Here is a 57,671-nt window from a genome sequence, read left to right as displayed (position 1 = left end):
GTCACGCATGTAGAAGTAGGTGCGGGCGATGCTGCCGCGCGCGCGGGCAGGCGGCTCGGCGACTTTTTCTTTAAAATCCACCTTCATGCCGCACTGGCCATATTGGCCTTCGCCACCGTTCCACTGGCTGTACATAAAGTTGCCGCGGTCACCGTTCACTTCACCCACGGCGGGCTGCAGGTTATGCATATCGCTTTCCATCTGGCGGTAGACAGGATCTTTAGAACAGTTTTTACGACCGCCATCCTGCCAGCACTGGCGCTGGTGGCCAAACTGCCATGCCGGAACGACATGTTCCCATTCGATGCGGCTGGCGCGGTTTTCGTTTTTACGCACCTTATAGCCGCAGGACTCCAGGTCCACGACCCCTTTTTTACCCTGCCAGTTAATTTTACAGCCGCAGTAGAAATCGCCCGGCACATCGGCGTTCACCTTCACGCCTGCTGCCTTGGCCTGGGAAAAACTGTTGATACCATCGGCCAGAGCATGGCCTGAGAACGCTGTCGTCAGAAAGGCGACCGCGAGAGAAAAATTACGGGACATCTTACACTCCGTGTCAAAACGAGCCCGCAACGTAACGAATGTTTTTCCTGTATGCAATCAGTCAGATCAGGAAAGTTCCTGAATGTTCAAATGATTACTCCGCAATAAGCGGTTCGCCGCATTTGACGCAGCGGTAGGTCGCCTCGCCGCGGATCACGCGATTATGGCGGCGGACGGTAAGCTGATGCTGCTGACACTGGCAGCGGTAAGGGAACGTATTGCGACGTACAGATTCCAGCTCGAACTGATGAGTTCTGCGCGCCGGAACGCCCAGTACTGCCTCCATCATCCACTTCCACTCTTTTCCGTGCGGCGCGACGCGACCAAAATGTTTCCACACCAGGAGGTGCGCCAGCTCATGCGGCACCACTTCCTCAATAAACGCCTGCTGGTTTTCCATCATCAACACCGGGTTCAGGCGGATCTCATACGATTCCAGCCAGGCAGTACCCGCCGCGGTGCCACGCTGCTGATAGACGAGCTTCGGTTCAGGGTAATTCCGACCGAGCTTCAGGTTCGCCTGAGCGAGTTTTTCCCGCAGGCTGCGCATAACGGCTTGCTGAAGGGCGATGGGGAGACGGGGAGCTTTCATAGGGGCAGAGCATAAAGCGCGAAGCGGGGAGGCGCAAGAGGCGCCTCCCGCAAGAGGATTAGTCGTGTGCGCCGATTTCGCGCAGTGGACGACCTTTCATCAGGTTACGTTCAATATGTTCCAGTGAAACATGTTTGGTTTCTGGAACCAGCCAGATGGTCAACACAATAAAGAAGATGTTCAGACCGGCGTAGACCCAGAAGGTGTTGGCATTGCCCAGGGTATTGAGCATGGTCAGGAACGTCGCGCCGACGATCATGTTAGCAATCCAGTTGGTTGCAGTTGAGCAGGTGATACCAAAATCACGCCCTTTCAGCGGCTGGATCTCAGAACACAGTACCCAAATCAGCGGACCGGCGCTCATCGCGAACCCGACGATAAACATCAGCAGCATGCCTACCGCAAAATACTGTGCGGTTGGGGAGTGGATGCCGACGTGCATCATGGTGCCCAGCACGCCCATACCGATCGCCATGACCAGGAAGCCCAGCGTCAGGGTAGGTTTACGTCCCCAGCGGTCCACCAGGCCGATCGCGATAAAGGTCGCCAGCACGTTGGTCAGGCCGACGATGACGGTGCCCCACATCTGCTCGGTGGTGTTGGTATAACCCGCCAGCTCAAAGATTTTTGGCGCGTAATACATGATGACGTTCATCCCGGTGAACTGTTGCATCACCTGCAGCAGCACGCCGAGGAATACTGCGCGACGGAAGTTGCTGTTCTCTTTAAACAGCGCCCAGCCAGACTGCTTCACCTTCAGGCTTTCGCGGATCTCTTCCAGCTCGTTTTTCGCCTCCGCACTGGTGTCGCGCAGGCTCAGCAGCACCCGTTCGGCATCGTGGAAGCGGCGCTTTGCGGCAAACCAGCGTGGGCTGTCCGGCAGGAAGAAGACGCCAATCAGCAGCAAAATGGCCGGGATGATGATCACGCCAAGCATCCAGCGCCATGCGCCGCTATAGCTGAACGCGGTATCGGAAAGATAAGCCCCGAGAATACCGATGGTGATCATCAGCTGGTACATCGAAATCATACTGCCGCGAATTTTCTCTGGCGCAATTTCAGAGAGATAGAGCGGGGCGGTGTAGGACGCGACGCCGACGGCCAGCCCCAGCAGTACGCGGGAAAGAATAAGCACTTCAACGTTAGGGGCGGCAGCAGAGAAGAGTGAACCGGCGACGAAGAGAATGGCACCAATCATCAGGCTCTTTTTACGTCCGAGCTTGAAGGAGAGCCAGCCGCTGCCGACAGCACCAACCGCTGCGCCAAACATCATCGAGCTGACCACCCATTCCTGGGTATGCGCGTTAATCTGGAATTCGTCTGCGATGAAGGGAAGGGCGCCAGCAATCACGCCGATATCCAGGCCAAAAAGTAAACCTGCCAGGGCGGCGAGGAAGCAGACGAAGAATGTCATCGCCTTGTTGGACGTACGCCCCTGTTTTTTATTGTCAGGCATTATGCCCTCCAGTTGGGTTATCAGTTTTATTGATGTTAAGGGTAGGTGAGTGACCCGTAAAAATATGTGAGATTAATCACATTGGTGTAATCGGTTACACTGGTGTGTAACCGTAAAAATTATTAAAGCACTGAAAATATAGAGGTAAATGAGGTGATGTGAATCGCGAAAGAATACATTTCAGACTTAACTGAAAGGAAATGTAACAGCACAAGAAATGCCATCACGCAAAGAGATTATTCCGAAAGCGAGGTACATGGACTGGCGTGTAAGCGGTTCCAAACATTGCCGGGTGGTGGCTGCGCCTTACCCGGCCTACAAAAGCTCCATACCCCGTAGGTCGGGTAAGGCGCAGCCGCCACCCGACACAAAAAAAGCCAGCACAAAGGCTGGCTTTTTTAACGCTCTTGTCAGTCGATTATTTCAGACCGGCAGCTTCACGCAGCAGGGCGGCTTTGTCGGTTTTTTCCCATGGGAAATGTTCACGACCAAAGTGACCGTATGCCGCGGTTTCTTTGTAGATTGGGTGCAGCAGATCCAGCATCTGAATCAGTCCGTATGGACGCAGGTCGAAGAACTCGCGTACCAGCAGGGTCAGCTGTTCTGAAGGCACTTTCTCGGTACCGAAGGTTTCAACCATGATGGAGGTTGGCTCAGCCACGCCGATGGCGTAAGAAACCTGAATCTCACAGCGGTCAGCCAGGCCGGCAGCAACGATGTTTTTCGCAACATAACGTGCCGCGTATGCCGCAGAGCGGTCAACTTTAGACGGATCTTTACCAGAGAACGCACCGCCGCCGTGACGTGCCATGCCGCCGTAGGTATCAACGATGATTTTACGTCCGGTCAGACCGCAGTCACCCATTGGGCCGCCGATAACAAAGCGTCCGGTTGGGTTGATGAAGAATTTGGTCGCAGAGCTCAGCCATTCGGTCGGCAGAACCGGCTTGATGATCTCTTCCATCACTGCTTCTTGCAGGGATTTCTGGTCAATCTCTTCGGAATGCTGGGTAGACAGTACCACCGCATCGATGCCAACGATTTTGCCGTCATCGTACTGGAAGGTGACCTGGCTTTTTGCATCCGGGCGCAGCCACGGCAGGGTGCCGTTTTTGCGTACTTCAGCCTGACGCTGTACCAGACGGTGCGCGTAGGTGACCGGGGCTGGCATCAGCACGTCGGTTTCGTTGGTCGCGTAGCCAAACATCAGGCCCTGGTCGCCCGCGCCCTGTTCCAGTGGATCGGCACGGTCAACGCCCTGGTTGATGTCTGGAGACTGTTTGCCAATGGCGCTCAGCACCGCGCAAGAATTGGCATCAAAGCCCATATCAGAATGCACATAACCGATTTCACGCACCGTGTTACGGGTGATCTCTTCGATATCAACCCATGCGCTGGTGGTGATCTCACCGCCAACCAGAACCATGCCAGTTTTGACATAGGTTTCGCACGCGACGCGCGCTTTAGGATCCTGCGCCAGGATCGCATCCAGCACCGCATCGGAGATTTGGTCAGCAATTTTATCAGGATGTCCTTCTGATACGGACTCGGACGTAAACAGGTGTTTTGCCATGTTTTATTTCACCTAAGAGGAATTTGGTTAGCTCAAGCTGCTGTGTGGAATAGCCAAAGGAGATAATTCTACCAAGGCCTGCAGGTTTTTGACACTGGCAGTATGAGTGTTAATCAGTATAGATGGATTAACATCTGGATGGCTATTTTAGGTCACTTCTTCGCCCGATTTCCAGTTTTTTTTGATTCATCTCTCACGGCGTTGAAATGTCTGCTGGAAATTTTTCCTGACGGCGCTGGCAACCCACGCATTTTTGTTTTGCTTTTTAGCCCCCTTCTCGGTATAAAACGCGGCGCGCGGCTCATACAAAATAAGCGCTCGATGAACTCATCGAGTCGCCACTTCCAGCCGGGTTAAGCAGTGAACTTTTAGCTTTGGCTTGGGGTCCGTTTCAGCAGAGGCGGCCGTGGAGGTGATACGAGATAATGAACCATCGTTTTCCGCTAATTCAGCGCAGCCGTTCTGGCGCGCATTTGATTCCCGCAACCCGCATTTCTAGTCTGCAAACCTGCCGATGTTATACCCATCTCGGCGCTTCTCAGGATTCCAGGGCCGGTCAGGCTGTGTGAAAACTGAACAAGGGCGCTCTTGTTAATACAAGAGTTTTCTCGTGGTTTCGCCGAACCTTGTCATACAGAGTTCGGATACGTGTTTTACAATGATATGAATAAGAAACCGGTCGCACGGTCTGGATTTCAGCATACTCTGCTGGGAAACGGAGCCGTTTATGGGTTGTTATCGCCGTATAACGCTGCGATAGTAGTCAACTGTTTTACACTTAATACAAAGAGTTGAGGTTCGCTATGTCTGACGACATGTCTTCTTTTTCGCCTTCGTCAGCGGGCGAACAGGGTGTACTACGTTCTATGCAGGAGGTTGCGATGAGCTCCCAGGAAGCCAGCAAGATGCTGCGCACATACAATATTGCCTGGTGGGGCAATAACTACTACGACGTCAACGAACTGGGCCACATCAGCGTTTGCCCGGATCCGGACGTCCCTGAAGCGCGCGTGGACCTCGCCAAACTGGTGAAAGCCCGTGAAGCACAGGGCCAGCGTTTGCCTGCACTGTTCTGCTTCCCGCAGATCCTGCAACATCGCCTGCGTTCTATTAACGCCGCCTTCAAGCGCGCGCGTGAATCCTACGGCTATAAAGGCGACTACTTCCTGGTTTACCCGATTAAGGTGAACCAGCACCGCCGCGTGATTGAGTCCCTTATCCACTCCGGCGAGCCGCTGGGCCTCGAAGCCGGCTCCAAAGCGGAGCTGATGGCGGTTCTGGCGCATGCGGGCATGACCCGTTCGGTCATTGTCTGTAACGGCTACAAAGACCGTGAGTACATTCGTCTGGCGCTGATTGGCGAGAAGATGGGCCACAAGGTCTATCTGGTTATCGAGAAGATGACTGAAATCGCGATCGTGCTGGAAGAGGCTGAACGTCTTAACGTGGTGCCACGCCTCGGCGTGCGTGCGCGTCTGGCGTCTCAGGGTTCCGGTAAATGGCAGTCCTCCGGCGGTGAAAAATCCAAATTCGGCCTCGCGGCGAACCAGGTACTGCAACTGGTGGAGATTCTGCGCGAGCGCGGTCGTCTGGACAGCATTCAGCTCCTGCACTTCCACCTCGGTTCGCAGATGGCCAATATTCGCGATATCGCCACCGGCGTGCGTGAATCAGCCCGTTTTTACGTTGAGCTGCACAAGCTTGGCGTGAATATTCAGTGCTTCGACGTGGGCGGTGGCCTGGGCGTGGACTACGAAGGGACCCGCTCGCAGTCTGACTGCTCGGTGAACTACGGTCTGAATGAATACGCCAATAACATCATCTGGGCGATCGGTGATGCCTGTGAAGAGCACGGCCTGCCGCACCCGACGGTGATCACCGAATCCGGTCGCGCGGTGACCGCGCACCATACGGTGCTGGTCTCTAATATCATCGGCGTTGAGCGTAGCGAAATTTCCGAAGCGACGCCGCCGCAGGATGATGCACCGCGTTCCCTGCAAAGCATGTGGGAAACCTGGCAGGAGATGCACGAGCCGGGCACGCGTCGCTCCCTGCGCGAATGGCTGCACGACAGCCAGATGGATCTGCACGATATTCACGTCGGCTACTCGTCAGGCACCTTCAGCCTGCAGGAGCGTGCGTGGGCGGAGCAGCTTTATCTGAACATGTGCCATGAAGTGCAGAAGCAGCTCGACCCGAGCAACCGCGCGCACCGTCCGATTATCGACGAGCTGCAGGAACGTATGGCGGATAAGATTTACGTCAACTTCTCGCTGTTCCAGTCGATGCCGGATGCATGGGGTATCGACCAGCTGTTCCCGGTTCTGCCGCTGGAAGGGCTGAACCACGCCCCGGAACGTCGCGCGGTGCTGCTGGACATCACCTGTGACTCCGACGGTGCTATCGACCACTACGTTGACGGCGACGGTATCGCCACCACCATGCCAATGCCGGAGTACGACCCGGAGAACCCGCCGATGCTGGGCTTCTTTATGGTTGGGGCGTACCAGGAGATCCTCGGCAACATGCACAACCTGTTCGGTGATACCGAAGCGGTTGACGTGTTTGTCTTCCCTGACGGCAGCGTGGAAGTTGAGCTGTCTGACGAGGGGGATACCGTGGCAGACATGCTGGAATACGTTCAGCTCGATCCGAAAACGCTGCTGACCCAGTTCCGCGACCAGGTGAAAAACACCGGTCTCGACGATGCATTGCAGCAGCAGTTCCTGGAAGAGTTTGAGGCGGGGCTGTACGGGTATACTTATCTCGAAGACGAATAATTATTCCGCCAGTTAAATATGAAAAGGGTCTGACCGTGGTCAGACCCTTTTTTATGGCTACATGAAAACCCCGCCGGTGAACGACGGGGAGAGGGGGGTTAACTCAGCTGTTCGTCCTGGAACGTAATGGTCACCTTCGCATAGATATTAATTGGCGTTTCCGCCATTAGCGGCAGCCACTGCTTCGGCTGTGCTGTTGCGCTCATATCGCCGTTCCACTGCTTGTGCTCAGGCGTTTTCGGCATGTCCATGCCGGTCTGACCGGTGGACGAACCTGGCGAGAGCTTGACGTCAGTGCCTTTCGGATTGCTCGACGGCGCCACGCCGTTGGTCATATCGCCGTTCCACTGCTTGTGCTCAGGCGTTTTCGGCATGTCCATGCCGGTCTGACCGGTGGACGAACCTGGCGAGAGCTTGACGTCAGTGCCTTTCGGATTGCTCGACGGCGCCACGCCGTTGGTCATATCGCCGTTCCACTGCTTGTGCTCAGGCGTTTTCGGCATGTCCATGCCGGTCTGACCGGTGGACGAACCCGGCGAGAGCTTCACGTCGGTGCCTTTCGGGTTGCTCGACGGCGCCACGCCGTTGGTCATGTCGCCGTTCCACTGCTTGTGCTCAGGCGTTTTCGGCATGTCCATGCCGGTCTGACCGGTGGAAGAACCCGGCGAAAGCTTGACGTCGGTGCCTTTCGGGTTGCTCGACGGCGCCACGCCGTTGGTCATGTCGCCGTTCCACTGCTTGTGCTCAGGCGTTTTCGGCATGTCCATGCCGGTCTGACCGGTGGACGAACCCGGCGAGAGCTTGACGTCGGTGCCTTTCGGGTTGCTCGACGGCGTGACACCGTTGGTCATGTCGCCGTTCCACTGCTTGTGCTCAGGCGTTTTCGGCATGTCCATGCCGGTCTGACCGGTGGACGAACCTGGCGAGAGCTTGACGTCGGTGCCTTTCGGGTTGCTCGACGGCGCCACGCCGTTGGTCATGTCGCCGTTCCACTGCTTGTGCTCAGGCGTTTTCGGCATGTCCATGCCGGTCTGACCGGTGGACGAACCCGGCGAGAGCTTGACGTCGGTGCCTTTCGGGTTGCTCGACGGCGTGACACCGTTGGTCATGTCGCCGTTCCACTGCTTGTGCTCAGGCGTTTTCGGCATGTCCATGCCGGTCTGACCGGTGGACGAACCCGGCGAGAGCTTCACGTCGGTGCCTTTCGGGTTGCTCGACGGCGCCACGCCGTTGGTCATGTCGCCGTTCCACTTTCTGTGCTCTGGCGTTTTCGGCATATCTTTGCCGGTTTTACCGGTTGCAGAACCCGGAGAAAGCGTTGGGTAATTCGTATTTGGAACGTCCCATTTTTTCTTCGGCGTTGTGCTGTCAGCCGGTTTCGGCGCAGGCTTCAGATCGTCCGCTTTCGACGGCGTAACGGCAGGCACCGCTTCGCTGTGCGCGGTTTCAGACGGGGTGGTATCCGTCTTCGTCGTGCTGTCAGCCGGTTTCGGTGCAGGCTTCAGGTCATCCGCTTTCGACGGCGTAACGGCAGGCACCGCTTCGCTGTGAGCGGTTTCAGACGGGGTGGTATCCGTCTTCGTCGTGCTGTCAGCCGGTTTCGGCGCAGGCTTCAGATCGTCCGCTTTCGACGGCTTAACGGCAGGCACCGCTTCGCTGTGCGCGGTTCCAGACGGGGTGGTATCCGTCTTCGTCGTGCTGTCAGCCGGTTTTGGCGCAGGCTTAAGATTGTCCGCTTTCGACGGCGTAACGGCAGGCACCGCTTCGCTGTGCGCAGGTTTCGCTGGCGTATCCTCTTTCTTCTTCGTGCCATCGCCTGAATGCTTCGACGAGCCGCCGCCATTGCGGTGGTCGCTCGGCGTATCGACGTCGTAACTGCCTTTTTTCTTCTTACCGATACCAGGATCCGCAAGGGTATAGGAGATATTGTTACCCGCTTCTTTTTCGTCACGGGTGACAACGGACATCTCATCCTTGTTGGTGTTGATCTCGCCAGTCGTACCTTTGCTGGTGGTGCCCCCCACGGAAATGGTGGATTTCTGCGTTTCGTTACGGTGGATCTCATCGACCGTATCCACGTAGATGTTAGCCGATGGAATGCCGCCTTTTTTACCCGGCAAACCACCGATACCTACGCCGCCACCGCCGTACAGGCCGTCCTGCTCAACGGTATCTTGCAGGTCTTTGGCGTTGATATTGCCCGCAACGTTGACGTTACCGGTGCCATTATCAGAGACGATATTGGCCCCCGCCATGTTGAGGTCGCCGCCGGTTTTCACCTGCACGTCCCCCGTGGTGTGAATGCCGGACTGCTTCGCGGTGGTTGCCGAGTCATAAGCCTCTGAGCCGCCGCCGCCGTTAACGGCCCCTGTAGGCATCACGCCTTTCGTCGACACGGCTACACCGACGGATGCACCCCAGTTGGCACGCTCGTTGTCCGTGTGAACCGTATCCTGAAGGGAGTTCACGGTCATATCCCCTGCAACATCCACGTCCGCGGTATTGGCGTCAATGTTGGCACCGCTCATGGTCATGTCGCCGCCGGACTTAATTTTGACGTCGCCTGCCGTAATGGTGCTGTTGGTGTAGCTGGTGCTGTTGCCTGTTCCGGTCTCTTTGCTGCCGCTGTAGTCGACAGACGCGCCGCCGCTCACGCCGGAGAGATCCACGCCCACGCCAGCCGAGATGCCCGCCGAGTGCTCCTCGGTGGTGTTGCTGTAGCTGGATGTGGATTTCGCCGCATTCATGTTCACATCGCCGCCTGCGTTAATTTCAACGTTCTGGCCGCTAATGTCTGTTCCGTTCAACGTGGTGTCTTTTTTGGTGTTGATCGAAACGTTATTGGCGCTGATGTGGTTAATGTTTTCCGCCGTGGAGGTGGAGGTCGAGTGCGATTTAGACGAACTGCCGCCAATGGTAACGGAACCGCCAGCCAGATCGTTGAGCAGCAGGTTAGAGGCCTCGCCCAGCACTTCCGCAGCCGTTGTTCCGGCGTTGGCAGACTGGCCTTCGGTGCCTTTTTCAATCAGGTTACCGGCTTTATCAAAGGTATCTACAAGGGTGCTGTGGGCTTCACCCGTGATACCAAACGACGTCGCTTTATGGGATGAGGTGTTTTTCATCTCATCTTCATATTTCGTGGTCGCGACGTCCTCGGCGTTGATGGTCAGGGCATTGCCCGCGCTGAGATCCGCCCCACCAATGTCAGCGGTCTTACCGGCTTCAATCGTCCCGGACTGGCCAAAGTTGATTGCGGCATTGGTGTTCTTTTTGCTGTCGGTGACGGACGAGTCACTGGAGGTGCTCATGCCAAACGTGAAGCCAGCCGTATCATTCACCGGCGCACGGCCAGGCTTCTTGCCGATAGCGGAGGTGTCGGATTCTGATCCTGCGCTGACATAGTCGCCGGAGGTCGTTTCGGTGCTGCCGCCGTCCATGGTGCCGTAGCTGGTGTTAACCGACTGGCCGCCGCCGCTGACGCCCGCGCTGATGACAAACTCGCGTGACGAGCTGTGCTGTTCTTCGTGAGCAACGTCCTGGGACGTTTTGATCGTCACGTCATTTTCAGCGGTGATGCTGCCGGTCTGGGCGTTGTAGGTCCCCCCTTCCATCACCACGTCGTTTTTGGCCTCGATACTCATGTTGCCGCCAGCGGAAACATTCGCGCCAATGGCTTTGCCCGTGGTGGTTGAGGTATCAGACATCGTGTAGTTGAGCGCGCTTCTGACGTCGTTATCAATGATACGCGTGGCGTCAATTTCATGCAGGTCATTGAAGGTGACGTCGCCGTCGGTGGCCTTCATGCTTACATCCTGACCCGCCGTAATATCCGACGCGTTGGAGGTGATTGATTTAGCCTCCATGTTAATGCTGCCGCCTGCGGTAACGCCGTCCTCAAAGGCGTGGATCACCTGCTTGCCGCTCTCATCGCGCCCTACGCTGGCCGTCATGGTGATGTCACCCTGAGCTGCGGACATGTTCACGTCGCCCTCAGCGTTAATCGCCGCGCCGTTGTTATTGATATTGCCGCTGGTGCTGGACATATTGATGTCGCCGCCCGCAGAGATACCCGCGCTCATGCCGTTGCTAACGTTGTTGATATCCCCATCAGAGACCAGCGTCATGTCGCCTTTGGATGAGATTGTACCGTTGGCGTTATTGATGCTGTTCGCGTCGACGTTCATATCGCCACCGGCATGAACGGTCGCGGTGCCGCCGTTAACGTCTCCGCTCTCCATCTGACGAAGCGTTTCAGGGCACAGGTACACGACCGGGACCATCACGTCCACGCCGTTCACCGTCTGATTGACGAACCAGACGATATCGGCGTCCAGTCCGTTGCGCTGCTCCTCGGTCAGGGATTGACCAACAACCAGCCCCAGCTCGCTGTCCTGTGCTGCCAAGCCTGCATTATCCATCAGGGCCTGCACCAGCGCGTCGCCTTCCAGACCATCACGGATCGAAAAGAAACTGCCCACCGAGCTGTTGATCTCACGGCGGATCAATTCTGAGGTGAAGTAGTTATCACCAATAACGTTAACCGGCTTCTGCGGGTCATAGCCCACCTGATCGAAGAAGTAATCCGATCCTGTGTAAGCGCTCTGATCGATCATTGACGGACGCGTTTCAAAGATCGGAACGATATTGTTGGCTGGCCCCGGATAAGCCGTGCCATTTTTTTCCGCTTCGGCGGTTTTCTTAAAGTCGGTTGAGACTTCAAACATGCCCGGAATGGAGACCATATCCTTGATGGTTGGCATCGGGCTAATGCCCATCGCCAGCTCGTCAATTTTCTTGGTATTTACCTGGACATCGTAACCGGCAATGACCGTATCCACGGTGTATTCACCCACGTCGATATCGCTTACGTCGCTGTGGCTGTTAATCACCCCAGCGTCCGCAATACCGTTATCCAGCGTGCCGCCGTTATGCGTAAAGTTACCGCCCGCGGTGATCTCGCCTTTTTCAGAAGGAACGAAGTAGGTTTTATTGTTTTTTAATGCCTCATTATTGGAGGCTGTTACGCTCGCCCAGATACCGCACATTGTACCGTAGTCGGTGGTTTGCCAGGTTTCACCGAAGATGTCGGACATCATTTTGTTGAAAAGCGTGGACTCGTTGCCGGTCATCACGACGGCGTTGTACCAGAGCGCTTTTTCAGGGTCATCACTGCCTGTCTTACCGGCCGCTGCGCCATTGCCAAACTCGAAGTCGAGGAACTGGTAAAGAGTATCAAAGTTCCACGTTGACGTATGATAGGCGCCTAAATGCCACTGATAGGTGAGCCCGCCCTGCATCTCTAACGGCAGCTGCAGATAATCATAAATGGACATTTCACCGTATTCCGGTGAGTTGTAGATATCACCGGTAACCGTAATATCTTTCGCCGCCTGAATCAGACCACCTTTGTTTGTAATCTGTTTTCTGTCGTAGATATTGCGCTGGTTAATATTAATGTTGCCGCCCGCGCTGATCTCGGCCTGATGATCCAGTCTCAATCCCGAGGTCACAACCGGCATTGAGAAGTTAATCATGGTGTTAGATTTCGTCGCGAGATGCTCAACGGTGCTATATACCGCACTGGCGTTCTGATAACCCGTCATGGAGATTTCGTCGCCGGTATAGCTACTTTCGTTTCTGATGGATTCCGCGTCTAAATTCACGTCCTTCTCTGCGCGAATGATCCCGGCCTGGTTATGGATCTCCTTCGCGATAATCGACATATCGCCCATGCTGAGCACGTTACCCGACACGCCGTTGAAGAAAGTACCGTTACGGGCTTCCAGACTCATATCGCCCATCGTCCACAGCAGGCTACCGGCATTGTTGGTGATATTGCCCGCGGTGACGTTGAGATCGCCTCCGGTCACGATAGAGACGGCGTTGGTGAAATTACCGTCTGCATTCACGGTCAAATCGCCAATCGCTTCCATCTGGGTGCTATTGGTAAAGTCGCCGTGCGTGGCGATCGCCATCGCGCGTCCGGCGTAGATATTCTGGTTATTGGCGTCGAGGGTCAGGCTGTTGTCAACGCTAAGCGTGAGATCGCGTCCGGCCTCAAGAATACCGGCCGTGTTGTTCAGGCTGGCGAGAGTCAGCTGCAGATCCCGGTCGGCGGTGATGGAGGCGTTGGCATCGTTTTGCAGGTTTTTGGTCGCAACTGCAATATTTGTGCCCGCAATGACTGCTTCAGTGGTGTTTTTGATGTTGCCTGTCTGAACATTCAGCGAGGTCGTTTTTGCCCCTGCGAGCACGGCTTCATCGCTGTTGTTAAGGGTGTTCTTCACGTTCAGCGTCAGGTTGTTATCCGTCGAGACAATGGCCGCGCCACTCTCGTTGGTCACATTCTCTGACGTCACGGTCACATCGCCGCCCGCCACCAGAGTCGAATTCGAACCATTTTCACTGCCGCTGTTGAGGAGTGAATTTGCCGCGACGGTTAACGCCCCATCAACGGCCTGAATCACCCCACCGGAGAGGTTAGTCAGTACGCCAACGGCGTTCAGCACCGTGTTCATGCTGGCCGTGATCACCGCCTGGCTGGAGTTGGTCAGGGAATCCACATCCTCGATCGTCAGGTTCCGCAGGGCCATGAGCACATGGTCGCTCCCGTCGTTCATCAGGCTGCGGATATTGCGGATAATCAGATCGGTGCCCGCCTGCACGACGCCGTTATTGTGCAGCGTGTCGCCGTTCTGCACCGTAATGCTGCCATCGCTGAGGATCACCGAGGCATTGTTCAGCGTATTCACACCGTCCAGGGTCATGTTGCCCGAGGCGAGGAGCGCCGCGTCAGTGCTGTTGTTCAGCGTACCCACGTTGTTGATGCTGAGGGCATGCTCAGACTGGATCACCGCACTGTTGCTGTTGTGGAGCGTATCCACATTGCTGATTGTTACGCTGCCGCTACCGACGATCGCGGCGCTGTTGGTGTTGGATACGTTTGTGATGTTCAGCATCGCCAGCGCACCGTCTGCAACCAGCTGAGACGCATCGTTGGTGAGGGTACCGATGTTGGACAGAGTGAGATTGCCGCTGCTGTAGAGGGTAGCATCGCTGATGTTATTCAGCGTGCCGATGTGGTCCAGCAGGATGGACGTTGCCTGAATGCCGGAGGCTGAGTTGGTCAGCGTTGTTGTGCCGGACAGATCCATCGCCCCACTCGCGAGCAGAACGGCGTCGCCCGTGTTGGTGAGAGTGGACATGTTGGTCAGGGTAACGTTTTTCCCCTGGATCCGGCTATTGTCGTTGGTCAGTGCAGTCGTCTGCGCGCCGTCCAGCGTAAGGTTTTCTCCCGCCAGGATCTCGCCGCCGTGGGTGTTATTTAATTGCTTACTGACGTTCAGCGCAACATCGCCCGCTGCGCTCAGGGTGCCGCCGTTGTTATTCAGCTTCGCCGCTTTCACCTGCGCTTTTTGTCTGGCGTTCAGCGTACCGCTGTTTTCAAGCGTCGCGTCGGTGTTGGACGCGGTCAGGGTAACGTTTTTCCCCTCGATTTTGCCCTGGTTCTTGATGGATTTACCGCTGGCAGTGAGGGAGACATCTTTTTCGTTGCTGATGATGTTACCGCTGTTGTCGACGTCGCCGCCCACGTTCAGGCTGACGGCTGCCGCATCACCCACGAGGGTGCCGCTGTTGGTCAAGTTGCCGGTCGTGGTGACCTGCAGTGCGTCAGTGGTCGCACCGATGTTTCCACGGTTGTTCAGCGCGCTGGCGTTCATCACCAGCCGTTTTTCCGCGAAGATGCGGCCGTTGTTGTCCAGGTTGCCGACGCGGAGCGTCTGGTTATTGGATGCGTACAGCACGCCGTCCTTCTTCAGTGAGCCGGACGCAATCGTCAGGTCCCCCGTGGCGCTGACGGAGCCGCTGTTCACAAAGGCCTCTTTCAGGGTGAACTGCAGGGTGCCTTTTTTCGCCAGGACGCTGCCGCCGCCGTTATTCATGCTGCCTGCGGTAATCTGTACGTCACCGCTGTGGCTGATCACCTGGGTATCCGAGATCAGCGAGGCAAACGGCACTTCAACGCCGTTGACCTTCACGACGAAATCGCCGTTTTTCAGCGTCACGACGCCGTTTGCAATGATCTTACCGTTGGCATCCAGCGCCTGCAGTTTGCCGTTCAGGGTATACTGGCCCGCGACGTTAATCTGAATCGCCGGAACGGTGGTCGTGGTGTTGTTGGTTACCAGCGAGGCGGCGTTTTGCACCAGCGAGCTGGCATCAATGCGGATTTTGCCGGTTGAGGCGATCACGTCGTTATTCAGCGTGATGCCCGCCAGGGCGTGCATGATAATGTCGTTTTTTGCCTGAACGCCGGAAGTGGATTTGTTCAGGGTGATATTCTTGCCGGAGAGCGACATATTTTTCTCGCTCGACAGGCTGGCGAGCGTAATGTCGCCATCCGCGCTGATCTCGAGATCGCTGCTGGCGATAATGCCGCCGGCATGACGGACGCCCGCCCCGGATTCGGTGCTGATTAGCTGGATCTTTCCGCCGTACATGGAGCCAAGCGCGCTACCGTCGATAGCCACGGCCGGACCCCGTCCGTCGCCTTTGTTACGCACGGTGTGGCTACGGGTCGCAAGGTCGTAGTCGTTCTGGCCCGCCAGCACTTTGATGTCTGCTTTACCGGCAATTTCGCCTTCCAGCTGCGCGCTGCGGCTAACGATGTCAAAGTAGCCCAGCCCGTCGGTATTAATGCCCTGACCGGTGACGGATACCGCCCCTTTTTCGACCGCCAGCTTATAGGAACCGTCGTTATTTGCCTGCACTTTACCGGTGCTGAGGGTCAGGCTGTTGGCATTGATGGTGGTTGCGCCGTTCACGCTAATGCCGTTTTCGTTGGCAATGATGATGTCGGCCTTTTTACCGAAAACTTCCATCGTGCCGTTAATGTAGGACGCTTTCGCACCCGTTACTTCGCTGATAATGGCGCTGGCTTCGTGCTGCAGTTGGGCGTTTTTTACCGCATAGCCGCCAATTTTCGTTACGCCGTCCTGCATGCTGTTGTTAAAGATCATCCCCTGTTTTTCAACGTTAAATTCGTTGAATTTATTCATGGAGATGCCTTTCGCATTAGGATCGGCAATATTCACCACGGGCGTGCCGTTGGCCGCCTGGCCCATGGTAGGGCCTTTCGACTGACGATTATCAGGCGTGGTTGCCGCATCGACGGGGGCCGAGAAAATGCCGGCCAAAGACAGATATAATGGGCAGAGCCGCTTATGCAAATTGCGCGTGGTTATTTTTCCGCTGCGTGTGTTTTTGTTTTTCATTATTCTTCCCTTTGTTAGAAGTTAATTTCCGTTTTGTAATAAACCACCGTGTTATCGACGGTTTCTTCTTCCATTGAGTCTGGTTTTTTAACGGGCCACCCTGCCATAACGTAGGAAGAGAAATGGCTGCCAGTGGCTTTAACGCCCACTGATGCGCCCATCATGAATTGGCTGTCGCAGACATTGACGCCTTTCGGGCAATTATCTTTTGTGAAGCCAACGTCGTAGCCAATATAGGGCGTCAGCTGGTAAATACCGGCCAGTCCAATATCGAAAGGAAATTGCAGGCTATTGGCAATCCACGCGCCGCTGTCGCTCATCACGTTATCGTCTTTGAAACCACGAACGGTGTATTCATCCCCGATAGTCACTTTGGCATCACTCACCAGCACATCCGGCGTGTACTGAAAACCGCTGTTCAGCTCGTAGGTCATGCCGAGTCGGCCAAACTTAGCGAGCGGGCGCGTCCAGGAGGCAATGCCGTTGTATTTCAGATAATCGACGTCGAAACCCTCAAGGTCTTTATCGCCGTCGCGGGCTGAACCAAACCACGGCACCGCCGCGGTGACGCTCAGATCGCCATAGAACCAGCCACCGCCCATGGCGCCAACGTAGGTCAGGCCCGACGCCAGCGAGGTGTAGGTTTTTGAGCTAACGTCAATGCGCGCGTTTTCGATGCCGTTGTAGTTATCCCGGCGTTCGACTTTCATCCAGGCGCTGGTTTTGCCCGTTGCGCCACGCATCAGCATGCGGCTGATACGCAGGGATGCACGCTCCGACGTGCCATCGGAATCGTAAATGCCGAAGCCGCCGTCGATGCCTTTTTCGTATTCGGATTTGTAATAGCTGGTATCAAAACCCCAATAGCCCAGCGGCACGCTGTAGCTAAATGACCAGGAGTCCTGTTTATCATTATTATTTTTCAGATCGTTCCAGGAGTAATACGCATTAAAGATGTCGTTTAACCCGGCAATATTTTTTGCCGTCAGGCTGCCGTAATATTGCTGCCAGCCTTCTGATTTGCTCCCGGAGTTATTTAACCCCGCCGCCGCGTCAATCGGAAATGAGGGCTGATGAATCAGGTTAAGATCGGAATAGCCATTAATGATTGAGGGTTCAACGCTAATATTATCCCTCTCCGAGACCCGCATCAGGTTCTCAACCATCTGGTCGACATCCTGCATATTGAGGATCTTGTCTTTGGCAAACGGGTAGGCGGTAAAAAGACGCGTGCTATCACGCAGGCCCGGTGTCTGGCCGTTCACCTTAAAATCGTTAATCTTTCCCCACAGCACGCGAAGCTTAAGCGTACCGCTCTTGATGTTGCCGGGGTCGATGCTGATAAGAGTGGTGGCATAGCCACGGGAAATATAAAAATCCGTTAACTCTTTCACTAAGGTGAAAATGTCAGATTTACCCAGATCCTTACCCAGATAGCGCTGGACGATCTCCTCGCGCTGCGGCGATCCGTCAAACAGATGATCGTCGAGGATCTCGATCCGGGTTACGTTGAACTTCCACGATGAATTTGCCGGCAGGCCGGTCTCCGCGTCTTCTCCGCGAATTGCGCGCTGCTGTTGCAGCAACGCTTCCGTTCTTTTCGCCTCTTCAATCAGATACTGGTTACTCTGCCGCTCCAGGCGGTCAAGTTCCTGCTTGTTCTGAACTGAGGGCAATATGGCGGCATGGGCCACCTGTAATAAAGGCAGTAAAAACAGGATGTTTTTGATTTTGAAATGACAACGCATCACTCTCTCCCTGAGCGTTATTTAATGACAACGGTGTATTGAACGGCGCCGACAACTTTGCCGGGGGTGAGGATTGTCTTACGATCGACCCCGCCACCAACATAGATTTGTGCCTGATAGTTTTTGGTGAGCGTGGAGGCGGTATAGACCTTCTCCTTACCCAGCGTGATCGCGGTTGAGTTCTTCTCAAAAAGGCGAATACTGAAATTGCTTGCATAGCCATCGCCGCTTTCAACGCCGATCACACCGGTCAACGCGCCTAAAGGGGTGTTAATTAAGGAGTTGAAGGTGATGCCAATTTGTTCCGTAGAAGGGCAGCCCACGGTGATGCTGAAGTCTTTTTTAACACCCTGAAAAGTATCGTCGTTTTGAAAATCGGCGATGTTATAGGTGCCTAAATCGACGTTCGTCGCTGAGGGGTAAATTGAGCACGAGGCGGTAACCACCTTAATGGCAACACCAAAGTTGATGGCCATAATCGGCAGTTTTTCGCTTTCATCGGCGGACGGGATCACCAGTGCTTCCGCCACCTTACCCGCTGGAATAAAGTATTCCCCTTCAGGCATCGAGCCGGTCTGGACCATTTCCACCAGAACCGTACTGTTTTTCACTCCACAACCGGTGGAGCACGTGGTCGGCGAACCCGAGTTACCCGGCAGCCATGAAGATTCGGTCTGCGTGGGCCACCGCATGCGAATGCCTATCCCCGGGATTTCGGTGTTATAGACATGATCAATCTGCGAACGGATATAGCTTCGCGAATAGCTTGAATGCCATGAAGATTGGGTGGACGCGTCGCAGGTGTAGCTGACGTCCGGCACCTGATAGGTTTTGCTCCATAAAACCTTGCCGACTTCACGCTGCTTTATGACGTTAAGCGTGATGTCGTCCATGATATTCAGCGTCGCCAACGGAGACGTGAGGGTGCACAACGCCGCATAGGCGTTGTTGCACGTTAAAGAGATAAACGCCGTGGATAAAAGAATCAGCGCAGCCGTAAAAATCCGTTTCATGGTGTTGCCCCGTTATTGATGCAGGTAATTTCAATAGCCTTAAACGCTTCTTCCTCGGTTGGCCGGTCCTCAGTGCCTTGCTTCACATAACGCGCACCGCACTGCGCGGGCTTTTTATTTTTCTTCCACTGGAGGGTAAAGACGTTTTGGCCTTCCTTAAGCGCCACCATCGCCACGCCGTTTTGACCGACCATGCCGATGGCGTTGTGCGATTCGTCCAGTACCGACGCACCAAATGGGATCACTTCGCCGGAAGGCTGCATAAAGCGCACAAAGCTCTGGCGATTGGCCTGGGTGTCCATTTTGATCAGCACTGCCGCGCCGGAGGTTGGCACGATGGTTCGGCGGGTGTCGTCGACCTCGACGGTATACGCGGTGCCTTTCGGGTCGGCGTACACCTCGTTGTACTTGTAAGGCACCAGATACCCGACAATGCCGTAGCCGTTGTCTTTGATGACGGCCTGGGAATCCGGGTAGATGCGAGAGCCTTCTGCGCCTTTTGCTTCCACGATGCCAATGGTGTCTGCGAGGGTTGGCACAAAGTTGATGCCGCCTTCATGCACCACCACGCCGCCGTTCAGGTTGACCCCTCCCATAAAGGAGTCCCGGGACTGGCTGTAGGTCATCCCGCCCGAGGCGCTCTCGCCCGTGTAGGAGAGGTTCATGCCGAAGTTTGTTTCCGGCGTGTTGGACTGGCTGAAATAGCCGCCAAAGCCAAACTGTGAGCGTTCCCCGGCGGAGCCGTTCAGCGAGGTACGGAAGTTGGCTTCTTCGCTGTTATAGCTAAAGTTGGCCCCCAGGCGAGCCTGCTTCTCGTAGTGGTGGCCAAGCGGCATGCTCACGTTCAGGTAGAGCGTATCTTCGTGGTCGCCATCGTCGTTATTGGTGCGTCCAAGGGAGATCCCCCAGGTCGTGATGCCAAACTGGTTGTTGTAGCCCAGCACGAAGTTCGACTTTTCATTCCGGCCCTGCTCGTTATTCCAGACGTTGCCCACAAACCCGCTGACGTAGAAGCTTCCCCAACCGGCGGGAAGCGTCTGGTTGATGTTGGCTTCCAGGCGCTCGCGATAGCGTTCCGGGAGAAAGTCTTCTTCATCGGCTTCAATCGAGCGCTTCAGGCTGACCGCGTCGCTCAGGGAGTAGAAATTCGCGCTGGAGTAGCGATAGCCAATCAGGCTGAAGTTCGTCCCGGTTGTCGGGAGGGTCTTCGCCAGGCTAATGCGCAGGCTCATATTGCAGAACGTGCCGCAGCCTGCGGTGTCCGGCTGCCCCTCAAAGCGGGTGAAAGAGCGCGTCACGTCTATACCTAATGCGCCCAGACGGGTGTTAATCGCAAAACCGGTCATCAGCGCCGCATAATCACCTTCGAACGCGCTCTGTCCGCCAACGTAGCCGGTAAAGTTATTGAATAAGCCGTACTGAAACGTGCCCTCAACCGCTTTCGGATCCTCTTTCAGCCAGGTATCGCGGATTTCACCCGCAGCCACAGAGTAGCGGGAGTAACCTTCGCGCAGCAGCTGCGGCACGCTGGAGTAGGGGACCACGAAGTAGGACTCTTTGCCGTTTGTCTCTTTAACGGTGACCTCAAGATCGCCGTTATAGCCGGTCGCATAGAGATCGCTGATGGCGAACTCCCCAGGCGGCACCACTTTTTCATACAGGGTGTTGCCAGCCTGCTTGATGGTCACCGTGGCGTTGCTGTTGGCGATGCCGCGCACCACCGGGGCATAGTTGCGTACCGAGTCGGGAAGCATGCGATCGTCCGTGGCGAGACGAACGCCACGCAGGGCGGTAGTGTCAAAAAAATCACCGGTGGTGTTCAGATCGCCCAGCACAATCTGCGATTGCAGCGGCGCAATCGCCCGCTCTGCATAGGCCTGGATATGCTGTACGCCGGTATTTTCCGTGTCGCTGCCGGAGCTCAGGCTGTCGTAAGTCGTAAAGCGCCATGCCCCCAGTGCGAGGGTGTTGTGCAAATTGCTGTAGAGATAGGTCGCGTTATCCTGAGCGGGGCGATAACGTGAACTGGTGGCGCTGAGGGTATAGGAGGACATCAGCGCCGGCACGCCGTTATCCCATAACTCCGGGCTTACGTAACCCGCAGGCGTGTTAAGCAGCATTGCCTGAGGAATCGTGACATCCAGCTGTTCTTCTACCGCATTATAATTAACCGTCGCGCCTTTAATCAGCTCAGGGAGAATAATGCAGGTATTCTGCTTCCAGTCGGGGGGAAGTTTTGATGTGTCGACGTCAAAGCGGACGACCATTTCGGGTGTCATGCAGGCGTTGAATCCCTGCTCATTATTTGCAGCCACAAAGGTAACGGTCCAGGTATTAACCGGCTTGAGGTTGCTGTAAACCTCAAGCGTATATTTCCCCGGCAGTATTTTTTCAACGCCGTCAAATTGTGTCAGATCGATTCCGCTATCGTAATACTTCATAAACCCACGAGAAAATGTCATCGGCTTACTGGTATCACTGGCATATACTGCGAGTGGCGCAATGGTCACCGAAATGACAAAGCCACTAATCACCCGCAGAATGTTAGTTTTCTTGTAAAACATCGACATATCACCGTCCTGGTCAATATGATTACTAATCAGAAGTTATACGTGCGCTTAATATAGGCACCCAGATCGGTAATATAATTGTATTGGAATGTCCCTTTCCCCTGCACGGCGTTAACCTGCGGGAAGTGATATACCAGCGTGCTATATGGCGCGATCATCTCGCCATCAATCATGACATCTTTACCCTGAGCATCTCTGAGCCAGACATTTGTCATGCTTACATGGAAAGGCGAATTATTTGTTCCAACGACGTCATAACCGTTGGCTGCTTTTTTCAATTGCCAGGTTAATTCATCCGCCGCTTTCATCGGATTACCTTTCAGACCAACCGGGCGATAGAAAAATTTAATCAGCGTTCTGAACGCCATCTTTAGCTGATTTTTATCTACGTCTTCCGCCATTTCAGGCGGAATATCCAGGACATTGAGCCACAGGACCGTTTCACGATCTTTTGGATATTTCGCGGCGGCGCCTTCCGTCTGGAATATGCGGAAAACTTTCCCCTTTTGGCCGTTAATTCTGGCCGCCGGTGGGGTGATAAAGAAAGGCAAATCTTCTTTGGCGATGCCGTCACTCTTATCGGTGCTGGAAAGCCACACCTGAACCAGTTCAGGCGCTTTGCTGACGTTATTAATACGAATCGTTTGTTCTTTCTCCCCGGCGTTGAATGCCACGCGGGTCGTCATAATTTGAATCGTTGCACTGGCCGCAAAGGAAAAGGCCAGCGTCATCATGAATACAGAAGATATAACAAGTTTTTTTAACATCTGGCCTAATCCTTTAGGTGATACTCTTAGCGGATAAACCCGCGGGGCGCGCGATTACTGATATTTAATGGAGTACACAACGTCGGTTGAGACTTGACCGGCAGTAGATGCACCACCCGTCGCCACATATTGTGCCCAGTAATCAAAGCGAGCCGTATTACCGGCAACCGTAACGGTTTTAGCGCTATCGTTTGCGGTATTCAGGTTCAGTTTTGCTTTTGAAGAATCCAGTAAACCAACCTGAACTTTCTCAGCTCCGCCTGACGCTTTAGCCACGGTATTTTTCAGGTTACCGGTGGTGGCATCGATATTGGTGCTTTGCGCCAGTTCGAAGAATACGCTGGCAACTTTGCCATTGGTGCAGTTTGCGCCGCTTAACGTAATGTGGAATGGGGTATCGCCCGCACGCTGTCCATCCGTTGCAAGCGCGGTTGTACTAATAGAAGGTAAATGAACGGTAAAATCAGGACTTTCAGATTCGCCCTGTGCGTCACCGCCGGTAATAGTACAGGTTGCGTCGCTAATAGTACCTTGAAAAGTAATCGTGCCATCTTCTGCTGCCGCGGCGGTACCGATGGTTGAAAGAACGGCCAGGATTGCCAGCTTAGATAACTTCTTCATAAAAATATCCATATCATTTCATTGGGGGGGCTATTGTATAGAGGTCATCTCCTCCACCGCTATCGGCCAGGCCTAAATATATTCCTAGTTTTAAAATGGTATATTTATTAAATTTATGAATTAAGTTTTGCTTCAAACTTTTAAACGCAAATAATGCGAAGAAATGGGGGGCTTAAGATAATATCAATTCTAAAAATGAATTTTATCGGTATGGTGAATAATTAGAGGCCGTAAAAGTCTGGCAACACAATTGATTTATGTTTTGAAAAGTGAGCTTGAATCTTCACGTTCCAGAGGCTAGCATTAGGCAAAAGCAGTAAGGACATCAATCCCTTCCTCGTCGGGTTTAACGACGCGGAGGGGATTTTTTTTCATCTGTATCTAATGCAACGACTTTTAAGAGGTCAGGACATGAGCACTTTAGGTCATCAGTACGACAACTCTCTGGTATCTAACGCGTTTGGTTTTTTACGCCTTCCGATGAACTTCCAGCCCTACGACAGCGATGCTGACTGGGTGATCACCGGTGTGCCGTTCGATATGGCAACCTCGGGTCGTGCCGGTGGACGTCATGGCCCGGCGGCGATCCGTCAGGTTTCCACCAACCTGGCCTGGGAGCATAACCGCTTCCCGTGGAACTTCGACATGCGCGAGCGCCTGAACGTGGTTGACTGCGGTGACCTCGTGTATGCCTTCGGCGACGCGCGTGAGATGAGCGAAAAGCTGCAGGCCCACGCCGAGAAACTGTTGGCAGCCGGTAAGCGTATGCTCTCCTTCGGTGGCGACCACTTTGTGACTCTGCCACTGCTGCGCGCCCACGCGAAACACTTTGGCAAAATGGCGCTGGTCCATTTCGATGCGCATACCGACACCTACGCGAACGGCTGCGAGTTTGACCACGGAACTATGTTCTACACTGCACCGAACGAAGGCCTGATCGATCCGAACCACTCCGTGCAGATCGGTATTCGTACTGAGTTCGACAAAGACAACGGCTTCACCGTGCTGGATGCCTGCCAGGTGAACGATCGCGGCGTGGATGACATCATCGCGCAGGTGAAGCAGATCGTCGGCGATATGCCAGTCTACCTGACCTTCGACATCGACTGCCTGGATCCTGCCTTTGCGCCAGGCACCGGTACGCCGGTGATCGGTGGCCTGACGTCCGACCGCGCCATCAAGCTGGTGCGTGGCCTGAAGGATCTGAACATCGTCGGGATGGACGTGGTGGAAGTGGCGCCAGCCTATGATCAGTCCGAAATCACGGCCCTGGCGGCAGCGACCCTGGCACTGGAAATGCTCTACATTCAGGCGGCGAAAAAAGGCGAATAAGCCTTAGGCGCTGATTGCTGCTGCGCGACGCATGCGCAGCAGCAACATTCCTCCGGCCAGCAGGGTGATCGCCTGCGACACGACCAGGACCGAAAAGCCAGAGCTGACCGACCCGACCGATTTCATCACCACCCCCATCAGCAGCGGAATAAACGCCGCACAGATATTCCCTATGCCATTAATGATCCCATACGCGCTACCCACCGCTTCCCGCGCGGCATGATGTTGGATCACCGCAGGGATCGCAGCTCCCTGAAGTCCCCAGAAAGCATTGGCGGACAACATAAACATCCCCAACCAGACAGGCTGATGGCTGAGCATCAGCGCGACCACGGACAGCGCCGTTAACGCGCCTCCCACCACAAACAGCACCGGTGCCTGTTCCGGGCGCATTTTGTCGAGCAGCACGCCGCCCAAAAATTTCGACCCCAGGCTCAGCAGGAAGGGAATGGCTGCAAGCAGGCCCGTAGCATGCAGTGAGAAGTGATGTTCATCGCGCAGCCATGCGGGCAGCCAGGCGCTGCTCCCCCAGAGATAGCTCAGCGTGGCGATTTCAACCAACAGGATCCAGCCCAGCAGCGGCGTTTGCCAGGCAAGGGTGAAGGTCTGCACCCATCCCGGCTTTTTCATCTTCCCCCGGCTTTGGGGCGCAGGCAGAAAGCGCCAGATTAACCCGCCACCCAGCACAAGATTCATGACGGCCAACGCGTAGAACGATCCCGCCCAGCCCAGATGCGCCATCAGCCAGGTGATCAGTGGAAAGCCCACCGCCAGCCCGAGCGAGACACCCAGCGCGGTCACCGCGTTGGGTTTGCCGATCTCTTCTGCGTTAAAGCGCTCGCTGATAAAGCACGTTTTTAATGAAAAGAGCGGCCCCTCCGCAATCCCCAGAATCACGCGCGCAATGAGCATCCCCATCAGCGAGCCGAGCAAGGGCGAAATCGCACAGACCGCGGCCCAAATCGCAATGCTGCTTAATAATCCCTGCCGATAATGAAGTTTGCTTTCAATAACTGGCGTTAATAATAAAGCCGAAAAACCATAACCCAGCAGAAAGCAGGTCATGAGCATTCCTTGTAACATTCTGTTTTCATTTAACTGAAAATGTGCTGCAAATTCCGGGTGTAAAATCATTACCGAGATATTCACACGGTCGATGTAGGAAATAATGATGAGTAATAACAGTGCAATTGTACCTTGCCATCTTGCCGTCATGATGCCTGCCTTATGTCTGCGCGTGTGAATATTTTTTATCAGGGTGATTGTCACGGGTGTAAAATGGTTCACCTGTGAAACTCTTTGTTTATTAATAATAAAGTGAAAATAAGTTTCACAGGTGAAACACGATGACGTGCCACCTTTTTATTTTTAATGAGCAAAAAGAAAAGAAGTCAATATCTGTTTTTTGAAATTTTAGACTATCGAAAAATCGTATTCTTTCACGCGGCAATAATGAAAATTTCATATCGCTGCATTTTTTCGTGATCCTTTGCACACTTAGTTAATTAATTACCTCCTGGTTAACAAATTCGTCACATTCGCGCTTGACGAAACATTCATCGCTTTTATATTGACCGTATTAAATAAGAAACAGAGTTTCATATATGAAACAAAAGCCTGGAGGATCGTGATGAGCTGGATAGGCGTATGTGACGCAGAACAAGTACAGGAAGATTTCCCTTTTAGCGGCAACGTCGACGGTAAAGAGATCGGCGTTTATTTGATTGACGGTGAATATTACGCGCTGGAAGACGTATGCCCGCACGCATATGCCCTGCTGAGCCAGGGCTTCGTCGAAGATGGCAAGGTGGAATGCCCGCTACACGAGGCGGTGTTCGACGTCAAAACCGGCCAGTGCCTGCATGGCCCCGGTGGTCGCAACCTTAACCGCTACCCGGTTCGGGTCTTTGAAAACCAAATCCAGATTACCTTCGTCGAGGAGAGCGTGGCATGAGCGACACCCTGAACTACAACCCGGCGCTGCCGGAAAGCCGCCAGTTTACTCCGCCTGCAGAAGGCGGTAACGGTGCCATTCATAAGCCAGGCGATTACCAGAACCTGATCTGGCAAACCCGCAGCCGCGAGCCGGAAAACTGGGAGATGAACCTGATCGCGACGCTGGAAGATCTCTTCGAGCAGGGCCTTGAAACCTTGCCGGAGCTGGTGAACGGGCTGAACGCGGTGCGCATGCACGACCAGCAGGGCGAGCCCTGGAGCGACGCCAGCTTCCAGGCATTCTTACAGGTTAACGGCTACTGAGGACAACGCGATGACGACTACCGTACAAAACTATCTGGATAAAGGTCTGCGCGGCCTCTGGTATCCGGTACTGGCGAGCTGGGAAGTGCAGTCCGCGCCGGTGGGGATTACCCGCCTGGGCGAGCAGATTGTGGTCTGGCGCAATAAAGACGGCCAGGTGCAGGCGCTGGAGGACCGCTGTCCGCACCGCGGCGCACGCCTGTCGATGGGCTGGAACCTTGGGGACCGTATTGCCTGCTGGTACCACGGCGTGGAAGTGGCGGGCAATGGCGAAGTGAAAGATGTGCCCGCCGTGGACAAATGCCCGCTGGTCGGCCAGCAGTGCGTGCGCAGCTATAACGTGCAGGAGGCGCACGGCGCCATTTTCCTGTGGTTCGGCGTCACTGCTGACCAGCAGCCGGACGAGCTGACTTTCCCGGATGAGCTCGCCGACACGGACAGTTTCAGCAACTTCCTCTGCACCGCCGCGTGGAAATGCAATTACCAGTACGCGCTGGAAAACGTCATGGACCCGATGCACGGCACCTATCTGCATTCGTCGTCACATTCGATGGCGGAAGGGGATCGCAAGGCCGACATGGTGCTTCAGCCGACCAAAACCGGCTTCATCTTCGAGAAAAAGGGGCAGAGCGGCGTCAATTTCGACTGGGTGGAATTGGGCAACAGCGGCACCTGCTGGATGCGTCTCTCCATTCCGTATAAGAAGCGTTTCGGACCGGGCGGCCATTTCTTTATCGTCGGCATGGTGGTGCCGGAAGATAACGACAACTGCCGCGTCTTCTTCTGGCGCATCCGCCGCGTGCAGGGCTGGCAGCGCGATATGTGGCGCTTTATGTACCGCAATCGTCTGGAAAAACTGCACTGGGAAGTGCTGGAGCAGGACCGCGTGGTGCTGGAAAGCCTGGCGCCAAATGCCCGTGACCATGAATACCTCTACCAGCACGACGTCGGGCTTTCGCGCCTGCGCCGCATGATGCAAAAGGCCGCGAAAGAACAGCTGGCGATGCGCGAAGCGCAGCAGGGAGCCGCCTGATGAACGGACTGCTGAGCGGGAAGCGCATCGTCGTGACCGGCGCCGCGCGCGGGCTGGGTTACCACTTTGCCAGCGCCTGCGCTGCGCAAGGTGCCTGCGTGGTGATGTGCGACATCCTCAAAGGCGAGCTGGCCGAAAGCGCCCACCGTCTGAACGAGCAAGGGTATGCAACCGAATCGCACGTTATCGATCTGGCCGATCCGCAGTCCATCGAGCAGGTATTCAGCGCCATTGGCAAACTGGGGCAGATTGACGGTCTGGTGAACAACGCGGCAATGGCGACCGGCGTGGGCGGTAAAAACATGCTGGATTACGATCCGGATCTCTGGGATCGGGTGATGAGCGTGAACGTCAAGGGCACCTGGCTGGTGACGCGTGCCGCCGTGCCGCTGCTGCGCGAAGGGGCAGGGATTGTGAACGTGGCGTCCGATACCGCGCTGTGGGGCGCGCCGCGCCTGATGGCCTACGTGGCCAGTAAGGGGGCGGTGATTGCGATGACCCGCTCAATGGCGCGCGAGCTGGGGGAAAAACGCATTCGAATCAACGCTATCGCGCCGGGGCTGACCCGCGTCGAGGCCACCGAATATGTGCCCGCCGAACGCCATCAGCTCTACGAAAATGGCCGCGCGTTAACGGGCGCGCAGCAGCCGGAGGATGTCACCGGCAGCGTGGTCTGGCTCTTAAGCGATCTGTCGCGGTTTATCACCGGGCAGCTGATCCCGGTCAACGGCGGTTTTGTCTTTAACTAAGGTATGGCGATTATGGCAAACGATCAGGAAGTGAAGTATCTGGTGCCGGGGCTTGAACGCGGTTTGCAGCTGCTGTTGGCCTTCGGCGAGCAGCATCGCGAGCTGACCTTTGCCGAGCTACACCGGCTGGTGGATATGCCGAAGGCCACTGCCTACCGCGTGGTGCAGACGCTGGAGTATATGGGTTTTCTGGAGCGCAATGCGCGCACCAATACCTTCTCGCTGGGCATGAACGTGCTGCGCCTGGGCTTTGAGTACATCGCCTCGCTGGATGTGGCGCAGGTAGGCCAGCCGGTGATCGAGCAGCTTCGCGATGTCAGCCAGTGCAGCAGCCATCTGGCGATCCGCGACGGACGCGACATTATTTACATTGCCCGCGTCAGCGCCGCCGGGTCGCGTATCAATCAGGTCAGCATTGGCACCCGTCTGCCGGTGCACTGTACCTCGCTTGGGCGCATGTTATTGACCGATATTTCCCGCGCCGATTTTGAACAGCTGTTCCCGCACGAGCGGCTGCCGGGCAACACGCCGGGGCAGCTTCACGACCGCGAAGCCCTGTGGCAGATGGTGCAGCAGGACAAAGCCCGCGGATATGTGATTGGCGAGTCTTTCTTCCGCCACGGCATCTCTTCCATCGTCTATCCGGTGTATGACCGAAGCCAGCGCGTGGCGGCGGTGGTCAGCATTCTGGTGCCGTCGGAGGAGATCCCGCAGACCGACCGCGAGCGGCTCCAGAACGAGGTTCGCCTCGCGGCAGATAAAATTTCTGGCTTCTTAGGGTACCTGTCACAGGCCAGTTAAATCAGTGAGTTAACGTCAGGCGCTTCAGTGCGTCGGGCATGTTTTACGCCCAATTTGGGCCAGATGAGGCAACGAACGATGAGTGTAACCGGAATTGAAAAGCTGGAATTTGGCGTGGAAGACCTGACGCACTGCGCCAAATTTATGCGTGATTTTGGCCTGACGGGCGATGCCAGCGGCCAGCGTTTTACCACCCTGAGCGGCGCACGCGTGGAGCTTAATCCGATCGACAGCCCCGACCTGCCGCCAGCCTTTGAAGCGGGCAACACCCTGCGCCGCATGACCTGGGCGGTGGCCACCCCGGCAGACCTCGATGCGCTGCGCCCGAAGCTTGCCGGGCAGCCTGGCTTTCGTGAAGTGGGTGACGCCCTGGAGTGCCGCGATCCGAACGGCATGACGCTGCGCGTGCAGGTCAGCCAGCAGACCGACGTGGAGCTGAACGTTGAGCCGATTAACCAGTGGGGAGACGCTCGCCGAATCGACACCCCCAGCCCGGTCTACGATCGCGCCCAGCCGATTAACGTCGGGCACGTGGTGTTTTTCGTTGAGGAGCTGGCCGCGGTGGAGACATTTTATCGCGAAGTGCTCGGCTTCCAGGTCTCTGACCGCTACATCAACCGCGCCGTATTCCTGCGCTGCGGCGTGCGCGGCGGCCATCACAACCTGTTCCTGCTGCAATTACCGAACCGCAAGCGCGGGCTAAACCACGTTGCGTTTACGGTGCGCGACATCCACGAGGTGATCGGCGGCGGTATCGCGATGAATAAAAACGCCTGGAGCACGTTTATTGGGCCGGGCCGTCATCCGGTGTCGTCGGCCTATTTCTGGTACGTCAACAGCCCGACCGGCGGCGCGTTTGAGTATTACACCAACGACGATTACCTGACCGAAAACTGGCAGCCGCGCGAGCTGGAGCATTCGCTGGTCTCCTTCACCGAATGGGCGGTGGAAGGCGGCATCGACCACGACACGCGCCGTCAGCAGAAAAAGCCGGAGGCGGTATGACGTCGCGCATTGTCATTATCGGCGGCGGTCAGGCGGGCGGCTGGGCGGCAAAAACCCTCCGCGACGAGGGCTTCGAGGGCGAGATTTGCGTGGTGGCGGAAGAAGCGTGGGATTTCTACGAACGTCCGCCGCTGTCGAAGGCGTCTCTGCTGGAGCCTGACGCGGCGCTCCCGCGGCTGTTTTCCGAAGAGGCACAGCAGGCGCTGGATCTGACCTGGTACCGCCCACTGCGTGCGGAGCAGATAGACCGTCAGACAAAAACGGTGTGTTTAAGCAACGGTACGCATCTTAGTTACAACATTCTTTTGATTGCCACCGGAGGGCGGGCGCGTCTGCCGGGCGAGGCGTGGGCGGCGCATCCGCAGGTCTATACCCTGCGCCACTGGCAGGACGCGCAGCGTCTGAAGGGGCGTCTGGCGCAGAGTAAAACCCTGGCGATTGTGGGCGGCGGCTGGATCGGCCTTGAGATTGCCGCCTCCGCGCGTAAAAACGGCGTGGCGGTCACGTTGTTCGAGCAGCAGCCCGCGCTGTGCATGCGGTCGGTGAGCGGAGAAGTGTCGCAACGCTTAACGGCCATCCATCGCGAACAGGGCGTCGACATTCGTACCGGCTGCGGCGCGCTGGAGCTGGAGGACGACAATGGCCTGCCGGTTATTCACTGTGATGGCCAGCGCGAAACCTTTGATGCGGTGGTGGTCGGGATCGGCGTCGATCTCAATCTGGAACTGGCGCACGATGCAGGGCTTCATACCGGGCGCGGGATCGTGGTGGACGCTCAGGGGCGTACCTCGGATCCGTTCATCTTTGCGGCTGGCGATGTGGCTCAGCATCACCACTACGGCTTGTGCATTCAGTCGTGGGCATTTGCCCAGAATCAGGCGGTGGCGACGGCGAAAGCGATGCTCAACCCCGATGCGCCAGGCTACGACGACGCGCCGTGGCTGTGGTCGGATCAATACCAGCACAATATTCAGATCCTCGGCATTCCGCATCCGGGCAGCAACACGATAGCGCGTGAAGATTCGCTCTTTTTCTCGCTGGATGAAAACGGGCGACTGACGCAGCTGGTGGCGTTTAACGATGCGCGCACCGTCAAGCTGGCGAAACGCTGGATGGCGGCAGGGCGGGATTTATCGGACGTACCGCTCGCCGACCCGACTTTTTCACTGATGTCATTGCGATAGCTAACCCGTACCCGTAGGGGGAGAGATGACCACATTAGAGACCAACACCGCGCCCGTTGAGGCAGGCGGTGAGGGAACCCGCACGCCTGAAAAAGCAGTGCGCTGGGCTATCCCGCTGTCGCTGCTGGCCTGCGTGCTGCTGGCGTTTTTCGACAAAATCAGTATTGCGGCGCTGTTTTCTGACAGCCATTTCCAGCAGGCGATGGGGATCGATTTCGACACCACGCGCCTCGGCATTCTGATGAGCGCCTTTCTGCTGAGCTACGGTTTTTCGTCAGTCTTTCTCAGTGGGCTGGGGGATAAAATCGCGCCGCTGCGCCTGCTGACCGGGATGATGGCGATCTGGTGCGTGCTGATGGTGGCGATGGGCTTTACCCACAACTATACGCTGATGATCGTGCTGCGCATTCTGCTGGGGGTGGCGGAGGGGCCGCTGTTCCCGCTGGCCTTCGCCATTGTGCGTCACAACTTCCCGCAGCATCTGCAGGCGCGCGCCACCATGCTGTGGCTACTTGGCACGCCGGTGGGCGCGGCGATTGGTTTTCCGCTCTCCCTCTGGCTGCTGAACACCTTCGGCTGGCAGAGCACCTTCTTCGTGATGGCGATGCTTACCGTGCCGGTATTGATTTTCGTGCGCGTCGGTCTGCGTGGTATCCGCCTGGAGGCGAAACCTGGCACCACGCAGGCGTCTCAGGATGAGCGGCGTGCCGCGCGGCGCGAGCTGTTCGTCAGCCCGCACTTCTGGATCATCTGCATCTTTAACATCGCCTTCCTGACCTACCTGTGGGGCATCAATGGCTGGCTGCCGGGCTACCTGATCAAAGGCAAAGGCATTCACCTGGAGCATGCGGGCTGGCTGTCGTCGATGCCGTTCATCGCCATGCTGGCGGGCGAAGTGATTGGCGCGTGGCTCTCTGACCGGGTCGATAAGCGTGCGGCAGCCTGCTTTATCTCCATGGCGGGCGCGGCTGTCGGGCTGGCGGCGGTCATGCACCTCGACACCCCGCTGACCATCATCGCCGCGATGAGCTTCAGCACCTTTATGTGGGGCACTGGCGCACCCAACATTTTTGCCCTGCTGGCGAAGGCCACTCATCCACGGGTGAGCGCGACGGCGGGTGGCATTTTCAACGGGCTGGGAAACTTCGCGGGCGCACTGTCGCCAGCGGTGATGGGGGCGCTTATCGCCTTCACCCACAGCATGGATTCCGGGCTGATTTTTCTGGCGGTGATGGCGGCGGTGGGCTGCGTCCTGTTACTGCCGCTGCTGAGACGTTACTGAGGAGAGTGTCATGACTGATTCAACCGTAACCCATAAATCAGGCATCAAACCTGAGCACCTGACGATGGAAGAGTGGGTCGAGTCGCGCATCGCGCGCTTTGAAGGCCGTAAGTACGACTGGAACGCGCTGAAGTTCCAGGCCGACTATGACCCGAAATATCGCCGGGCGCAGATGCGCTACATCGGCACCGGCGCAACGGGCGTGGCGAACGACACCAACACCGTGCAGGCGGACCATTTCACCTTCTCCACCATGGTGCTGCCGTCGAAGTGTGAAGGGCCGCTGCACCTGCATGACGACGTGGAAGAGGTGTTCTTCATGCTTAAAGGGCAAATCACGCTGATGATCCAGGATGGCGAACACTACACCGAAACCGTGCTGCGCGAGCGTGACCTGATTTCCGTCCCGCCGGGTATCTATCGCGGCCTGTTTAACCACGGGGAAGAAGAGGCGCTGATGTGCGTCATGCTGGGGACCAACAAGCCGGAAATCCCAACCTATCCCGCCGATCATCCGCTTTCAAAAGTGAAGCGGAACTAAGGGGGCATGATGACGGGTTTTCGTGAACAGGGAAGCGGCATTCCGCTGATGCTGCTGCATGGGATCAGCTCGGGTGCTGCCTCCTGGCATAAGCAGATGGCGCTGAAGGGTTTTCGCGTGCTGGCGTGGGACATGCCCGGTTATGGCGAAAGCCCGATGCTGACCGTAGAACGGGCGAGTGCGGGAGATTACGCCGATGCACTGGCGGCAATGCTTGACCGCGCGGGCGTCTGGCAGGCGGTACTGGTCGGCCATTCTCTCGGGGCGCTGGTCGCCAGCGCCTTTGCGGCGAAGTTTCCCGACCGGATGCGGCATCTGGTGCTGGCAGATGCCGCGCAGGGCTACGGTCAGGCCGCACCGGAGCAACGCGAGCAGGTCTGGCGCAGCCGCGAGCAGCAGATGGCGCTGGGCGGTGAAATCCTTGCCCAGACCCGCGCGGCGAAGCTGTTGCGCCCCGGCGCCCGCGGGGAAGATATCGCCACCGTCGCGTCGGGCATGCGCAAGCTGCGTCCTGAAGGCTACCTTGCCGCCGCGTGGATGCTGGCACACGACGATATTCACGGCTGGCTTAAACGTTACTCCGGCACGTTTGAGGTCTGGTGCGGCGAGCAGGATGCGATCACGCAGCCCGAGCTGGTGCAGGGGCTGGCACTGCGCTACGGCATGCCGTTTACCGCCATTCCCCAGGCCGGGCACGCCAGCTATCTCGATAACGCGGCGTTTTTTAACCAACAGCTTTTACGCATTAACGAAGAGGTGCGCGATGAATGCACAAATTGACGGGCGCGTAGCGGTAGTCACCGGCGGTTCTTCTGGCATTGGCTTTGAAACGCTGCGCCTGCTGCTGGGCGAGGGGACAAAAGTGGCTTTCTGCGGCCGAGACCCGGACCGGCTCGCCAGCGCCCACGCGACGCTGCAAAACGAATACCCCGACGGCGAGATTTTCTCCTACCGCTGCGACGTGCTAAACGCTGCCGAAGTCCAGGGCTTTGCGGATGCCGTTCAGGCCCGCTTTGGCGCGGCGGACATGCTGATCAACAACGCCGGGCAGGGCTACGTGGCGCATTTCAGCGATACCCCGCGCGAAGCGTGGCTGCACGAAGCCGAACTGAAATTGTTCGGGGTGATCAACCCGGTGCAGGCGTTTCAGCCTCTGCTGGAGCGGTCCGATATCGCCTCCATTACCTGCGTGAACTCCCTGCTGGCGCTGCAGCCGGAGGAGCACATGATCGCCACTTCTGCCGCCCGTGCTGCGCTGCTGAATATGACGCTGACGCTCTCAAAAGAGCTGGTGGGTAAAGGTATCCGCGTGAATTCCATTTTGCTCGGCATGGTGGAGTCCGGGCAGTGGCAGCGCCGCTTTGAGAGCCGGACGGACAAAAGTCAGAGCTGGCCGGAGTGGACGGCGGAGATCGCGCGTAAACGTGGCATCCCGATGGCGCGTCTCGGCAAGCCGCAGGAGCCCGCGCAGGCGCTGCTGTTCCTCGCCTCGCCGCTGGCGTCATTCACCACCGGCGCCGCGCTGGACGTTTCCGGCGGCTTCTGCCGCCACCTGTAAGGACACATTATGAAAAAGATCATGTTAATTGGTTTTGGCGCCATGGCGCAGGCGGTGATTGAGCGTTTACCCGCGGGCGTGGCTATCGGCTGGATCGTGGCGCGTGAATCTCATCATGCGGCGATTCACACACAGTTTGGTGATGCAGTGATGGCGCTCGGTACGCCGGTGGCGTGCGCTGACACGCCCGATCTGGTGCTGGAGTGCGCCAGCCAGCAGGCGGTGGCGCAGTACGGCGAGGACATATTGCGTCGCGGCTGGCATCTGGCGGTGATCTCCACCGGCGCGCTGGCGGACAGCGCGCTGGAGCAGCGTTTGCTCAGTGCTGGCGGCAAGCTGACGTTGCTCTCCGGCGCGGTTGCCGGTATCGACGGGCTTGCGGCGGCGAAAGAGGGCGGGCTGGAACGCGTGACCTATCAGTCGCGCAAAAGCCCGGCCAGCTGGCGCGGCAGTTATGCTGAGCAGCTTATCGACCTTAACGCGGTGTCTGAGGCGAGCGTTTTCTTTGAAGGCAGCGCCCGCGAGGCGGCGCGCCTGTTCCCGGCGAACGCCAACGTGGCGGCGACGGTGGCGCTCGGTGGCGTCGGGATGGACGAGACGCGCGTGCAGCTGATGGTCGACCCGGCAACGAAGCGCAATACCCACACGCTGCATGTCGAAGGCGTGTTCGGCGAGTTCCATCTTGAGCTGAGCGGGCTGCCGCTGGCGTCTAACCCTAAAACCTCCACTCTTGCAGCACTGAGCGCGGTACGCGCCTGCCGCGAGCTGGCCCTGAGCTGAGGAGCGATGATGGACGATCTGAAGATTTTTATCGGCGGCCACTGGCGACATGGAGGAGGCGACCCGATGCAGAGCCATTTTCCGGCAGACGGGTCGATCAATGCGACGCTGAATGCGGCAAGTCTCGACGATCTGAATGACGCAATCGAGGCCGGCGAGCGGGCGTGGCGCGATCCCGCGTGGCGCAGCAGCCTGCCGCACATGCGCGCGAGGATCCTGCATAAGGTCGCGGATCTGATTGAATCCCGCGTCGACGAACTGGCGAAAATGCAGAGCCGCGATAACGGCAAGCCGCTCGCGGAAGCGCGTGGGCTGGTGATGAGTGCGGCAGGGACAGCGCGCTACTTTGCCTCTGCCTGCGAGCTGCTGGAAGGGGAACTCCCGACGCCACGCCAGCCGGATCTGCTGACCCTGAGCCGCTATGAACCGCTCGGCGTGGTGGCTGCCATCACGCCATGGAACTCGCCGATTGCCAGCGAAATGCAAAAGGTTGCCCCGGCGATTGCCGCCGGAAATGCGGTGATCCTCAAACCTGCCGAGGCCACGCCGCTGATGGCGCTGGAGCTGGCGCGTATTTTTGAACAGGCCGGGCTGCCCGCCGGGCTGCTGAGCGTGCTACCTGGTAAAGGCTCGGTGATTGGCGATGCGCTGGCGCGTCACCCTAAGGTGCGCAAAATCTCCTTTACCGGTGGTACCACTACGGGCCGCCATCTTGCACACGTGGCGGCGGAAAAGCTGATCCCGGCATCGCTGGAGCTGGGCGGAAAATCACCGACCATCGTGCTGGAAGACGCAGACATCGAGCAGGCCGCGCGCGGCATCTGCTACGGCATTTTTAGCTCGGCAGGGCAGGCGTGCATCGCTGGTTCACGGCTGTTTATCCACGAGAGCATTTACGCGCCGCTGATGTCGCGGCTGCTTGAGCTCACGCGCGGACTGCGCGTCGGACATCCGTTTACTGACGGTACCCATGTCGGGCCGCTGATTAACCCTAAACATCGTCAGAGCGTGCAGGATTACGTCGAGCTGGCGAAGCGCGAAGGGGGCCGCGTGCTGTGCGGCGGGGAGATCCCGGCCGATCCTGAGCTGGCAAACGGCAGTTTCTTCCTGCCGACCCTCATCGAAGGTCTGAGCAACAGCGCCCGCGCGTGTCAGGAGGAGATCTTCGGCCCGGTACTGGTGGCGATGCCGTTTCGCGACGAGGCCACGCTTATCCGCGAGGCCAACGACTCGGTGTACGGCCTGGCGGCGGGGATCTGGACGCGCGATGCCGGGCGCGCGCTGCGCCTGAGCGAACAGCTTGAGGCGGGCACGGTGTGGATCAACACCTACAAAGTCTTTGCGATTTCAACCCCGTTCGGGGGCTTTAAAGAGAGCGGTCTGGGCCGCGAAAAGGGCATTCAGGGGCTGAAAGCCTGGATGCAGCAAAAGAGCATTTATCTGGCGACGGGTAACAGCGTCAACCACTGGTGCGACTGAGAAAGGGTGAGCAATGAGCGAAATGATAACCGTCGGCGACGCCATCGCCAGAACGCTGGAGCAGTATCAGGTTGAGGCCATCTACGGCGTCATCTCCATTCACAACCTGCCAATCGCGGATGCGGTCGGGCAGCGCGGCAACATTCGCTTCGTGCCCGCGCGCGGTGAAGCGGGATCCGTGACCATGGCCGACGCCCACGGACGTTTTTCCGGTCTCGGCGTGGCGCTGACCAGCACCGGTGCGGGGGCGGGTAACGCGGTAGGCGCGCTGGTAGAAGCGATGAATGCCTGCACGCCGCTGCTGCATTTAACCGGACAGGTCGAAAAAGCCTGGCTGGATGCCGATACCGGATTTATCCATGAAACCCGCGACCAGCTGACCTTCCTGAAGGCCAGCTCCAAACGGGCGTACCGCATCAGCAACGCCAACCAGGCGATAGCTATCCTGCACAAAGCGATTCAGGACGCGCAGACGCCGCCGTGCGGGCCGGTCTCTGTTGAGATCCCGATTGATATTCAGAGTGCCAATATTCCGCTTTCGCTGGTGACCGCACCGATGAAACCTACGTCGGTCGCCACCGTGGACCCCGCGATAGTTGACGCACTCTGGGCGCAGCTGAAGCAGGCAAAACAGCCGTTGCTGTGGCTGGGCGGCGGAGCGCTGAGATGCGCTGATGCGGTGAAAAAGCTGGCGGATGCAGGCATCACCGTCATCTCCAGCACCCACGCGCGCGGCGTGCTACCGGACAGCCATCGCGGTAGTCTGCGGGCGTTTCACAACTCGCCATCCGTTGAAGCGCTCATCGCGCAGTGTGACTTTACGCTGGTCGCCGGTTCACGCCTGCGCAGCAACGAAACCCGCTCATGGACGCTGGCGCTGCCGTCTCCACGGGTACAGGTAGATATCGACCCGGCGGCGGCGAGCCGTAATTATCTGATGGATAGCACGCTGATAGCCGATTGTTCCGCGTTGCTTAGCGCGCTGGCCGACAACGTACAGGGGCGTGAGTGGGGCAACGCGCAGTGGGACGCGCTGGTTCAACAGGCGGTTGAGCAAGCCGGGCAGGGCCTGCGCGATCAGTGCGGCCCCTATGCGAGACTTAACGATGCCATCGAGAAAGCGCTTCCGCAGGACGGCCTGCTGGTGCGCGATATCACCGTGTCCGGCAGCCTGTGGGGCAGCCGCCTGTTCCGCGCCAACGGCCCGCTGATGAACATTCACTCGCTGGCCGGAGCCATTGGTATGGGGCTGCCGATGGCCATTGGCACCGCGATAGCTAACCCGCAGCGCAAGGTTGTGGGGCTGGTGGGTGATGGCGGTCTGAGTCTGAACCTCGGCGAACTGGCGACGCTGGCCCAGGAGAAAGCCAACGTGACGCTGCTGATCATGAACGACGGGGGGTACGGCGTAATGCGTGGTATTCAGGACAAGTATTTCGGCGGGCGTCAGTATTACAACGAGCTGCATACGCCGGACTTCACTCTGCTGGCGCAGGCGATTGGCCTGCAGGCATGGAGCGTTGAGCGTGCCGAGGATTTTGATGCCGTTATGACAGAAGCGCTGGCGATGCCGGGCCCGTCGGTAGTGGAAGTGAGGATGGGGCAGATTGGCGCCCTGAAGTTTGCCGGGCCGCCGCAGAAGACGCTGTATTGATATCGTGGATATCGCCCGGTGGCGCTGCGCTTACCGGGCCTACGGTTTCTCACTCAATAACAGCGAAAAAACCGTAGGCAGGGTAAGGCGAAGCCGCCACCCGGCTTTTTTCATCAGAACACGTTAAACGGGTATTCCACGTAAGCACGGATCTCATCCCCACCCACGTTGTAATCGCTGGCGTTGCTGGAGACACGCAGCACGGAATAGCGCAGCTTCAGCTTCAGATCTTTCGCCGGACCATCCTGCACCTGGTACTGGATCTGGTTGAACCACTCATGCTCTTTGCCGTTGCTGGTTTCAGAGGTTTTGATGTTATCGCCACGCACGTAGGCGGTGGTCCAGCTCAGGCCCGGCAGGCCGAGTCCGCCAAAGTCCAGACCGTACGATGCCTGCCATGAGCGTTCGTCTTCGCCGTTGAAATCAGACCAGTAGGAGTTAGCCAGCCAGATGGTGTTGCCGCCGTCACCCACACCGCCCTGGTCGCGGTAGCCACCGTAGTTGTAGCCGGTGCTGCCGCTGCTCTGCTGGTATGCCACTTTGAACGTGTGAATGTCCCAGATATAGCTCGCTGCCAGGCTCCAGATGGTGTTGCTGCGGCCCGTGTCGAGGCTGTCGGCGTAACCCTGCTCCAGACGCGAGTTATAGCCATTAAAGTCGAGTACCAGCTGCTGCCCGGTGCTGAACGGTTGTTTGAAGTTCAGGCCCAGGTACTGCTTGTTCATTACCTCTTCATTATGCGAGGCATACACCGCACCGCTGAACTGCTCGTTAAACTGGTAGCTCGCGCCACCGAAGGTCAGGCTCTTCAGGCCGCTGTCGTGGCGGTCATCACTTTTGCGCTGTTCGTCGGTAAAGTAACCGGCGTTGACTTCCAGACCGTCGATCTCTTTTGAGGTCAGCAGGGTCCCGGTGTAGCTTTCAAACAGCAGGCGGGAGTTGTCGGCATTCACGATCGGCAGCTCAGGACGCTGACTACCGTAGCTCAGCACGGTATTTGAGATACGCATTTTGGCGGTTGCGCCAAATTTCGCTAAATCGGATTTTGCCCGGCCATCGTCTTCCTGTTTAAAGAAGTCGATACCGCCCGCACCGCTTTTTCCACGGCCACCGTCCAGACGAACGCCATACTGTGCAATGCCGTCTACACCAAAGCCCACCAGCCCTTCGGTATAACCGGATGTGAAGGTGGCAATAATACCCTGGCCCCATTCGGCTTTATCCTGCTGGCCCTGATGATAGTCGCGACTGATATACGCATTGCGTAAAAACAGGTCCAGATGGCTGTCGTCAATAAAACCCTGACTGTCGGATTGCTGGCTTGCAGCGGCGGGTAATGCGGCGAATAAACCTAAAGCAATTAACGATAATTCTTTTTTCACGGAGGGAACGTCTCTGTCTTAATATATTAAAATGAATTACTGCAGGTCGGATAATTACCCGAATGGTTAATGATTGCAATAATTATGTGTCCAGACGTTTCAGCGCTAAGAGCCGGATATGGAGAGGGTTTTGCGGGAGTTACCGATACGTGCGATTAAGTTGGCAATTCATGCGAAATAAAAAGGAGGCAAATTTGCCTCCTTCCAGAATTATTTAATTCCATCTGCGGCCATACGGTCGCGAATATGTTGTGCACGTTCTTCTGAGGCCGGGTGATCGTCAAACATGGAGCTCTGGCGTCCCGCTTCCAGCTTCGCCAGTTTTTCGAAGCTGGTGGCTAAACCTGACGGATTAATCCCGCGTTTGCGCAACAGATCGTAAGAGTAGTCATCCGCTTCGGACTCCTGGCGCTGGGAGAACTGGGAATTGACCAGCTTTTCTCCGACATCGCCGAGCTGTGACTGAGACAGGCTGCCCATGATACCGCCCGCAGAGGCAGCCGCCGCACGGATGGCGTTGGTGCCTAAGGCAACCTGCATCCCTTTTTTCACGTGGCCGAGCGCAACGTGACCCATTTCATGGCCGATAACCGCTTCCACTTCGTTGTCGGTCATCATATCCATCAGCCCGCTATAGACGCGGATGCAGCCGTTTGCCATCGCGAAGGCGTTGACGTCTTTAGCCATGTAAACCTTATAGTTCACCGGCTGACCGTTGATGTTATCGCCGAGCGCGGAAGCAATCTTATTCAGACGCTGTGTGTAGGTACTGTTAGCCGGCGCAATCGTGGCTTTTCCGTCCATATCTTTACAGGCCTGATCGCTCAGCGCTTTAACCTGCGCATCGCTCAGGGAGTAGGCCTGAAAGGCTTCTGCGCCTGACGTCATCAGACCGTTAGAATCCATATTCTGACAGCCGCTCAGCATGAGCGTTGTACCCAGGGCCAGCACTATTGCACGCATTTTCATGAAGTTGCTTCCGTACTTGTTAATCTCAATAAAATCCGAAAAGTGCACCCGCAACGAAGCCGGGGCCGGGATAAGTATAAGGAATATCTACAGGCGCGGGCGAGCAGATTGCGCAACATGCGAGCATGATCCAGAGATTTCTTAAGCTGCAAAAGAATGGTCCATGTACATGCCTTGCGGCTTGGGTTACATTGTTGGCACTTTTTTCCGGCGTAGCCCAAAACGCGCTGTCGTCAAGGGCATGGCCTTTAACAGTCCGATCTGGAGTTAAAATGTCCTCACGTAAAGAGCTTGCTAATGCTATTCGTGCGCTGAGCATGGATGCAGTACAGAAAGCCAAATCCGGCCACCCGGGTGCCCCTATGGGTATGGCAGATATCGCCGAAGTCCTGTGGCGTGATTTCCTTAACCACAACCCGCAGAACCCGGCATGGGCTGACCGCGACCGTTTCGTGCTGTCTAACGGCCACGGCTCTATGCTGATCTACAGCCTGCTGCACCTCACTGGCTACGATCTGCCTATTGAAGAGCTGAAAAACTTCCGCCAACTGCACTCCAAAACTCCAGGTCACCCGGAAGTGGGTTACACCGCTGGCGTAGAAACCACCACCGGCCCACTGGGTCAGGGTATTGCTAACGCAGTGGGTATGGCGATTGCTGAGAAGACGCTGGCGGCGCAGTTCAACCGTCCTGGTCATGACATTGTTGACCACTTCACCTACGCGTTCATGGGCGACGGCTGCATGATGGAAGGCATTTCTCATGAAGTGTGCTCCCTGGCAGGTACCCTGAAGCTGGGTAAACTGGTTGCGTTCTATGATGACAACGGCATCTCCATCGACGGTCACGTTGAGGGCTGGTTCACTGACGACACCGCAGCACGTTTCGAAGCCTACGGCTGGCACGTTGTGCGTGGTGTTGATGGCCACGATGCTGACTCGATTAAACGTGCAGTAGAAGAAGCGCGCGCGGTCACCGATAAACCGTCCCTGCTGATGTGCAAAACCATCATCGGCTTCGGTTCTCCGAATAAAGCGGGTACGCATGACTCCCACGGCGCACCGCTGGGTGACGCGGAAATCGCATTGACCCGTGAAGCATTGGGCTGGAAACACCCTGCATTCGAAATTCCATCTGAGATCTATGCTCAGTGGGATGCAAAAGAAGTGGGCCAGGCGAAAGAAGCTGCCTGGAACGAGAAATTCGCCGCCTATGCGAAAGCCTTCCCTCAGGAAGCGGCTGAGTTTACCCGTCGTATGAAAGGCGATATGCCGTCTGACTTCGACGCGAAAGCGAACGAATTCATCGCTAAGCTGCAGGCGAACCCATCTAAAATCGCCAGCCGTAAAGCGTCCCAGAATGCGATCGAAGCGTTTGGTCCATTGCTGCCTGAATTCCTCGGCGGTTCCGCTGACCTGGCGCCATCTAACCTGACTCTGTGGTCTGGTTCTAAGCCAATTAACGAAGACACTGCCGGTAACTACATCCATTACGGTGTACGTGAATTCGGTATGACCGCGATTGCCAACGGTATCTCCCTGCACGGCGGTTTCCTGCCGTATACCTCTACCTTCCTGATGTTCGTAGAGTATGCGCGTAACGCCGTGCGTATGGCTGCGCTGATGAAACAGCGTCAGGTGATGGTCTACACCCACGACTCCATCGGTCTGGGCGAAGATGGTCCAACTCACCAGCCGGTAGAGCAGGTGGCTTCCCTGCGCGTGACCCCGAACATGAGCACCTGGCGTCCATGTGACCAGGTTGAATCTGCGGTAGCGTGGAAATACGGCGTTGAGCGTCAGGACGGCCCAACTGCGCTGATCCTCTCCCGTCAGAACCTGGCACAGCAGGAGCGTACGCCAGAGCAGCTGGCGAACATCGCTCGCGGTGGTTACGTGCTGAAAGACTGTGCAGGCCAGCCTGAGCTGATCTTCATCGCGACCGGTTCTGAAGTTGAACTGGCGGTTGCAGCATGGGAAAAACTGACTGCCGAAGGCGTGAAGGCGCGCGTGGTCTCCATGCCGTCTACCGATGCGTTCGACAAACAGGATGCGGCTTACCGTGAATCTGTTCTGCCTAAAGCGGTTTCTGCGCGTGTGGCAGTGGAAGCGGGTATCGCTGACTACTGGTTCAAATACGTGGGCCTGAATGGCGCTATCGTCGGTATGACCACCTTCGGTGAGTCTGCGCCAGCAGAATTGCTGTTCGAAGAGTTCGGCTTCACCGTTGATAACGTTGTCGCTAAGGCGAAAGAACTGCTGTAATTGCTTGTACGGTGCGGGCTGACGCCCTCACCCCAGCCCTCTCCCACAGGGAGAGGGTGCAAACACTAAAAACGGTAACCTTTGGGTTACCGTTTTGCTTTTACCTCCCCGGTATTATTCCACCGAAAATGTGACGCATGTCATATAGCACGCTTATTCATCTGGACAGCCATTCCTTTTATTCCTCGATTCGCTTATTCTTGCTGAAGCGTTTCAGTCGATTAAATGTTCGACAATTGACCAATCAATCGCAGTTTGTGATAGCAAAGATTCCCCTTCGGGCGTAGCTGGATTACTCTTTCAGCCACCTCAAACTCAGGGATAGCTTTGCAGGAGATCTATGACCGTACGCGTAGCGATTAATGGCTTCGGTCGCATCGGGCGCAACGTGGTTCGTGCTTTATATGAATCCGGGCGTCGTGCGGAAATAACCGTGGTGGCAATCAACGAACTGGCGGATGCTGCGGGCATGGCGCATTTGTTGAAATATGACACCAGCCACGGCCGCTTTGCCTGGGATGTTTGCCAGGAAAGAGAGCAGCTGTTTGTCGGTGACGATGCCATCCGCGTGCTGCATGAAAGCAGTATCGCAGGGCTACCGTGGCGTGAGCTGGGCGTGGATGTGGTGCTCGACTGTACCGGGGTTTACGGCAATCGCGAACATGGCGAAGCTCACCTGGCAGCCGGTGCGAAAAAAGTCCTGTTTTCTCATCCCGGCAGTAACGACCTCGACGCGACCGTCGTGTTTGGCGTCAACCAGCATGAGCTGCAGGCTGAACACCTCATCGTTTCCAACGCCTCCTGTACCACCAACTGCATTATTCCGGTCATCAAACTGTTAGACGATGCGTATGGCATTGAGTCCGGCACCGTGACCACGATTCACTCCGCCATGCACGACCAGCAGGTTATTGATGCCTACCATCCGGATTTACGACGCACTCGCGCGGCGAGCCAGTCAATCATCCCGGTAGATACGAAACTGGCGGCAGGGATCACCCGAATTTTCCCGCAGTTTAATGACCGTTTTGAAGCGATTGCCGTGCGTGTCCCGACGATTAACGTCACCGCAATCGACCTGAGCGTGACGGTGAAAAAACCGGTAAAAGCCTGTGAAGTCAACCTGTTGCTGCAAAAAGCGGCACAGGGAGCATTTCATGGTATAGTTGACTATACGGAATTACCGTTGGTCTCAGTAGATTTTAACCACGACCCGCACAGCGCTATTGTTGATGGCACGCAAACGAGGGTCAGTGGCGCACACCTTATCAAGACGCTGGTCTGGTGTGATAACGAATGGGGCTTTGCTAACCGGATGCTCGACACCACGTTAGCAATGGCCGCTCAAGGTTTCAGGTAAGACGCATCGTGCGTCTGCAAAACTTTAAGAATCAACGAGAGGATTCACCATGTCTGTAATTAAGATGACCGATCTGGATCTGGCTGGTAAACGCGTTTTCATCCGTGCTGATCTGAACGTACCGGTTAAAGAGGGTAAAGTGACCAGCGACGCGCGTATCCGTGCATCCCTGCCAACCATCGAACTGGCTCTGAAGCAGGGCGCGAAAGTGATGGTCACCTCCCACCTGGGTCGTCCTACCGAAGGCGAGTACAACGAAGAGTTCTCTCTGCTGCCAGTGGTTAATTACCTGAAAGACAAACTGTCCAACCCGGTTCGCCTGGTAAAAGATTACCTGGACGGCGTTGAAGTGGCTGCTGGTGAGCTGGTTGTTCTGGAAAACGTTCGCTTCAACAAAGGCGAAAAGAAAGACGACGAAACCCTGTCTAAGAAATACGCTGCACTGTGCGACGTCTTCGTGATGGATGCATTTGGTACGGCGCACCGTGCTCAGGCCTCTACCCACGGTATCGGTAAATTTGCAGACGTAGCATGTGCGGGCCCTCTGCTGGCTGACGAACTGGAAGCACTGGGCAAAGCGCTGAAAGAACCTGCTCGTCCAATGGTCGCTATCGTTGGTGGTTCTAAAGTGTCTACCAAACTGACCGTGCTGGATTCCCTGTCAAAAATCGCTGACCAGCTGATCGTTGGCGGTGGTATCGCGAACACCTTCGTTGCTGCTCAAGGCCACAACGTGGGTAAATCCCTGTATGAAGCGGACCTGGTTGACGAAGCGAAACGCCTGCTGGGCACCTGTGACATCCCGGTTCCAACTGACGTTCGCGTGGCGACCGAGTTCTCCGAAACCGCAACCGCGACCCTGAAATCTGTTAACGACATCAAAGATGAAGAGCAGATTCTGGACCTGGGCGACGTTTCTGCACAGAAACTGGCTGATATCCTGAAAAACGCAAAAACTATCCTGTGGAACGGTCCTGTTGGCGTGTTCGAATTCCCGAACTTCCGCAAAGGGACTGAAATCGTGGCTAACGCTATTGCGGACAGCGAAGCGTTCTCTATCGCAGGCGGTGGTGACACCCTGGCAGCTATCGATCTGTTCGGTATCGCTGACAAGATCTCCTACATCTCCACTGGTGGCGGTGCATTCCTCGAATTCGTGGAAGGCAAAGTTCTGCCAGCAGTAGCAATGCTCGAAGAGCGCGCTAAGAAGTAAGCCATTCAAGGGCAGGGAAACCTGCCCAATTTTCAGCGCGCTTATCAGAGCTCGCACCTTTTCTAACGGCCGAAGATACAGGACTAAGCAACATGTCTAAAATTTTTGATTTCGTAAAACCTGGCGTGATCACTGGTGATGACGTACAGAAAGTGTTCCAGGTAGCTAAAGAAAACAACTTCGCTCTGCCAGCAGTTAACTGCGTAGGTACCGACTCCATCAACGCCGTACTGGAAACCGCTGCCAAAGTTAAAGCACCGGTTATCGTTCAGTTCTCTAACGGTGGTGCTGCGTTCATCGCGGGCAAAGGCGTGAAAACTGACATTCCTCAGGGTGCTGCTATCCTGGGCGCTATCTCTGGTGCGCACCACGTACATCAGATGGCTGAGCACTACGGTGTTCCTGTTATCCTGCACACCGACCACTGCGCGAAGAAACTGCTGCCGTGGATCGACGGTCTGCTGGACGCGGGTGAAAAACACTTCGCAGCCACCGGTAAACCACTGTTCTCTTCTCACATGATCGACCTGTCTGAAGAGTCACTGCACGAAAACATCGAAATCTGCTCTAAGTACCTGGCGCGCATGGCCAAAATGGGCATGACTCTGGAAATTGAACTGGGTTGCACCGGTGGTGAAGAAGACGGCGTGGACAACAGCCACATGGACGCTTCTGCCCTGTACACCCAGCCAGAAGACGTTGATTACGCGTACACCGAGCTGAGCAAAATCAGCCCACGCTTCACCATTGCAGCGTCCTTCGGTAACGTACACGGCGTTTACAAACCAGGTAACGTGGTTCTGACTCCAACCATCCTGCGTGATTCTCAGGAATACGTTTCTAAGAAACACAACCTGCCTCACAACAGCCTGAATTTCGTCTTCCACGGCGGTTCCGGTTCTTCTGCTCAGGAAATCAAAGACTCCGTCAGCTACGGTGTTGTGAAAATGAACATCGATACCGATACCCAGTGGGCTACCTGGGACGGTATCCTGCAGTACTACAAAGCTAACGAAGCTTACCTGCAGGGTCAGCTGGGCAACCCGAAAGGCGAAGACCAGCCGAACAAGAAATACTACGATCCACGCGTATGGCTGCGCGCTGCACAGACTTCAATGATTACTCGTCTGGAGCAGGCATTCAAAGAACTGAACGCGGTTGACGTTCTGTAATTTGAGCTGCTGAAAGCGTCAGAAGGCCCGCGAATGCGGGCCTTTTTTTATGCTTTTTCAATATCCTGCAACATCTGCTTTTGTGATCTGTTTGGCAAAACTTGCGCTTTTTGTTTACCCTTTACTGACCTGCCTGTCTCCATGGGGGATGGATTTAGTGTTTTGGTTTAACAAAAGGAAGAATAAATGGAACAACTCGATGTTGTAGACAGCATCAATAACGCCGGTAACTGGCTGGTGCGCAACCAGGCACTGCTGCTGAGTTATGCGGTGAACATCGTTGCGGCAATTGCCATCATCATCGTCGGGATGATCGTGGCGCGCATTGTGTCGAACGCCGTCAACCGTGTGATGGTCGCGCGACACATTGATGCTACCGTGGCTGATTTCCTCTCCGCGCTGGTGCGTTACGGCATTATCGCCTTTACGCTGATTGCGGCGCTGGGACGTGTTGGCGTACAGACGGCATCCGTTATCGCCGTGCTCGGTGCCGCCGGTCTGGCCATTGGTCTGGCATTGCAGGGTTCGCTGTCAAACCTCGCGGCTGGCGTGCTGCTGGTGACTTTCCGTCCATTCCGCTCTGGCGAATACGTTGACCTTGGAGGAATAGCCGGGACCGTATTGCAAGTGCAGATTTTCTCAACCACCCTGCGTACCGTTGATGGTCGTATCGTGGTGGTGCCGAACGGCAAAATCATCGCAGGCAATATCATCAACTTCTCCCGCGAACCGGTGCGTCGTAACGAGCTGATTATCAGCGTAGCGTACGACTCTGATATCGATCAGGTGAAGTCACTGATTAGCAACATCATTGCCTCTGACGATCGTATTCTGAAGGATAAAGAGCAGACTATACGCCTGAACGAACTGGGCGCGTCCTCTATCAACTTCGTGGTGCGTATCTGGAGCAAAAGCAGCGATCTGCAAAACGTATACTGGGACGTGCTGGAACGTATTAAGCGTGAGTTTGACGCCAACGGCATCAGCTTCCCGTATCCGCAGATGGACGTGAACGTCAAAAAAGTCAAAGAAGCAGAGTAACGTCACCCCCAGGCCCGGTAAGCGTCAGCGCCACCGGGCTTTGCTTTTATAAGCCTTGCTAATCCCCAATTAATATTATCCATTTCCTCTAATGTGATTCGCGCAGTATAGTCTGCATCCAGAACATTACTGTGAGAATTTCGTCATGTTATCCTATTATTTTCAAGGCCTTGCTTTAGGTGCGGCCATGATCCTTCCCCTCGGTCCCCAGAATGCGTTCGTGATGAACCAGGGTATTCGCCGCCAGTATCATCTGATGATTGCCCTGCTGTGCGCGGTGAGCGATTTGCTTCTGATCTGCGCCGGGATTTTTGGCGGGAGTGCACTTCTGATGCAGTCGCCGTGGCTGCTGGCGCTGGTGACCTGGGGCGGCGTCGCCTTCCTGTTGTGGTACGGATTCGGTGCGTTGAAAACGGCGATGAGCAGTAACCTCGAACTGGCAAGCGCTGAAGTGATGAAGCAGGGGCGCTGGAAGATTATCGTCACCATGCTGGCGGTGACCTGGCTTAACCCGCATGTCTATCTGGATACCTTCGTGGTGCTGGGTAGCCTCGGCGGACAGCTGGACGTTGAGCCTAAACGCTGGTTTGCGTTGGGAACCGTCAGCGCGTCGTTCCTGTGGTTCTTCGGTCTTGCGATTCTGGCGGCGTGGCTGGCGCCACGACTGCGGACCGCCAAAGCCCAGCGCATCATTAATACGCTGGTCGGTCTGGTGATGTGGTTTATCGCTTTCCAGCTGGCGAAAGAGGGCGTTCATCATGTTCAGGGTTTGTTCAACTAAGCGTTGTCTTATGGACAACTGAGCCAGACCCGCTAAGCTTGCTGGCATGCGCCCTGTTTCTGGGGCACTCTTCGCAACATGGAGGAATGACAGTGAAGTTTAAAGTGATGGCCCTGGCGGCATTAGTGAGTTTAGGTGCGGTGTCGGCGCAGGCGAGTGAACTGCCGGATGGCCCGCACATTGTCACGTCAGGCACCGCAAGCGTGGACGCGGTACCGGATGTTGCAACCCTGGCAATTGAAGTCAACGTGGCTGCAAAAGATGCCGCCTCTGCCAAAAAACAGGCGGACGACCGCGTTGCGCAATATCTCTCCTTCCTGGAACAGAACGGTGTCGCCAAGAAAGACATCAGCTCTGCTAACCTGCGTACCCAACCGGATTACGACTACCAGAACGGCAAAAGCATCCTGAAAGGCTACCGTGCCGTGCGTACGGTTGAAGTGACCGTGCGTCAGTTGGACAAGCTGAATTCACTGCTGGATGGTGCGCTGAAGGCTGGTCTGAACGAAATCCGTTCCGTGTCGCTGGGCGTTGCGCAACCGGAGAAATACAAAGACGAAGCGCGTAAAGCGGCGATTGATGATGCCATTCACCAGGCTGAACAGCTGGCGTCCGGCTTCAAGAGCAAGCTTGGCCCGGTATACAGCGTGCGTTACCACGTCTCTAACTATCAGCCAAGCCCGATGGTACGGATGATGAAGGCTGACGCGGCACCGGTTTCTGCGCAGGAAACTTACGAGCAGCCAACCATTCAGTTCGACGATCAGGTGGATGTGGTGTTCCAGCTGGAGCCCGTTGCAGCACAGCCGAAACCGGCTCAGTAACCTGTAGGCCGGGTAAGGCGTAGCCGCCACCCGGCTTTTTCTTTTTAATCCTGTCTCAACACCTTATGCCCATACGCCAGCAGTGCATCGGTGACGTTGCGCATCATGCGGCTTTCCGGCGCAAAACGATGCCAGTAGAGCATCCGGCGCTGATACAGCCCCGGCGTTAAATCAATCAACTCACCGCTTTTCAACTCTTTCTCAATCTGCAGATGCGGGATCATACAGCAGGTAGTGCCCTGACGCGCAAGCTGCACAAAAGCTTCAGACGAGTTGACGATATGGCACGGCACGCTGCCCGGCGGCAGGTCAAAGTTCTGCTGCAGGAACGCCTGATGCATATCGTCCAGATGGTCAAACGCCACGGCAGGCGCCTTCAGCAGCGCGGCGCGGGTGACGCCGTTAGGGAAGTAGCGCTCCGCAAAGGCTTTTGAACCTACAAACAGGTAGTCCAGCGCCCCCAGTTGATCCACCAGGCAGCTTGGCAGCGCCTGAGGCTGAATACTGACCGCCCCAACAACTTCACCGCGACGCAGACGTTCCTGGGTACGGGTTTCATCTTCAACCTGTAGATTCAGGCGAATCGGGGAGTCGGCCAGGACCGGGGCAAGGGCGGGCAGTAACCAGGTTGCCAGACTGTCGGCGTTGACCGCCAGAGAGAGCAGCAGCGGCGTGGAGCCCGTTTGTTCGTCACCCAGCCACTCGTCTTCCAGCAGCTCAACCTGGCGCAGCAGGGCGAGGAGCTTTTGACCTTGCTCCGTTGGGCGAGGCGGCACGGTACGCACCAGCAGCGGCTGCCCGAACATGTTTTCAAGCTGTTTGATACGCTGTGATACGGCGGACTGGGTGATACACAGCTTTTGCGCTGCGCGCTCAAAACCGCGTTCACGAATAACTGCATCAAGTGCCTGTAGTGTTCTGTAGTCCGGACGTTTCATTGCTCTGGCTGGCTCCTAAATTTTGCTTAATCTGCACTATGACACAATTTTCCCTTTGTGGCAGACGAAATCCATTCGACGTGTTCTATAATGCGCCCTGAGTTTTCACACCACAGGCAAAACGATCATGACGCAGGATGAACTGAAAAAAGCAGTAGGATGGGCCGCTCTCCAGTACGTACAGCCAGGTACCATTGTCGGTGTTGGTACGGGGTCAACGGCGGCACACTTTATCGATGCGCTGGGCACGATGAAGGGGCAGATCGAGGGCGCGGTTTCGAGCTCTGATGCGTCCACGGAAAAGCTGAAAAGCCTCGGCATTACCGTTTTCGACCTCAACGAAGTGGATCGTCTGGGGATTTACGTTGATGGCGCAGACGAAATCAACGGCCACATGCAGATGATCAAAGGCGGTGGCGCAGCGCTGACCCGTGAAAAGATCATCGCTTCCGTTGCAGACAAATTTATCTGCATCGCTGACGCCTCCAAGCAGGTCGATATTCTGGGTAATTTCCCGCTGCCGGTCGAAGTGATCCCGATGGCGCGTAGTGCGGTTGCCCGTCAGCTGGTGAAACTGGGTGGTCGTCCGGAATACCGTCAGGGTGTGGTCACTGATAACGGTAACGTCATCCTCGACGTGCACGGCCTGGAAATTCTCGACGCGATTGCCCTGGAAAATGCGATTAACGCTATTCCAGGCGTTGTCACCGTAGGGCTGTTCGCCAACCGTGGCGCGGATGTGGCGCTGATCGGCACCGCTGACGGTGTGAAAACCATCGTAAAATGATCTGACGGGGGGAGCGCTCCCCCCGCTAAAAAATTTTTGAAAAGCTAAATTCGGTGACTTGTGTCACGTTTTTCCACCTCTTTTGCCGATCCTGCCACATTTGTAAATTTCCTTAGCATTTTGCTCTGCCATTTTGCCCTGTATGACTTTTCTTCAGAGTGCCGACGCAAACGTTCATATTGCTGCAATAGTTTTTTTTGATATGTTGGCTACAGCGGATTTCAATCCAGCACAACATCAGTTCAGATAAAAAACAGGGTCGGGGAAATGGCAAAGGTATCACTGGAGAAAGACAAGATTAAATTCCTGCTGGTCGAGGGCGTGCATCAGAAAGCGCTTGATAGCCTTCGTGCGGCGGGTTACACCAACATCGAATTTCACAAGGGCGCGCTCGATACCGAAGAGCTGAAAGCGTCCATCCGTGATGCCCATTTCATTGGCCTGCGATCCCGTACTCAACTGACGGAAGACGTTATTGCTGCGGCGGAGAAGCTGGTTGCGATTGGCTGTTTCTGCATCGGTACCAACCAGGTTGATCTGAATGCTGCCGCCAAACGCGGTATCCCGGTATTTAACGCCCCGTTCTCCAACACCCGTTCCGTGGCGGAGCTGGTGATTGGCGAATTACTGCTGCTGCTGCGCGGTATTCCGGAGGCTAACGCCAAAGCGCACCGCGGCGTGTGGAACAAACTGGCTGCGGGCTCATACGAAGCGCGCGGTAAAAAACTGGGTATCATCGGCTATGGCCACATCGGTACTCAGCTGGGGATTCTGGCGGAATCTCTGGGGATGCACGTCTACTTTTACGATATCGAAAGCAAGCTGCCGCTAGGGAATGCGACGCAGGTGCAGCATCTCTCTGACCTGCTGAACATGAGCGACGTGGTAAGCCTGCATGTGCCGGAAAATGCGTCCACCAAAAACATGATGGGTGCAGAAGAGCTGGCGCTGATGAAACCGGGCTCACTGCTGATCAACGCCGCGCGCGGTACGGTGGTCGACATCCCTGCGCTGTGCGATGCTCTGAAGCGTAAGCATCTGGCGGGGGCGGCCATTGACGTGTTCCCGACGGAGCCTGCCACCAACAGCGATCCGTTTAACTCTCCGCTCTGCGAATTCGACAACGTGATCCTGACGCCACACATCGGCGGGTCTACTCAGGAAGCGCAGGAGAATATCGGCCTTGAAGTGGCGGGTAAGCTGAGCAAATACTCCGACAACGGTTCCACGCTCTCTGCGGTGAACTTCCCGGAAGTGTCTCTGCCGCTGCACGGTGGTCGCCGTCTGCTGCACATCCACGAAAACCGTCCTGGCGTGCTGACGGCTATCAACCAAATCTTTGCCGAGCAGAGCGTCAACATTGCCGCCCAGTACCTGCAAACCAACTCGCAGATGGGTTACGTGGTAATTGATATCGAAGCGGATGAAGATGTTGCCGAGAAAGCGCTGCAGAGCATGAAAGCTATTCCGGGGACGATTCGCGCGCGTCTGCTTTACTGATGGTGTCGGGTGGCGAGGTAAATGCAAAACGGTAACTATCGTTACCGTTTTTATGTTTTCACCCTCTCCCTGTGGGAGAGGGCTGGGGTGAGGGCATCAGGCTGCACGCCTGTTTCACCACTCCCACAACGTCGATGGCGTCACTACCGCCGGCAACGGCACATCCCATTTCTCCACGGGCAACGCCTCCACGCCCTGACAATCATGCGCATACCCCACCGGCTGTAATCCATACTGCTGCCAGTTTTGCAGCGTCCGGTCGTAAAAACCGCCGCCCATTCCTAAGCGCTGGCCCTGTTCATCAAACGCCACCAGCGGCGTAATCAGCACGTCCAGCTGTGACAGCGGGAGCACGTCGCGCACGTCGAGTTTGGGCTCGGTAATTTTCAGACGATTCACCACCAGCTCGCTGTGCGGATGGTAGTGCAGAAACAGAAGATTGCCTTTGCTAAAAGGATGCAGCACCGGCAGATAAACCTTCTTCCCGGCGCGCCAGAGCTGGTCGATAAGTGGTTGGGTATCGAGCTCGCCATCAAACGACAGGAACAGAGCGACCGTGTTAGCCATAACCACCGGGGGCCACGCCATCATGCGCGCGGCGGCCTGCTGGGCAAAATGCGACTGTTGTTCAGCCGTAAGTGCACGACGACGCTGGCGAATAAGTTGACGGATATCCTGGCGTGAGGCAGAAACTTCAGGGAATTGAGTCATGGTAGTAGGTAGAAGAAGAAAGAGGGAATCTCCGAGATGCCGCCGCAGGCTGTAACCCTTGAACCCTTGGTTCAAGGTGAATGTGTCGTCATAGTTTTAAGGCTTCTCGGACGGACCGAGCATGCTCACCAACCATGGAGCGCCACATTCTTGTGGTATGAAATATCGGCTCAGGGGACTGGCCCGCTTGCGAACATCTCAGAGAAATTTTGTCTTCACAGTTACTCTACCATAGTCAACTGAGAAGTGTTATTCAAACTTTGGTCCCGGTCTTTCGGGATTGCGACCTTGATCAAGCAATGCCTGTTCTATGGTCTGCTGGAGCATTTTAATGCGCTGCTCCATGCTAGCCGCGTAGTCGCGGGTCTTCGCTTTTTCCTGAGTCAGTTCATAGCTGATGTTCAACGCGGCGATGAAAACCAGCTGCTCAGTATTTGTGACTCTAGTGCGTTCTTTTAGATCTTGCAACCGCTGATTCAAATCGTCCGCAGCCTGATTCAAAGCATCCCTTTGTTCAGGCGGACAATTCACTCGCAGTGAACGGCCAAAAATCTGGAGATCGACGGGTTGTGCAGACATGCCACCTTCCTGCTGATTGACTGCGCTGCCTTCGCTTACTGCCCCGGGGGCTGCGAAGGGGCGACACTATAGCTACCCTGATGTGAAGATACAAGCCCTTTTCTGGTATCACCAGGGTCCAAAGTGGTAGCATATCATGAATATCCTCCCTTTGATGACGAATGCGTATGTCTATACAGAACGAAATGCCTGGTTACAAGGATTTAAACCAGTTACTGAACCAGCAGGGAGTCGGACTAACCCCTGCCGAAATGCACGGTCTGATCAGCGGCATACTGTGCGGCGGAAACAGCGACAGCTCATGGCAGCCGCTGATCCACGACCTCACGAACGAAGGGCTGGCGTTTGGCCACGAGCTGGCAGAATCGCTGCGTAAAATGCATGCGGCAACCAGTGATTCGCTGGAGGACGATGGCTTCCTTTTTCAGCTTTATCTGCCTGAAGGTGATGACGTCAGCGTCTTCGATCGTGCCGATGCGCTCGCGGGTTGGGTAAACCACTATCTGCTTGGCCTGGGCGTAACCCAGCCTAAGCTTGATAAAGTGACCGGCGAAGCGGGTGAAGCGATCGACGATCTGCGTAACATCGCCCAGCTCGGCTACGATGAAGAGGAAGACCAGGAAGAGCTGGAAATGTCCCTCGAAGAGATTATTGAGTACGTGCGCGTGGCGGCGCTGCTGTGCCACGACAACTTTACGCGCTCACAGCTGACCGCGCCGGAAGTTCGTAAGCCAACCTTACATTAAGAAAAATAACGCACAGGAGGGTGTCATGGTTATCTCGCAACAAGAGTATTTGCGCCGTCGTCAGGCGCTGCTGGCAAAAATGCAGCCCGGCAGTGCGGCGCTGATTTTTGCCGCGCCGGAAGTGACGCGCAGTGCCGACAGCGAATACCCCTATCGCCAGAATAGCGATTTCTGGTACTTCACCGGCTTTAACGAGCCGGAAGCGGTCCTGGTGCTGATTAAGAGCAATGACACCCACAACCACAGCGTGATTTTTAACCGCGTACGCGATTTAACCGCTGAAATCTGGTTTGGCCGCCGCTTAGGGCAAGAGGCCGCACCGGAGAAGCTGGGCGTCGACCGCGCGCTGGCGTTTAGCGAAATCAATCAGCAGCTCTATCAGTTGCTCAACGGCCTCGACGTGCTTTATCACGCGCAGGGCGAATATGCGTACGCCGATGAGATTGTTTTCACCGCTCTGGATAAGCTGCGCAAAGGCTCGCGTCAGAATCTGTCCGCGCCGGCCACGCTGACGGACTGGCGTCCGGTGGTGCATGAGATGCGCCTGTTCAAATCTGAAGAAGAGCTGAACGTGATGCGCCGCGCTGGCGAAATCAGCGCCCTGGCACACACCCGCGCCATGGAAAAATGCCGTCCTGGTCTGTTCGAATACCAGTTGGAAGGCGAAATTCACCACGAATTTAACCGTCACGGCGCGCGCTTCCCGTCATACAACACCATTGTCGGCGGCGGGGAGAACGGCTGCATTCTGCATTACACCGAAAACGAAAGTGCGCTGCGCGATGGCGATCTGGTGCTGATTGACGCCGGTTGCGAATATCAGGGCTACGCGGGTGACATCACCCGTACTTTCCCGGTGAACGGTAAGTTCTCGCCCGCGCAACGAGCAATTTATGACATCGTTCTCGAATCACTTGAAACGGCGCTCACGCTGTATCGCCCGGGCACGTCCATTCAGGAGGTGACCGGCGAAGTTGTGCGCATCATGATTACCGGACTGGTGAAGCTTGGCATCCTGAAAGGCGACGTGGACACCCTGATCGCCGAAAATGCGCATCGTCCGTACTTTATGCACGGCCTGAGCCACTGGCTGGGGCTGGATGTGCATGATGTGGGGGCGTACGGTACCGACCGTTCACGCGTGCTGGAACCGGGCATGGTGCTGACCGTCGAGCCGGGGCTGTATATCGCGCCGGATGCCGATGTGCCCGAAGCGTACCGCGGAATTGGCATTCGTATTGAAGATGACATCGTCATCACCGAAACCGGTAACGAAAACCTGACCGCGAGCGTGGTGAAACACGCAGACGATATCGAGGCGCTGATGGCAGCGGCACGCGTATGAGCGTGATTATCGTTGGCGGCGGCATGACCGGTGCCACCCTGGCACTGGCGATCTCGCATTTGACGAAGGGGCGGCTTCCGGTGCATCTCGTTGAGGCGGTTGCACCACAAACGAAGAATCACCCCGGCTTTGATTCTCGCGCCATTGCCCTGGCGCAGGGAACCTGCCAACAGCTTTCCCGAATTGGCATCTGGCAGGCGATTGCCGACTGCGCCACCGCCATTCATACCGTGCATGTGAGCGATCGCGGCCATGCCGGGTTTGTGACGCTGGATGCCCATGATTATCGTATTGACGCCCTGGGTCAGGTCGTTGAACTCCATGATGTTGGCCTGCGCCTGTTTCGTCTGTTGCAGGACGCGCCAGGCGTGACCCTGCATTGTCCGTCACGCGTTGCGAGCTTTACCCGCAGTGAAGAAACGGTCAGCGTGACGCTGAATAATGGCACCGTTCTCGACGGCCAGCTTCTTGTTGCGGCGGACGGGTCGCGCTCGGCGCTCGCAACCCAGTGCGGCGTTGAGTGGCAGCAGCAGCCTTACGGGCAGGTTGCGGTCATTGCGAACGTCTCTACTGCCGCAGAACACAAAGGCCGGGCGTTTGAGCGCTTCACGCAGCACGGTCCGCTGGCGATGCTGCCGATGTCGGATGGTCGCTGCTCGCTGGTCTGGTGCCATCCGCAGGAAAAGGCGGAAGACGTTAAGGCCTGGTCCGACGAACGTTTTTGCAGTGAACTGCAGAAAGCGTTTGGCTGGCGGCTGGGTCGCATTACCCATGCGGGAAAACGTGCGGTATACCCGCTGTCGTTAACTACCGCATCACAGTCTGTTTCGCACCGCGTGGCGCTGGTCGGCAATGCCGCGCAAACGCTTCACCCCATCGCGGGTCAGGGTTTTAATCTGGGTCTGCGGGATGTGATGAGCCTGGCCGAAGCGCTTTCGCAAGCGTGGAGCGAACAGAAAGATTGCGGCGCATACCCGGTACTCAGCCATTACCAGAAGCGACGTCAGGCCGATAAAGAGGCGACAATCGGCGTTACCGATGGTTTAGTCCATCTCTTTGCCAATCGCTGGGCGCCGCTGGTTGCCGGTCGCAACCTCGGGCTGATGGCGATGGAACTGTTCATTCCGGCACGCGACGTGCTGGCGCAGCGGACCCTGGGTTGGGTCGCGCGTTAAGGAGTTATCACTGTGCAAAATGTTGATGTTGCCATCGTTGGCGGCGGAATGGTTGGACTGGCCCTGGCCTGCGGATTACAAGGCAGCGGCCTGCGTGTGGCCGTGCTGGAGCAAAAGCAGCCTCAGCCCGTCGCACCTGATGCCCCGCCGGAACTCCGCGTGTCGGCAATAAATGCGGCCAGCGAAAAGCTGCTGACGCGCCTTGGCGTCTGGTCAGATATCGTAGCCCAGCGTGCGAGCTGCTATCACGGCATGGAGGTATGGGACAAAGACAGCTTTGGTCATATTG

General features: G+C 56.3%; 48 protein-coding genes and 1 other RNA gene (2 of these 49 only partly in view). 32 read left to right on the top strand and 17 right to left on the bottom strand.

Annotated elements, in window-relative coordinates; genetic code table 11:
• The 4 genes from endA to metK form a co-directional block, all read right to left on the bottom strand.
• Positions 1 to 543 carry the 5' portion of a deoxyribonuclease I gene (gene endA, locus L3068_RS18955; protein ID WP_014885187.1) on the bottom strand. The gene continues 165 nt to the left of window position 1, outside the view, so only the first 543 of its 708 coding nucleotides appear in the window; it begins with the start codon at positions 541 to 543; the stop codon falls past the left edge of the window.
• 94 nt (positions 544 to 637) lie between these two features.
• The gene (locus L3068_RS18950; RefSeq protein ID WP_117582191.1) at positions 638 to 1,135 is read right to left on the bottom strand and encodes a SprT family zinc-dependent metalloprotease; all 498 of its coding nucleotides are present in this window, start codon (positions 1,133 to 1,135) and stop codon (positions 638 to 640) included.
• Positions 1,136 to 1,193: 58 nt separating this feature from the next.
• On the bottom strand, positions 1,194 to 2,591 hold the full coding sequence (galP, locus tag L3068_RS18945; protein WP_117582189.1) for a galactose/proton symporter: 1,398 nt from the start codon (positions 2,589 to 2,591) through the stop codon (positions 1,194 to 1,196).
• 418 nt (positions 2,592 to 3,009) lie between these two features.
• Positions 3,010 to 4,164, bottom strand: coding sequence for a methionine adenosyltransferase (metK, locus tag L3068_RS18940; protein WP_014885184.1), 1,155 nt, complete (start codon positions 4,162 to 4,164; stop codon positions 3,010 to 3,012).
• Between the two features lie 138 nt (positions 4,165 to 4,302).
• On the opposite strand from metK, the gene L3068_RS18935 reads away from it, so the two are divergent.
• The 4 genes from L3068_RS18935 (at position 4,303) to speA (ending at position 6,944) form a co-directional block, all read left to right on the top strand.
• Positions 4,303 to 4,521, top strand: a complete 219-nt coding sequence (locus L3068_RS18935) for a hypothetical protein (protein ID WP_014885183.1) — start codon at positions 4,303 to 4,305, stop codon at positions 4,519 to 4,521.
• Positions 4,522 to 4,589: 68 nt separating this feature from the next.
• Positions 4,590 to 4,733, top strand: coding sequence for a small protein YqgG (yqgG, locus tag L3068_RS25465; RefSeq protein ID WP_418251728.1), 144 nt, complete (start codon positions 4,590 to 4,592; stop codon positions 4,731 to 4,733).
• Between the two features lie 94 nt (positions 4,734 to 4,827).
• Complete coding sequence (gene yqgB, locus L3068_RS18930) at positions 4,828 to 4,959, top strand: acid stress response protein YqgB (RefSeq protein ID WP_127312443.1); 132 nt, start codon at positions 4,828 to 4,830, stop codon at positions 4,957 to 4,959.
• An 8-nt stretch (positions 4,960 to 4,967) separates the two neighbouring features.
• A complete protein-coding gene (speA, locus tag L3068_RS18925; protein WP_014885182.1) occupies positions 4,968 to 6,944 on the top strand; it encodes a biosynthetic arginine decarboxylase in 1,977 nt (658 codons plus the stop codon).
• A 98-nt stretch (positions 6,945 to 7,042) separates the two neighbouring features.
• Here speA and L3068_RS18920 read toward each other — a convergent pair whose 3' ends face one another.
• From L3068_RS18920 to L3068_RS18895, 6 genes are read right to left on the bottom strand one after another with little or no spacing between them, the layout of a single operon-like run.
• Positions 7,043 to 16,219 (bottom strand): two-partner secretion domain-containing protein, encoded by a 9,177-nt coding sequence (locus L3068_RS18920; protein WP_236904761.1) that lies wholly within the window; start codon positions 16,217 to 16,219, stop codon positions 7,043 to 7,045.
• Positions 16,220 to 16,233: 14 nt separating this feature from the next.
• Positions 16,234 to 17,967 carry a ShlB/FhaC/HecB family hemolysin secretion/activation protein gene (locus tag L3068_RS18915; RefSeq protein ID WP_047344491.1) on the bottom strand — a complete coding sequence of 578 codons (1,734 nt, stop codon included), beginning with the start codon at positions 17,965 to 17,967 and terminating at the stop codon, positions 16,234 to 16,236.
• Between the two features lie 17 nt (positions 17,968 to 17,984).
• The gene (locus L3068_RS18910) at positions 17,985 to 18,980 is read right to left on the bottom strand and encodes a fimbrial protein (RefSeq protein WP_117581075.1); all 996 of its coding nucleotides are present in this window, start codon (positions 18,978 to 18,980) and stop codon (positions 17,985 to 17,987) included.
• Positions 18,977 to 21,550, bottom strand: a complete 2,574-nt coding sequence (locus L3068_RS18905; protein ID WP_117581074.1) for a fimbria/pilus outer membrane usher protein — start codon at positions 21,548 to 21,550, stop codon at positions 18,977 to 18,979. Before L3068_RS18905 ends, L3068_RS18910 begins: the two co-directional genes overlap by 4 nt.
• Positions 21,551 to 21,579: 29 nt before the next feature.
• A complete protein-coding gene (locus tag L3068_RS18900; protein WP_014885177.1) occupies positions 21,580 to 22,317 on the bottom strand; it encodes a fimbrial biogenesis chaperone in 738 nt (245 codons plus the stop codon).
• 54 nt (positions 22,318 to 22,371) lie between these two features.
• Positions 22,372 to 22,938 (bottom strand): fimbrial protein, encoded by a 567-nt coding sequence (locus L3068_RS18895; protein WP_023337750.1) that lies wholly within the window; start codon positions 22,936 to 22,938, stop codon positions 22,372 to 22,374.
• A 411-nt stretch (positions 22,939 to 23,349) separates the two neighbouring features.
• Between L3068_RS18895 and speB the strand changes: the two genes are divergently transcribed.
• Entirely contained in the window at positions 23,350 to 24,270 is a 921-nt protein-coding gene (gene speB / locus L3068_RS18890) for an agmatinase (protein WP_002434404.1), read from the top strand.
• Positions 24,271 to 24,273: 3 nt separating this feature from the next.
• Here speB and L3068_RS18885 read toward each other — a convergent pair whose 3' ends face one another.
• Entirely contained in the window at positions 24,274 to 25,485 is a 1,212-nt protein-coding gene (locus L3068_RS18885; protein ID WP_117581072.1) for an MFS transporter, read from the bottom strand.
• 415 nt (positions 25,486 to 25,900) lie between these two features.
• Here L3068_RS18885 and L3068_RS18880 point away from each other — a divergent pair, with 415 nt between their 5' ends.
• The 14 genes from L3068_RS18880 to L3068_RS18815 all read left to right on the top strand — a co-directional run bounded on the left by L3068_RS18880 (position 25,901) and on the right by L3068_RS18815 (position 38,595).
• Positions 25,901 to 26,224, top strand: a complete 324-nt coding sequence (locus L3068_RS18880) for a Rieske (2Fe-2S) protein (protein WP_014885174.1) — start codon at positions 25,901 to 25,903, stop codon at positions 26,222 to 26,224.
• Positions 26,221 to 26,529, top strand: coding sequence for a recombinase-like helix-turn-helix domain-containing protein (locus L3068_RS18875; protein WP_236904760.1), 309 nt, complete (start codon positions 26,221 to 26,223; stop codon positions 26,527 to 26,529). Before L3068_RS18880 ends, L3068_RS18875 begins: the two co-directional genes overlap by 4 nt.
• Positions 26,530 to 26,539: 10 nt before the next feature.
• Entirely contained in the window at positions 26,540 to 27,562 is a 1,023-nt protein-coding gene (locus tag L3068_RS18870; RefSeq protein ID WP_014885172.1) for a Rieske 2Fe-2S domain-containing protein, read from the top strand.
• On the top strand, positions 27,562 to 28,311 hold the full coding sequence (locus L3068_RS18865; RefSeq protein ID WP_023337747.1) for an SDR family oxidoreductase: 750 nt from the start codon (positions 27,562 to 27,564) through the stop codon (positions 28,309 to 28,311). The genes L3068_RS18870 and L3068_RS18865 overlap by 1 nt, the downstream gene beginning before the upstream one ends.
• 12 nt (positions 28,312 to 28,323) lie before the next feature.
• Positions 28,324 to 29,112: an IclR family transcriptional regulator gene (locus L3068_RS18860; protein ID WP_014885170.1), complete on the top strand. Its 789-nt coding sequence runs from the start codon at positions 28,324 to 28,326 to the stop codon at positions 29,110 to 29,112.
• A gap of 78 nt (positions 29,113 to 29,190) precedes the next feature.
• Positions 29,191 to 30,117, top strand: coding sequence for a VOC family protein (locus L3068_RS18855; RefSeq protein ID WP_014885169.1), 927 nt, complete (start codon positions 29,191 to 29,193; stop codon positions 30,115 to 30,117).
• On the top strand, positions 30,114 to 31,301 hold the full coding sequence (locus tag L3068_RS18850; protein WP_117581070.1) for an NAD(P)/FAD-dependent oxidoreductase: 1,188 nt from the start codon (positions 30,114 to 30,116) through the stop codon (positions 31,299 to 31,301). The genes L3068_RS18855 and L3068_RS18850 overlap by 4 nt, the downstream gene beginning before the upstream one ends.
• 25 nt (positions 31,302 to 31,326) lie before the next feature.
• On the top strand, positions 31,327 to 32,583 hold the full coding sequence (locus L3068_RS18845) for an MFS transporter (protein ID WP_023338769.1): 1,257 nt from the start codon (positions 31,327 to 31,329) through the stop codon (positions 32,581 to 32,583).
• A 10-nt stretch (positions 32,584 to 32,593) separates the two neighbouring features.
• Entirely contained in the window at positions 32,594 to 33,124 is a 531-nt protein-coding gene (locus L3068_RS18840) for a cupin domain-containing protein (RefSeq protein ID WP_014885166.1), read from the top strand.
• Between the two features lie 9 nt (positions 33,125 to 33,133).
• Positions 33,134 to 33,904: an alpha/beta fold hydrolase gene (locus tag L3068_RS18835; RefSeq protein ID WP_087530217.1), complete on the top strand. Its 771-nt coding sequence runs from the start codon at positions 33,134 to 33,136 to the stop codon at positions 33,902 to 33,904.
• Positions 33,888 to 34,682 (top strand): SDR family oxidoreductase, encoded by a 795-nt coding sequence (locus L3068_RS18830; protein ID WP_050862337.1) that lies wholly within the window; start codon positions 33,888 to 33,890, stop codon positions 34,680 to 34,682. The genes L3068_RS18835 and L3068_RS18830 overlap by 17 nt, the downstream gene beginning before the upstream one ends.
• A gap of 9 nt (positions 34,683 to 34,691) precedes the next feature.
• Entirely contained in the window at positions 34,692 to 35,462 is a 771-nt protein-coding gene (locus tag L3068_RS18825; protein WP_023331260.1) for an aspartate dehydrogenase, read from the top strand.
• Between the two features lie 9 nt (positions 35,463 to 35,471).
• Entirely contained in the window at positions 35,472 to 36,941 is a 1,470-nt protein-coding gene (locus tag L3068_RS18820) for an aldehyde dehydrogenase (protein WP_117581069.1), read from the top strand.
• A 13-nt stretch (positions 36,942 to 36,954) separates the two neighbouring features.
• Positions 36,955 to 38,595: a thiamine pyrophosphate-binding protein gene (locus L3068_RS18815; RefSeq protein WP_117581067.1), complete on the top strand. Its 1,641-nt coding sequence runs from the start codon at positions 36,955 to 36,957 to the stop codon at positions 38,593 to 38,595.
• A gap of 113 nt (positions 38,596 to 38,708) precedes the next feature.
• On the opposite strand, the gene L3068_RS18810 is transcribed toward L3068_RS18815, so the two are convergent.
• A complete protein-coding gene (locus L3068_RS18810; protein ID WP_023337739.1) occupies positions 38,709 to 39,977 on the bottom strand; it encodes an OprD family outer membrane porin in 1,269 nt (422 codons plus the stop codon).
• Between the two features lie 210 nt (positions 39,978 to 40,187).
• Positions 40,188 to 40,946 (bottom strand): metalloprotease LoiP, encoded by a 759-nt coding sequence (gene loiP / locus L3068_RS18805; RefSeq protein WP_117581065.1) that lies wholly within the window; start codon positions 40,944 to 40,946, stop codon positions 40,188 to 40,190.
• 272 nt (positions 40,947 to 41,218) lie between these two features.
• Here loiP and tkt point away from each other — a divergent pair, with 272 nt between their 5' ends.
• The 7 genes from tkt to L3068_RS18770 all read left to right on the top strand — a co-directional run bounded on the left by tkt (position 41,219) and on the right by L3068_RS18770 (position 49,601).
• On the top strand, positions 41,219 to 43,210 hold the full coding sequence (gene tkt / locus L3068_RS18800; RefSeq protein WP_023331255.1) for a transketolase: 1,992 nt from the start codon (positions 41,219 to 41,221) through the stop codon (positions 43,208 to 43,210).
• Between the two features lie 340 nt (positions 43,211 to 43,550).
• Complete coding sequence (gene epd, locus L3068_RS18795; RefSeq protein ID WP_117581063.1) at positions 43,551 to 44,570, top strand: erythrose-4-phosphate dehydrogenase; 1,020 nt, start codon at positions 43,551 to 43,553, stop codon at positions 44,568 to 44,570.
• Between the two features lie 49 nt (positions 44,571 to 44,619).
• A complete protein-coding gene (gene pgk / locus L3068_RS18790) occupies positions 44,620 to 45,783 on the top strand; it encodes a phosphoglycerate kinase (RefSeq protein ID WP_014885156.1) in 1,164 nt (387 codons plus the stop codon).
• Between the two features lie 92 nt (positions 45,784 to 45,875).
• The gene (gene fbaA, locus L3068_RS18785) at positions 45,876 to 46,955 is read left to right on the top strand and encodes a class II fructose-bisphosphate aldolase (protein ID WP_014885155.1); all 1,080 of its coding nucleotides are present in this window, start codon (positions 45,876 to 45,878) and stop codon (positions 46,953 to 46,955) included.
• Between the two features lie 186 nt (positions 46,956 to 47,141).
• Positions 47,142 to 47,996, top strand: a complete 855-nt coding sequence (mscS, locus tag L3068_RS18780) for a small-conductance mechanosensitive channel MscS (RefSeq protein ID WP_071922912.1) — start codon at positions 47,142 to 47,144, stop codon at positions 47,994 to 47,996.
• Between the two features lie 145 nt (positions 47,997 to 48,141).
• Positions 48,142 to 48,777 (top strand): arginine exporter ArgO, encoded by a 636-nt coding sequence (gene argO / locus L3068_RS18775; RefSeq protein ID WP_023331253.1) that lies wholly within the window; start codon positions 48,142 to 48,144, stop codon positions 48,775 to 48,777.
• Between the two features lie 92 nt (positions 48,778 to 48,869).
• Positions 48,870 to 49,601, top strand: coding sequence for an oxidative stress defense protein (locus L3068_RS18770; RefSeq protein WP_014885152.1), 732 nt, complete (start codon positions 48,870 to 48,872; stop codon positions 49,599 to 49,601).
• Positions 49,602 to 49,645: 44 nt separating this feature from the next.
• Here the strand turns inward: L3068_RS18770 and argP are convergent, their stop codons facing one another.
• Complete coding sequence (gene argP / locus L3068_RS18765; protein WP_008499727.1) at positions 49,646 to 50,539, bottom strand: DNA-binding transcriptional regulator ArgP; 894 nt, start codon at positions 50,537 to 50,539, stop codon at positions 49,646 to 49,648.
• Between the two features lie 127 nt (positions 50,540 to 50,666).
• Here argP and rpiA point away from each other — a divergent pair, with 127 nt between their 5' ends.
• Positions 50,667 to 51,326: a ribose-5-phosphate isomerase RpiA gene (rpiA, locus tag L3068_RS18760; protein ID WP_014885151.1), complete on the top strand. Its 660-nt coding sequence runs from the start codon at positions 50,667 to 50,669 to the stop codon at positions 51,324 to 51,326.
• 267 nt (positions 51,327 to 51,593) lie between these two features.
• Positions 51,594 to 52,826, top strand: a complete 1,233-nt coding sequence (serA, locus tag L3068_RS18755; RefSeq protein ID WP_014885150.1) for a phosphoglycerate dehydrogenase — start codon at positions 51,594 to 51,596, stop codon at positions 52,824 to 52,826.
• Between the two features lie 114 nt (positions 52,827 to 52,940).
• On the opposite strand, the gene L3068_RS18750 is transcribed toward serA, so the two are convergent.
• The 3 genes from L3068_RS18750 to zapA form a co-directional block, all read right to left on the bottom strand.
• Positions 52,941 to 53,537 carry a 5-formyltetrahydrofolate cyclo-ligase gene (locus L3068_RS18750; RefSeq protein ID WP_045269626.1) on the bottom strand — a complete coding sequence of 199 codons (597 nt, stop codon included), beginning with the start codon at positions 53,535 to 53,537 and terminating at the stop codon, positions 52,941 to 52,943.
• 24 nt (positions 53,538 to 53,561) lie between these two features.
• A non-coding RNA gene (ssrS, locus tag L3068_RS18745) (6S RNA) lies at positions 53,562 to 53,745 on the bottom strand.
• Positions 53,746 to 53,786: 41 nt separating this feature from the next.
• The gene (gene zapA / locus L3068_RS18740) at positions 53,787 to 54,116 is read right to left on the bottom strand and encodes a cell division protein ZapA (RefSeq protein ID WP_006811891.1); all 330 of its coding nucleotides are present in this window, start codon (positions 54,114 to 54,116) and stop codon (positions 53,787 to 53,789) included.
• A 167-nt stretch (positions 54,117 to 54,283) separates the two neighbouring features.
• On the opposite strand from zapA, the gene L3068_RS18735 reads away from it, so the two are divergent.
• The 4 genes in view from L3068_RS18735 to ubiI are tightly spaced (at most 31 nt apart) and all read left to right on the top strand, a layout consistent with a single transcriptional unit that may run on beyond the window.
• Positions 54,284 to 54,862: a YecA/YgfB family protein gene (locus L3068_RS18735; RefSeq protein ID WP_074172304.1), complete on the top strand. Its 579-nt coding sequence runs from the start codon at positions 54,284 to 54,286 to the stop codon at positions 54,860 to 54,862.
• A gap of 31 nt (positions 54,863 to 54,893) precedes the next feature.
• Positions 54,894 to 56,207 (top strand): Xaa-Pro aminopeptidase, encoded by a 1,314-nt coding sequence (gene pepP, locus L3068_RS18730; protein WP_086527817.1) that lies wholly within the window; start codon positions 54,894 to 54,896, stop codon positions 56,205 to 56,207.
• Positions 56,204 to 57,382 carry a 2-octaprenyl-6-methoxyphenyl hydroxylase gene (ubiH, locus tag L3068_RS18725; RefSeq protein WP_117581061.1) on the top strand — a complete coding sequence of 393 codons (1,179 nt, stop codon included), beginning with the start codon at positions 56,204 to 56,206 and terminating at the stop codon, positions 57,380 to 57,382. Before pepP ends, ubiH begins: the two co-directional genes overlap by 4 nt.
• Before the next feature lie 12 nt (positions 57,383 to 57,394).
• Positions 57,395 to 57,671, top strand: partial view of an FAD-dependent 2-octaprenylphenol hydroxylase gene (ubiI, locus tag L3068_RS18720; RefSeq protein WP_117581059.1) — the beginning only. 926 nt of this gene lie beyond the right edge of the window; only the first 277 of its 1,203 coding nucleotides appear in the window; it begins with the start codon at positions 57,395 to 57,397; the stop codon falls past the right edge of the window.

Origin of the sequence: Enterobacter cloacae complex sp. ECL414 (genome assembly GCF_021869685.1) — a bacterium.
In the GTDB taxonomy this organism is placed as follows: domain Bacteria; phylum Pseudomonadota; class Gammaproteobacteria; order Enterobacterales; family Enterobacteriaceae; genus Enterobacter; species Enterobacter kobei.
The sequence above is the reverse complement of the archived record's forward strand: the minus strand, read 5'-3'. Positions and strand labels throughout refer to the sequence as shown.

What these genes read in the sequence shown, in the direction of transcription:
- L3068_RS18950 (WP_117582191.1), bottom strand. Translation starts at nt 1,135, where the DNA reads ATGAAAGCTCCCCGTCTCCCCATCGCCCTTCAGCAAGCCGTTATGCGC.
- galP (WP_117582189.1), bottom strand. Translation starts at nt 2,591, where the DNA reads ATGCCTGACAATAAAAAACAGGGGCGTACGTCCAACAAGGCGATGACA.
- metK (WP_014885184.1), bottom strand. Translation starts at nt 4,164, where the DNA reads ATGGCAAAACACCTGTTTACGTCCGAGTCCGTATCAGAAGGACATCCT.
- L3068_RS18935 (WP_014885183.1), top strand. Translation starts at nt 4,303, where the DNA reads ATGGCTATTTTAGGTCACTTCTTCGCCCGATTTCCAGTTTTTTTTGAT.
- yqgG (WP_418251728.1), top strand. Translation starts at nt 4,590, where the DNA reads ATGAACCATCGTTTTCCGCTAATTCAGCGCAGCCGTTCTGGCGCGCAT.
- yqgB (WP_127312443.1), top strand. Translation starts at nt 4,828, where the DNA reads ATGAATAAGAAACCGGTCGCACGGTCTGGATTTCAGCATACTCTGCTG.
- speA (WP_014885182.1), top strand. Translation starts at nt 4,968, where the DNA reads ATGTCTGACGACATGTCTTCTTTTTCGCCTTCGTCAGCGGGCGAACAG.
- L3068_RS18920 (WP_236904761.1), bottom strand. Translation starts at nt 16,219, where the DNA reads ATGAAAAACAAAAACACACGCAGCGGAAAAATAACCACGCGCAATTTG.
- L3068_RS18915 (WP_047344491.1), bottom strand. Translation starts at nt 17,967, where the DNA reads ATGCGTTGTCATTTCAAAATCAAAAACATCCTGTTTTTACTGCCTTTA.
- L3068_RS18910 (WP_117581075.1), bottom strand. Translation starts at nt 18,980, where the DNA reads ATGAAACGGATTTTTACGGCTGCGCTGATTCTTTTATCCACGGCGTTT.
- L3068_RS18905 (WP_117581074.1), bottom strand. Translation starts at nt 21,550, where the DNA reads ATGTCGATGTTTTACAAGAAAACTAACATTCTGCGGGTGATTAGTGGC.
- L3068_RS18900 (WP_014885177.1), bottom strand. Translation starts at nt 22,317, where the DNA reads ATGTTAAAAAAACTTGTTATATCTTCTGTATTCATGATGACGCTGGCC.
- L3068_RS18895 (WP_023337750.1), bottom strand. Translation starts at nt 22,938, where the DNA reads ATGAAGAAGTTATCTAAGCTGGCAATCCTGGCCGTTCTTTCAACCATC.
- speB (WP_002434404.1), top strand. Translation starts at nt 23,350, where the DNA reads ATGAGCACTTTAGGTCATCAGTACGACAACTCTCTGGTATCTAACGCG.
- L3068_RS18885 (WP_117581072.1), bottom strand. Translation starts at nt 25,485, where the DNA reads ATGACGGCAAGATGGCAAGGTACAATTGCACTGTTATTACTCATCATT.
- L3068_RS18880 (WP_014885174.1), top strand. Translation starts at nt 25,901, where the DNA reads ATGAGCTGGATAGGCGTATGTGACGCAGAACAAGTACAGGAAGATTTC.
- L3068_RS18875 (WP_236904760.1), top strand. Translation starts at nt 26,221, where the DNA reads ATGAGCGACACCCTGAACTACAACCCGGCGCTGCCGGAAAGCCGCCAG.
- L3068_RS18870 (WP_014885172.1), top strand. Translation starts at nt 26,540, where the DNA reads ATGACGACTACCGTACAAAACTATCTGGATAAAGGTCTGCGCGGCCTC.
- L3068_RS18865 (WP_023337747.1), top strand. Translation starts at nt 27,562, where the DNA reads ATGAACGGACTGCTGAGCGGGAAGCGCATCGTCGTGACCGGCGCCGCG.
- L3068_RS18860 (WP_014885170.1), top strand. Translation starts at nt 28,324, where the DNA reads ATGGCAAACGATCAGGAAGTGAAGTATCTGGTGCCGGGGCTTGAACGC.
- L3068_RS18855 (WP_014885169.1), top strand. Translation starts at nt 29,191, where the DNA reads ATGAGTGTAACCGGAATTGAAAAGCTGGAATTTGGCGTGGAAGACCTG.
- L3068_RS18850 (WP_117581070.1), top strand. Translation starts at nt 30,114, where the DNA reads ATGACGTCGCGCATTGTCATTATCGGCGGCGGTCAGGCGGGCGGCTGG.
- L3068_RS18845 (WP_023338769.1), top strand. Translation starts at nt 31,327, where the DNA reads ATGACCACATTAGAGACCAACACCGCGCCCGTTGAGGCAGGCGGTGAG.
- L3068_RS18840 (WP_014885166.1), top strand. Translation starts at nt 32,594, where the DNA reads ATGACTGATTCAACCGTAACCCATAAATCAGGCATCAAACCTGAGCAC.
- L3068_RS18835 (WP_087530217.1), top strand. Translation starts at nt 33,134, where the DNA reads ATGACGGGTTTTCGTGAACAGGGAAGCGGCATTCCGCTGATGCTGCTG.
- L3068_RS18830 (WP_050862337.1), top strand. Translation starts at nt 33,888, where the DNA reads ATGAATGCACAAATTGACGGGCGCGTAGCGGTAGTCACCGGCGGTTCT.
- L3068_RS18825 (WP_023331260.1), top strand. Translation starts at nt 34,692, where the DNA reads ATGAAAAAGATCATGTTAATTGGTTTTGGCGCCATGGCGCAGGCGGTG.
- L3068_RS18820 (WP_117581069.1), top strand. Translation starts at nt 35,472, where the DNA reads ATGGACGATCTGAAGATTTTTATCGGCGGCCACTGGCGACATGGAGGA.
- L3068_RS18815 (WP_117581067.1), top strand. Translation starts at nt 36,955, where the DNA reads ATGAGCGAAATGATAACCGTCGGCGACGCCATCGCCAGAACGCTGGAG.
- loiP (WP_117581065.1), bottom strand. Translation starts at nt 40,946, where the DNA reads ATGAAAATGCGTGCAATAGTGCTGGCCCTGGGTACAACGCTCATGCTG.
- tkt (WP_023331255.1), top strand. Translation starts at nt 41,219, where the DNA reads ATGTCCTCACGTAAAGAGCTTGCTAATGCTATTCGTGCGCTGAGCATG.
- epd (WP_117581063.1), top strand. Translation starts at nt 43,551, where the DNA reads ATGACCGTACGCGTAGCGATTAATGGCTTCGGTCGCATCGGGCGCAAC.
- pgk (WP_014885156.1), top strand. Translation starts at nt 44,620, where the DNA reads ATGTCTGTAATTAAGATGACCGATCTGGATCTGGCTGGTAAACGCGTT.
- fbaA (WP_014885155.1), top strand. Translation starts at nt 45,876, where the DNA reads ATGTCTAAAATTTTTGATTTCGTAAAACCTGGCGTGATCACTGGTGAT.
- mscS (WP_071922912.1), top strand. Translation starts at nt 47,142, where the DNA reads ATGGAACAACTCGATGTTGTAGACAGCATCAATAACGCCGGTAACTGG.
- argO (WP_023331253.1), top strand. Translation starts at nt 48,142, where the DNA reads ATGTTATCCTATTATTTTCAAGGCCTTGCTTTAGGTGCGGCCATGATC.
- argP (WP_008499727.1), bottom strand. Translation starts at nt 50,539, where the DNA reads ATGAAACGTCCGGACTACAGAACACTACAGGCACTTGATGCAGTTATT.
- rpiA (WP_014885151.1), top strand. Translation starts at nt 50,667, where the DNA reads ATGACGCAGGATGAACTGAAAAAAGCAGTAGGATGGGCCGCTCTCCAG.
- serA (WP_014885150.1), top strand. Translation starts at nt 51,594, where the DNA reads ATGGCAAAGGTATCACTGGAGAAAGACAAGATTAAATTCCTGCTGGTC.
- L3068_RS18750 (WP_045269626.1), bottom strand. Translation starts at nt 53,537, where the DNA reads ATGACTCAATTCCCTGAAGTTTCTGCCTCACGCCAGGATATCCGTCAA.
- zapA (WP_006811891.1), bottom strand. Translation starts at nt 54,116, where the DNA reads ATGTCTGCACAACCCGTCGATCTCCAGATTTTTGGCCGTTCACTGCGA.
- L3068_RS18735 (WP_074172304.1), top strand. Translation starts at nt 54,284, where the DNA reads ATGTCTATACAGAACGAAATGCCTGGTTACAAGGATTTAAACCAGTTA.
- ubiH (WP_117581061.1), top strand. Translation starts at nt 56,204, where the DNA reads ATGAGCGTGATTATCGTTGGCGGCGGCATGACCGGTGCCACCCTGGCA.